Annotated in this window: 50 protein-coding genes, 1 tRNA gene and 1 pseudogene; 29 read left to right on the plus strand and 23 right to left on the minus strand. The window is 63.5% G+C overall.

The features are described from left to right. Positions 1-352: 352 nt before the first annotated feature. Genes ACH2DW_RS09155 through ACH2DW_RS09165 form a run of 3 tightly spaced genes read left to right on the plus strand, consistent with a single transcriptional unit; the run spans position 353 to position 2,371 of the window. Complete coding sequence (locus ACH2DW_RS09155; RefSeq protein ID WP_394929436.1) at positions 353-487, plus strand: hypothetical protein; 135 nt, start codon at positions 353-355, stop codon at positions 485-487. Then, positions 487-1,479 carry a hypothetical protein gene (locus ACH2DW_RS09160; protein WP_394929437.1) on the plus strand — a complete coding sequence of 331 codons (993 nt, stop codon included), beginning with the start codon at positions 487-489 and terminating at the stop codon, positions 1,477-1,479. Before ACH2DW_RS09155 ends, ACH2DW_RS09160 begins: the two co-directional genes overlap by 1 nt. After that, positions 1,472-2,371 (plus strand): alpha/beta fold hydrolase, encoded by a 900-nt coding sequence (locus ACH2DW_RS09165; RefSeq protein WP_394929438.1) that lies wholly within the window; start codon positions 1,472-1,474, stop codon positions 2,369-2,371. Before ACH2DW_RS09160 ends, ACH2DW_RS09165 begins: the two co-directional genes overlap by 8 nt. On the opposite strand, the gene ACH2DW_RS09170 is transcribed toward ACH2DW_RS09165, so the two are convergent. Both ACH2DW_RS09170 and ACH2DW_RS09175 read right to left on the minus strand, forming a co-directional pair. Then, positions 2,302-2,853 (minus strand): DUF1003 domain-containing protein, encoded by a 552-nt coding sequence (locus ACH2DW_RS09170; protein ID WP_394929439.1) that lies wholly within the window; start codon positions 2,851-2,853, stop codon positions 2,302-2,304. The two genes, ACH2DW_RS09165 and ACH2DW_RS09170, sit on opposite strands and share 70 nt — an antisense overlap. Next, positions 2,850-4,109: a magnesium transporter MgtE N-terminal domain-containing protein gene (locus tag ACH2DW_RS09175; protein ID WP_394929440.1), complete on the minus strand. Its 1,260-nt coding sequence runs from the start codon at positions 4,107-4,109 to the stop codon at positions 2,850-2,852. Before ACH2DW_RS09175 ends, ACH2DW_RS09170 begins: the two co-directional genes overlap by 4 nt. A gap of 93 nt (positions 4,110-4,202) precedes the next feature. Between ACH2DW_RS09175 and ACH2DW_RS09180 the strand changes: the two genes are divergently transcribed. Further along, positions 4,203-5,810 (plus strand): DUF389 domain-containing protein, encoded by a 1,608-nt coding sequence (locus ACH2DW_RS09180; RefSeq protein WP_394929441.1) that lies wholly within the window; start codon positions 4,203-4,205, stop codon positions 5,808-5,810. On the opposite strand, the gene ACH2DW_RS09185 is transcribed toward ACH2DW_RS09180, so the two are convergent. After that, complete coding sequence (locus ACH2DW_RS09185; RefSeq protein ID WP_394929442.1) at positions 5,811-7,925, minus strand: molybdopterin-dependent oxidoreductase; 2,115 nt, start codon at positions 7,923-7,925, stop codon at positions 5,811-5,813. A gap of 84 nt (positions 7,926-8,009) precedes the next feature. On the opposite strand from ACH2DW_RS09185, the gene ACH2DW_RS09190 reads away from it, so the two are divergent. After that, positions 8,010-8,672: a histidine phosphatase family protein gene (locus tag ACH2DW_RS09190; protein WP_394929443.1), complete on the plus strand. Its 663-nt coding sequence runs from the start codon at positions 8,010-8,012 to the stop codon at positions 8,670-8,672. 39 nt (positions 8,673-8,711) lie between these two features. Here the strand turns inward: ACH2DW_RS09190 and ACH2DW_RS09195 are convergent, their stop codons facing one another. Then, a complete protein-coding gene (locus tag ACH2DW_RS09195) occupies positions 8,712-9,209 on the minus strand; it encodes an NUDIX domain-containing protein (RefSeq protein WP_394929444.1) in 498 nt (165 codons plus the stop codon). Positions 9,210-9,316: 107 nt separating this feature from the next. Between ACH2DW_RS09195 and ACH2DW_RS09200 the strand changes: the two genes are divergently transcribed. The 3 genes and pseudogenes from ACH2DW_RS09200 to ACH2DW_RS09210 all read left to right on the plus strand — a co-directional run. Next, positions 9,317-10,699, plus strand: a complete 1,383-nt coding sequence (locus tag ACH2DW_RS09200) for a mycothione reductase (RefSeq protein WP_394929445.1) — start codon at positions 9,317-9,319, stop codon at positions 10,697-10,699. Positions 10,700-10,774: 75 nt separating this feature from the next. Continuing rightward, on the plus strand, positions 10,775-12,001 hold the full coding sequence (locus tag ACH2DW_RS09205; RefSeq protein ID WP_394929446.1) for an aminotransferase class V-fold PLP-dependent enzyme: 1,227 nt from the start codon (positions 10,775-10,777) through the stop codon (positions 11,999-12,001). A 92-nt stretch (positions 12,002-12,093) separates the two neighbouring features. Continuing rightward, positions 12,094-13,161, plus strand: a pseudogene (locus tag ACH2DW_RS09210) (MFS transporter); the annotation flags it as partial. Between the two features lie 127 nt (positions 13,162-13,288). On the opposite strand, the gene ACH2DW_RS09215 reads toward ACH2DW_RS09210, so the two are convergent. Beyond that, on the minus strand, positions 13,289-14,710 hold the full coding sequence (locus ACH2DW_RS09215; protein WP_394929447.1) for a PH domain-containing protein: 1,422 nt from the start codon (positions 14,708-14,710) through the stop codon (positions 13,289-13,291). Further along, a complete protein-coding gene (locus ACH2DW_RS09220) occupies positions 14,707-15,264 on the minus strand; it encodes a PH domain-containing protein (protein WP_394929448.1) in 558 nt (185 codons plus the stop codon). The genes ACH2DW_RS09215 and ACH2DW_RS09220 overlap by 4 nt, the downstream gene beginning before the upstream one ends. 124 nt (positions 15,265-15,388) lie before the next feature. On the opposite strand from ACH2DW_RS09220, the gene ACH2DW_RS09225 reads away from it, so the two are divergent. Further along, positions 15,389-16,684 (plus strand): D-arabinono-1,4-lactone oxidase, encoded by a 1,296-nt coding sequence (locus ACH2DW_RS09225; protein ID WP_394929449.1) that lies wholly within the window; start codon positions 15,389-15,391, stop codon positions 16,682-16,684. Between the two features lie 53 nt (positions 16,685-16,737). Here ACH2DW_RS09225 and ACH2DW_RS09230 read toward each other — a convergent pair whose 3' ends face one another. Further along, complete coding sequence (locus ACH2DW_RS09230; protein WP_394929450.1) at positions 16,738-17,763, minus strand: TIGR03617 family F420-dependent LLM class oxidoreductase; 1,026 nt, start codon at positions 17,761-17,763, stop codon at positions 16,738-16,740. Positions 17,764-17,875: 112 nt separating this feature from the next. Between ACH2DW_RS09230 and ACH2DW_RS09235 the strand changes: the two genes are divergently transcribed. After that, the gene (locus tag ACH2DW_RS09235) at positions 17,876-18,661 is read left to right on the plus strand and encodes a maleylpyruvate isomerase family mycothiol-dependent enzyme (protein WP_394929451.1); all 786 of its coding nucleotides are present in this window, start codon (positions 17,876-17,878) and stop codon (positions 18,659-18,661) included. Between the two features lie 27 nt (positions 18,662-18,688). Here the strand turns inward: ACH2DW_RS09235 and ACH2DW_RS09240 are convergent, their stop codons facing one another. Further along, complete coding sequence (locus ACH2DW_RS09240; protein WP_394929452.1) at positions 18,689-19,417, minus strand: hypothetical protein; 729 nt, start codon at positions 19,415-19,417, stop codon at positions 18,689-18,691. A gap of 5 nt (positions 19,418-19,422) precedes the next feature. Further along, positions 19,423-20,937, minus strand: a complete 1,515-nt coding sequence (locus ACH2DW_RS09245) for a hypothetical protein (protein WP_394929453.1) — start codon at positions 20,935-20,937, stop codon at positions 19,423-19,425. 34 nt (positions 20,938-20,971) lie between these two features. Between ACH2DW_RS09245 and ACH2DW_RS09250 the strand changes: the two genes are divergently transcribed. Continuing rightward, positions 20,972-21,151 (plus strand): hypothetical protein, encoded by a 180-nt coding sequence (locus ACH2DW_RS09250; RefSeq protein ID WP_394929454.1) that lies wholly within the window; start codon positions 20,972-20,974, stop codon positions 21,149-21,151. A 127-nt stretch (positions 21,152-21,278) separates the two neighbouring features. Beyond that, a tRNA-Ala gene (locus ACH2DW_RS09255) sits at positions 21,279-21,354 on the plus strand. Between the two features lie 63 nt (positions 21,355-21,417). Here ACH2DW_RS09255 and ACH2DW_RS09260 read toward each other — a convergent pair. Beyond that, positions 21,418-22,569, minus strand: coding sequence for a nitroreductase family protein (locus tag ACH2DW_RS09260; protein ID WP_394929455.1), 1,152 nt, complete (start codon positions 22,567-22,569; stop codon positions 21,418-21,420). Positions 22,570-22,625: 56 nt separating this feature from the next. Here ACH2DW_RS09260 and ACH2DW_RS09265 point away from each other — a divergent pair, with 56 nt between their 5' ends. From ACH2DW_RS09265 to ACH2DW_RS09275, 3 genes are read left to right on the plus strand one after another with little or no spacing between them, the layout of a single operon-like run. Then, positions 22,626-23,567 carry a carbon-nitrogen hydrolase family protein gene (locus tag ACH2DW_RS09265; protein WP_394929456.1) on the plus strand — a complete coding sequence of 314 codons (942 nt, stop codon included), beginning with the start codon at positions 22,626-22,628 and terminating at the stop codon, positions 23,565-23,567. Positions 23,568-23,613: 46 nt separating this feature from the next. Further along, the gene (locus tag ACH2DW_RS09270; RefSeq protein WP_394929457.1) at positions 23,614-24,867 is read left to right on the plus strand and encodes an aminotransferase class V-fold PLP-dependent enzyme; all 1,254 of its coding nucleotides are present in this window, start codon (positions 23,614-23,616) and stop codon (positions 24,865-24,867) included. A gap of 15 nt (positions 24,868-24,882) precedes the next feature. After that, a complete protein-coding gene (locus ACH2DW_RS09275) occupies positions 24,883-25,614 on the plus strand; it encodes a phosphotransferase (protein WP_394929458.1) in 732 nt (243 codons plus the stop codon). 33 nt (positions 25,615-25,647) lie between these two features. Here the strand turns inward: ACH2DW_RS09275 and ACH2DW_RS09280 are convergent, their stop codons facing one another. Then, entirely contained in the window at positions 25,648-26,421 is a 774-nt protein-coding gene (locus ACH2DW_RS09280; RefSeq protein WP_394929459.1) for an SDR family oxidoreductase, read from the minus strand. 156 nt (positions 26,422-26,577) lie between these two features. Between ACH2DW_RS09280 and ACH2DW_RS09285 the strand changes: the two genes are divergently transcribed. From ACH2DW_RS09285 to ACH2DW_RS09295, 3 genes are all read left to right on the plus strand, one after another. Beyond that, a complete protein-coding gene (locus tag ACH2DW_RS09285) occupies positions 26,578-26,829 on the plus strand; it encodes a hypothetical protein (RefSeq protein WP_394929460.1) in 252 nt (83 codons plus the stop codon). Positions 26,830-26,932: 103 nt separating this feature from the next. Continuing rightward, entirely contained in the window at positions 26,933-27,397 is a 465-nt protein-coding gene (gene purE, locus ACH2DW_RS09290; RefSeq protein ID WP_394929484.1) for a 5-(carboxyamino)imidazole ribonucleotide mutase, read from the plus strand. Next, a complete protein-coding gene (locus ACH2DW_RS09295) occupies positions 27,397-28,545 on the plus strand; it encodes a 5-(carboxyamino)imidazole ribonucleotide synthase (RefSeq protein ID WP_394929461.1) in 1,149 nt (382 codons plus the stop codon). The genes purE and ACH2DW_RS09295 overlap by 1 nt, the downstream gene beginning before the upstream one ends. Positions 28,546-28,549: 4 nt before the next feature. Here ACH2DW_RS09295 and bmt read toward each other — a convergent pair whose 3' ends face one another. The 3 genes from bmt to trmB form a co-directional block, all read right to left on the minus strand. Continuing rightward, the gene (gene bmt, locus ACH2DW_RS09300; protein ID WP_394929462.1) at positions 28,550-29,542 is read right to left on the minus strand and encodes a betaine--homocysteine S-methyltransferase; all 993 of its coding nucleotides are present in this window, start codon (positions 29,540-29,542) and stop codon (positions 28,550-28,552) included. Positions 29,543-29,597: 55 nt separating this feature from the next. Then, complete coding sequence (locus ACH2DW_RS09305; RefSeq protein ID WP_394929463.1) at positions 29,598-30,647, minus strand: pirin family protein; 1,050 nt, start codon at positions 30,645-30,647, stop codon at positions 29,598-29,600. A gap of 146 nt (positions 30,648-30,793) precedes the next feature. Further along, positions 30,794-31,486 (minus strand): tRNA (guanosine(46)-N7)-methyltransferase TrmB, encoded by a 693-nt coding sequence (gene trmB / locus ACH2DW_RS09310; RefSeq protein WP_394929464.1) that lies wholly within the window; start codon positions 31,484-31,486, stop codon positions 30,794-30,796. Between the two features lie 519 nt (positions 31,487-32,005). On the opposite strand from trmB, the gene ACH2DW_RS09315 reads away from it, so the two are divergent. Further along, on the plus strand, positions 32,006-32,386 hold the full coding sequence (locus ACH2DW_RS09315) for a CAP domain-containing protein (RefSeq protein WP_394929465.1): 381 nt from the start codon (positions 32,006-32,008) through the stop codon (positions 32,384-32,386). 19 nt (positions 32,387-32,405) lie between these two features. On the opposite strand, the gene ACH2DW_RS09320 is transcribed toward ACH2DW_RS09315, so the two are convergent. After that, on the minus strand, positions 32,406-33,092 hold the full coding sequence (locus ACH2DW_RS09320) for an enoyl-CoA hydratase-related protein (protein WP_394929466.1): 687 nt from the start codon (positions 33,090-33,092) through the stop codon (positions 32,406-32,408). A 44-nt stretch (positions 33,093-33,136) separates the two neighbouring features. After that, positions 33,137-34,870, minus strand: a complete 1,734-nt coding sequence (locus tag ACH2DW_RS09325; RefSeq protein ID WP_394929467.1) for an amidohydrolase family protein — start codon at positions 34,868-34,870, stop codon at positions 33,137-33,139. Positions 34,871-35,004: 134 nt separating this feature from the next. Between ACH2DW_RS09325 and ACH2DW_RS09330 the strand changes: the two genes are divergently transcribed. Then, positions 35,005-36,084 (plus strand): ABC transporter ATP-binding protein, encoded by a 1,080-nt coding sequence (locus ACH2DW_RS09330; protein WP_394929468.1) that lies wholly within the window; start codon positions 35,005-35,007, stop codon positions 36,082-36,084. A 38-nt stretch (positions 36,085-36,122) separates the two neighbouring features. Then, positions 36,123-36,836 (plus strand): hypothetical protein, encoded by a 714-nt coding sequence (locus tag ACH2DW_RS09335; RefSeq protein ID WP_394929469.1) that lies wholly within the window; start codon positions 36,123-36,125, stop codon positions 36,834-36,836. Positions 36,837-36,850: 14 nt separating this feature from the next. On the opposite strand, the gene ACH2DW_RS09340 is transcribed toward ACH2DW_RS09335, so the two are convergent. The 3 genes from ACH2DW_RS09340 to ACH2DW_RS09350 form a co-directional block, all read right to left on the minus strand. Continuing rightward, positions 36,851-38,128, minus strand: coding sequence for an aspartate aminotransferase family protein (locus ACH2DW_RS09340; RefSeq protein ID WP_394929470.1), 1,278 nt, complete (start codon positions 38,126-38,128; stop codon positions 36,851-36,853). Positions 38,129-38,185: 57 nt separating this feature from the next. After that, the gene (locus ACH2DW_RS09345; protein WP_394929471.1) at positions 38,186-38,776 is read right to left on the minus strand and encodes an FMN-dependent NADH-azoreductase; all 591 of its coding nucleotides are present in this window, start codon (positions 38,774-38,776) and stop codon (positions 38,186-38,188) included. Positions 38,777-38,860: 84 nt separating this feature from the next. Continuing rightward, positions 38,861-39,475 carry a VOC family protein gene (locus ACH2DW_RS09350; protein ID WP_394929472.1) on the minus strand — a complete coding sequence of 205 codons (615 nt, stop codon included), beginning with the start codon at positions 39,473-39,475 and terminating at the stop codon, positions 38,861-38,863. 9 nt (positions 39,476-39,484) lie between these two features. Here ACH2DW_RS09350 and ACH2DW_RS09355 point away from each other — a divergent pair, with 9 nt between their 5' ends. The 4 genes from ACH2DW_RS09355 (at position 39,485) to ACH2DW_RS09370 (ending at position 42,469) form a co-directional block, all read left to right on the plus strand. Beyond that, a complete protein-coding gene (locus ACH2DW_RS09355; protein ID WP_394929473.1) occupies positions 39,485-39,694 on the plus strand; it encodes a hypothetical protein in 210 nt (69 codons plus the stop codon). 104 nt (positions 39,695-39,798) lie between these two features. After that, positions 39,799-40,398 carry a ribosome biogenesis GTP-binding protein YihA/YsxC gene (gene yihA / locus ACH2DW_RS09360; RefSeq protein WP_394929474.1) on the plus strand — a complete coding sequence of 200 codons (600 nt, stop codon included), beginning with the start codon at positions 39,799-39,801 and terminating at the stop codon, positions 40,396-40,398. A gap of 61 nt (positions 40,399-40,459) precedes the next feature. Then, the gene (locus tag ACH2DW_RS09365; protein ID WP_394929475.1) at positions 40,460-41,611 is read left to right on the plus strand and encodes a beta-ketoacyl-ACP synthase III; all 1,152 of its coding nucleotides are present in this window, start codon (positions 40,460-40,462) and stop codon (positions 41,609-41,611) included. A 171-nt stretch (positions 41,612-41,782) separates the two neighbouring features. Next, the gene (locus ACH2DW_RS09370; RefSeq protein ID WP_394929476.1) at positions 41,783-42,469 is read left to right on the plus strand and encodes a DM13 domain-containing protein; all 687 of its coding nucleotides are present in this window, start codon (positions 41,783-41,785) and stop codon (positions 42,467-42,469) included. On the opposite strand, the gene ACH2DW_RS09375 is transcribed toward ACH2DW_RS09370, so the two are convergent. Continuing rightward, entirely contained in the window at positions 42,470-43,318 is an 849-nt protein-coding gene (locus ACH2DW_RS09375) for a phytanoyl-CoA dioxygenase family protein (RefSeq protein ID WP_394929477.1), read from the minus strand. It lies immediately after the preceding gene. 102 nt (positions 43,319-43,420) lie between these two features. Next, positions 43,421-44,656, minus strand: coding sequence for an NAD(P)/FAD-dependent oxidoreductase (locus tag ACH2DW_RS09380; protein ID WP_394929478.1), 1,236 nt, complete (start codon positions 44,654-44,656; stop codon positions 43,421-43,423). A 281-nt stretch (positions 44,657-44,937) separates the two neighbouring features. Here ACH2DW_RS09380 and ACH2DW_RS09385 point away from each other — a divergent pair, with 281 nt between their 5' ends. The 4 genes from ACH2DW_RS09385 (at position 44,938) to ACH2DW_RS09400 (ending at position 49,049) form a co-directional block, all read left to right on the plus strand. Continuing rightward, on the plus strand, positions 44,938-45,447 hold the full coding sequence (locus ACH2DW_RS09385) for a hypothetical protein (RefSeq protein ID WP_394929479.1): 510 nt from the start codon (positions 44,938-44,940) through the stop codon (positions 45,445-45,447). Positions 45,448-45,588: 141 nt separating this feature from the next. Further along, positions 45,589-46,272, plus strand: coding sequence for a response regulator transcription factor (locus tag ACH2DW_RS09390; protein ID WP_394929480.1), 684 nt, complete (start codon positions 45,589-45,591; stop codon positions 46,270-46,272). Further along, positions 46,269-47,636, plus strand: coding sequence for an ATP-binding protein (locus ACH2DW_RS09395; protein WP_394929481.1), 1,368 nt, complete (start codon positions 46,269-46,271; stop codon positions 47,634-47,636). The genes ACH2DW_RS09390 and ACH2DW_RS09395 overlap by 4 nt, the downstream gene beginning before the upstream one ends. Positions 47,637-47,657: 21 nt before the next feature. Next, positions 47,658-49,049, plus strand: coding sequence for a hypothetical protein (locus ACH2DW_RS09400; RefSeq protein WP_394929482.1), 1,392 nt, complete (start codon positions 47,658-47,660; stop codon positions 49,047-49,049). A gap of 29 nt (positions 49,050-49,078) precedes the next feature. Here ACH2DW_RS09400 and ACH2DW_RS09405 read toward each other — a convergent pair whose 3' ends face one another. Next, complete coding sequence (locus tag ACH2DW_RS09405) at positions 49,079-49,483, minus strand: AhpC/TSA family protein (protein WP_394929485.1); 405 nt, start codon at positions 49,481-49,483, stop codon at positions 49,079-49,081. Beyond that, positions 49,484-49,612, minus strand: coding sequence for a hypothetical protein (locus ACH2DW_RS09410; protein ID WP_394929483.1), 129 nt, complete (start codon positions 49,610-49,612; stop codon positions 49,484-49,486). Positions 49,613-49,810 lie beyond the last annotated feature (198 nt).

Here is a 49,810-nt window from a genome sequence, read left to right on the forward strand (position 1 = left end):
TCAGCGCTCGGGTACTGCTCGATCAGCGTGCACTCGGTCTGGTCCGCGTTCATGTACCACTGGTAGCCGAGCATGTTCGGCTCGTTCTGTTCGACGAGCGCGGTCGCCTCAGCGGCGAGCGACTTGAAGGCGTCGACCTGTCCGTCGTGAATCTTCCATGACACTGCGTACTGGATCTGGTCAGCTATCGGAGGCTCCTTTGTTGGTCGGTTGCATCAGAACCTAGACCAATCGCGAGATACGTCAGTACAGCTCGCACTCCCGCCCCCACTCGCGCTGGTCTCGTCGTCGGGTTTCCGACCATGAGAACTGACACGTTGCGATTGGGCGTCCGATCGAACATGCTCAAGGAATGAAATTCATCCGTGGGGCGATTTCGGCGATCCTGCTGGCAGGCGCATTTGCCGCTGCATTGCGGGTACGCGGCACTGGTGGGACTCCGCCACAGCATGGCGGATGGCGCCCGCTTGAGCTGCCGGAGAACTGATGACACGTCTCGCCCTCGTCGGCAGCGGCGTCACCGGTGAACGGATTGCGAAGCGACTCGACCTTGTCGCTCCCGGTTGCGAAGTGGTCGCGGTCGACCCGCGGGGAACCATGGCTGAGGCGGCAGATTGCGATGTTGCGGTGCTTGCTCACGGTGGCCCGCAGATTCGTTCGGCGGTCAAGCTCTTGGCACACGGCGTATCGGTGGTCTCCACCTCGGATGACCTTGACGACGTTCGGGCGTTGAGCGAGCTGCACGAGTCGGCGGCTCAGCACGGCGTGTCGGTTGTCGTCGGAGGCGGAATGTCGCCGGGACTGACGGGCCTGCTCGCTCGATACCTCGTCGGACAGCTGCACCACTGCGACGAGATTCACCTCGCCGTTCACGGAACAGCCGGTCCAGCTTGTGCCCGTCAGCACCACAAGGCGCTGGCCGGACGTGCTGTTGGCCTGCACGATGGGCAACAGATCAATCGCCCGTCGGGATCGGGCCGTGAACTCTGCTGGTTCCCCGAGCCGGTCGGTGCCTACGACTGCTATCGCGGTGAACTCGCATCGCCGATGCTCCTCCACGAGTTGTTCCCTGATGTTCATCGCATCAGCGCTCGCGTTTCAGCCAACCGCCGCGACCGCCTCACTGCACGCCTACCAATGTTGAGCCCGCCACACCGCGAAGGCGGAGTGGGTGCGGTGCGTGTTGAAGTGCGCGGCGCGAACTCGAGCGGTGAACGCCTGACTCTTGTGGCCGGCGTTGCAGAACTCGTTGGCACGTGCGCCGCTGCGACAGCCGCTGCCTTCACTGGTGCGATCGTCCGTGGCGACCTCGACCCTGGAGTGACTGTCGCAGGCGACGAGTGCCTCGACACGATCGGTCTCCTCCGCGAGATCGAACGGCTTGGGGTGCGGTTGCAGGAGTTCACCGGCATCCCACATCCGGCCCACCCGGTCTCTACGCCAATCCAACCGCTGACGAACGATCCTCATCATGGCTGACGTCACCATGACATCTGATCCGATGAGTGGAGGTGCCGCACTGCCATGGTTGCCAGTCGGGCGCATCGTCAACATCGATGGGCGCGGCGAGTTCTTCATCCGCGAACATCGCCATGCTGATCCGACGACGCCGACGGTCGTCCTGCTCCACGGATGGACAGCGTCGAGCGATCTGCAGTTCTTCACCGCCTACGAAGCGCTTGCAGAGCGCTGTTCGTTTGTCGGCATTGATCATCGCGGGCACGGCCGGGGGCTCAGGAGCCCGACTCCGTTCACACTCGAAGATGTCGCCGACGACGCCGCTGCCGTTCTACGTCACCTCGGCGATACCGACGTGGTGGCGATCGGCTACTCGATGGGTGGACCGATCAGCATGTTGCTTGCCCGACGCCACCCTGATCTCGTTGCCGGTCTCGTCGCACAGGCGACAGCGCTCGAATGGAATGGCACGCTCCGCGAGCGATTGCGGTGGCGCTTTCTCCCTGCGATGGGCGCCGTATTGCGCTCGAGGGTTGCCGGTCGCTTCATGAAGAAATTCCTCGAGAAGATGCTCGCCGAGGGACACGGACTTCGGCAGTACATCCCCTGGCTGCGCGGAGAGTCACAACGCGCGGATATTGGCACTGTGCTCGAGGCGGGCAGGGCATTGGGTGCATACGACGCGACCGACTGGGCGGGAAGTCTTGATATTCCGGCAGGGATGTTGATCACGACCCACGATCGTCTCGTGAACCCCCGTAAACAGCGGGCGTTGGCCAAGGCGCTCGGTGCTGAGGTGCGTGAAATCGGGACCGATCATCTCGGCCCGTGGGAGCAGCCTGATCAGTTCTCGTCGGCCACGATCGAGTTGCTGTCGCTTGTGTCGCCGCTCGGCGTCGACCCCGAGAGCTGAGCAACCTGCGTTGACAACGCTTCGATTGTCTCATGCAGGCGATCGATTCGGTCGCCGAAGTCTTCGCCGGTGACCATGTCGCTCATTGTGACGCGGACACTCGCGATTTCGCGAGCGAGGAACTCGGTGTCGCTCTGAGTTCGTTCGGCGACTTCGCGGTCATTCTCGGACGTGATCCGATCTCGGCGTTCCTGACGGGACTGGGCAAGCAAGATCAGCGGCGCGGCGTATGAGGCCTGGACCGACAGCACAAGCGTGAGCAGCACGAAACCACGTGCCCAGGAGTCGAAGACGAATCGGTCCGGCGCCGCGATGTTGTGGATGATCCAGAGCGCGATGACGATCGTTTGAAAGACGAGGAACCGCGCCGTACCCAGGAAGTTCGCGATCGATTCAGCGAATGCCCCGAAGACGTCTGAGTCGTATTGCACGCCGATGCGATGCGACGACCGCGGTTCGGAGAGGTTCTCGCGCCGTCTCATGTGGCGCTCACTTCCGGTGTGCGTGATGGGCGCTGCCGCTTGCGCCACACGGGTCCAAGCATGCGGTCGATCACGTCGTCGACGGTGACCGCGCCGAGCAGGCGACCAGCCTGGTCGCACACTGCGACTGCGAGCATGTCGTAGCTGGCAAGACGTTCAGCAACTTCGCGGTCGCTGATCTCTGGGCTGACGATGGGAACATCGTCGAGGAGGCGGCCGATCTCCATGTTGGGCGGCTCGCGCAGCAGACGCTGGACATGCGCGATGCCCAGGAACTTGCCGGTCGGGGCCTTGAACGGTGCGTTGCACACGAAAACTTGTGCAGCAATGCTGACGACCCAGTCCGGGTGACGCACCTGTGCCAGGGCCTCGGCGACGGTTGCGGTGGGACCGAGGATGATCACCTCGGGCGTCATCAGGCCACCGGCGGTACCTTCTTCGTACGACAGCAGGCGGCGCACCGTTGCGGCATCGTCGTCGTCCATGACGTCGAGCATCTGTTCCTGCTGCGTCTTCGACATCTGGCCGAGCAAATCGGCGAGGTCATCGAAGTCCATCTCATCGAAGACGCCTTCAAGCCGCTCGCGGTCGAGGCTCTCGACGATACGAACCTGCTCTTCCTCTGGCAGTTCTTCGAGCACGTCGGCGAGTCGCTCGTCATCCATTGCTTCCGCAATCTGGTGGCGTTGCTCGCTGCTGAGCGCGCGCACGAACGCAGCGACTTCAGCCGGATGGAAATCTCGGAGACGGGCTGCTTCGGCCTGCATCTCAGTCGGCTTGTCGAAGAGTGCCGGCACTTGCTCGTAGTCGACGAGTCGGTACGTCGGGCGGCGTCGGAGTGAGCTACGCGAAGCCAGGCGAACCTTGTCGATCTCCCACCATGATGAGCGACCATCGGACTTCGGTTGCATGGCGATGTCGCTGACCGTTTCGTTGCCGACCTTGCGATCGATGAGCTCGGCGTTGATCAAGACCTCACCAGGGCGCGGCTTGAACGGGTTGAGATCGACGTCCCAGCTCTGCAGCCGCACACCGTCGCCGTTTAACTCGCTCACTCGATTGGCGTTGACGAAGATCCGTCGGCGCTGGCTGGAGGCGACAAAACCCACAATCTTCGGTGGAATGCCGGCCTCGTCCTCGTCGCCTGGACGGCCGGGAATAGCCACCAGGTCTTCGACGCGCCCGATGGGAGCCCCGCCGGCATCGAGCAGCGGGAGGCGCAGGACGCGGAATGCGTAGATCAATTCCCCAGCCATTCGGCCAGGTTAATGGTGTCGCTGAACGTAGACGGGAACGCTGGCACCTCCGGCGCTGCTGATTCGTGCTCCACATTTCGTAACCTCGGCTCGATGACTGATACCCGAGGCGCTGCGTCGAGCACCGGCACGGGCGCGAGTGACCAGGATCCGTCACTCACCACCTTGCAGCGACCGCGCGTGTGGTGGCACCGACATCTCGACTCCGAAGAGCGCCAACGCGTGATGTTGGAACTTGCGATCAGGCGGCAAGAGCACTGGGGGTTCCGGTTCGCGATGATGACGACGCTGTCGGTCATCGTCGCCGTCATGGGCTTGTCTGCAGACTCCGCTGCCGTGGTGATCGGAGCCATGCTGCTCGCGCCCTTGATGACGCCTGTTCTCGCGACGGCAGCGTGCATTTCGATGGCTCTTTTTCGCAAAGCGCTGCGTTCGTTCGGCGTGGTCGCGTTGGCCACTGTTGGTTCCATCGCGCTCTCCTACGTCCTCGCTGCGATCTTCATGAACGGCGAGCTACCTGGCGAGGTCACCAGTCGTGTTGCCCCGGACATCCGCGACCTCGTCGTGGCGCTCGGAGCGGGTACCGCTGGCGCGTATGCGACGGTGCGCAAGGACACGTCGAGTTCGTTGCCTGGCGTTGCCGTTGCCGTCGCGTTGATTCCGCCGCTGGCAACGGTCGGCATCACGCTCGAAGCAGGGAACCCAACATTCGCGCGCGGCGCGATGTTGCTGTACACGACCAACCTGGCCGCGATCATCCTCGCCGGCGCTGTCGTGTTCGTCATCACGGGATTTGTTCCGCCGAAGCGACTTGCAACGACAGGTCTTCGTTCGCTGGCCGTTTCGGCAATGGTGTTGATCGTGGTGGTCGCGATCGCCATCCCACTGTTCCAAGCGTCGACCTCCGCCGTGGAACAGAGTGACCGTGAGATCGAGGCACAACAGATCGTCGCCACATGGTTGGGACCGGTGGAAGCAACGCGCACTCCCGACATCACGTTCGAAGGTGAGCGCATCACGGTGTCGGTGCGCAGCTTCGAGCCGCCCATCGACCAGACGGCATTGGTCGAAGCGATGGAGGCAGAGTTCGGCGCTGATCGAATCGTGTCGACTGAATGGGATCAGGTGCAGCGCGCCGTTACGACCACGACCGCCGTGCCGACGACCACGATTGTCAGCGACGAAGAGCGGTTGCAAGCTGAAGTCGAGATCATCGTCGACGACTGGTTGGCCGAGGACGCACCACCGAGCGGTCGCCGGCGCGACGCATTGACCATTGCCGATGGCGTCGTGCGTGTCGACGCAAGTGGTGTCGGTGACGCGCCGTCGGTGGCGTCACTGATTGAACGTCTTGACGCCGAGCTCGAGCAGACGTTGGAAGTCCAGCTGACCTGGTTGAAGCGCGAGGATGTCCCGAACGGAGAGCCTGAACCCACAAGGGACGAGGTGCTGTTCGGTCCCGTCGAGGTCGAGGTCGAAGCATGGGCCACGGTCAACGAAGTGGCGGTGGAGGGCCTGACAATCGTCGACGGTCAGGTCATCGTGAAGCTCACCGGGCCCGTGCAACCCGATGCCACCGGGCTGGTCGATTCCATCGATGAATTGTTGGGGACGACGGGCGATGTGCAGGTGTTGTTCACGCGGCGCCTCGACATCACGACGACGACCACGATCTTGCGAGTGGTGAATACGCCGCTCTGATCAGGCGGGGTGACCCACCTCGACCAGCGTGTCCCAGAACGCGACGCCGCCGCCCCACTCCGTCAGGGTGTCGTTGGTGAGTGCGTTGACGGTCTTGCCATCTGAGTGATGTGCACTCCACCATCCCCATGGGATCGCGATGACCCCGGGGCGCAGTCGCTCGGTGATTTTCACTGGGACTTCGATCGACCCCCGGTGATTCCACACGCGTGCAACGTCTCCGTCTGCAAGTTGGCGATGCGCGGCGTCTTCAGCAGAGAGTTCGACGAACGGCCCACCCTCGGCAGGCCCATGCTTCGGCAGATGGGAGTAACCCGAGTTGAGGAATCGAGCGTGATGCTTGGGGGTGAGGAGCTGGAGTGGGAATTGAGCAACGAGGGTGGCATCGCCACCGGGCCCCTCGTTCGGTGCAACGTAGGTCGGCATTCGGGGTTGACCCATCGCTTCGAGTTCGTCGGACGCGAGGTGGACGCGACCGGTTGGCGTGTCGAAGTCGCCGTCGCCAAAGGGGCGACCGTCATCGGGGTAATCCGCTCGGAGCCAACCCGATGAGCGCAATGCATCGATATCGATGGCGGGGAGCGCCTCGCGCATGATCGTGTCGTCGTCGTCGAAGAGCGCTGGTTCGGTGTAGCCCATTGCAGCCGCAAGGCGCCGGAAGAGTTCGGTGTTGTTCACCGTTTCGCCGGGCGGGTCGATCGCTGCGTGGTTGTAGTTGATGTGCAGTGAGCCCCATGACAGCACGATGTCGTCGGCTTCGATCTGCGTTGTTGCTGGCAGCACGATGTCGGCGTAGCGCGCGGTGTCGGTCATGAACTGTTCGTGGACGACCGTGAAGAGGTCATCTCGAAGCAGACCGCGTCGCGTTGCCTCGGCATTCGGCGTGGTCACGACCGGGTTGCAGTTCCAGTTGATGAAGGCATGGATGCCAGGACCGTCAGTTTCGCCAGCATGCGGGTGCGTCAGAATCTCTCCAAGGCGGCTCATGTTCAGTGTGCGTGCGTCGCCTACTTCCATGTCCGGCCGCAGCATCGCGTCGACATCAATGTTGCTCTCAGTCCATGCTCCGGTGCTTTTCGACAATCCACCGCCACGTTCGGCCCAGGCTCCTGTGAGCGCGGGGAGACAGGCCAGCGTTCGGTGGAACATGGCACCGTTCTCGTGGTGTTCCGGTCCGACCAGGGTCCGGATTCCGGCCGGTCGAATGGTTGCGTAGTCATGTGCGAGTTGGGTGATGACGGTGGCGTCCACACTGCAGACTTCGGCGGCGCGTTCTGGAGTCCAGTCGGCCACTGCGGCGCGCAGTTCGTCGAAGCCGAGTGTGTGGTCGGCGACCCAGTCATCGTTGGTGAGGCCGTCGCGAATCAGCACGTGCATCACGGCCAGCATCATGGCGATGTCGGTGCCGGGCAGCGGCTGGATGAACTGGTCACCGACCGCAGAGTTGACCGCGTCAGCGGTGAGGGTGCGAATTGGATCGATCACGACGAGCCGCGCGCCGTTGGCTCGAGCTGTCTCGATCGTCGGCCAGAGGTGACGATTGGTGAGTCGGGTGTTGGTTCCCCACAGGATGATGAGCTTGCTGTGTTCGTGCTCCATTGGGTCGAGGCCGCGCGGTGAGCCCATGGTCTTGCTCATGCCGGCGCCAACTGTGACGCCGCAGATGGCGCGCACCAGTTTGGTCGCTCCCATGTGGCCGAAGAATCGTCCGCTCAATCCCATGAGTGAGACCAAGCTCTGGTTGCCGGCATCGGAGTAGGGGAGGACGGCTTCGGCGCCGTGCTCGTCGATGACGCGATGCAGGTTGGCGGAAATATCGGTGAGCGCTTCGTGCCAGGTGATTTGCTCGAATTCGCCGCTGCCCTTGGGCCCGACTCGTCGCAGTGGGTGGAGGAGGCGCTCTGGGCTGTACACCCGATCGAGGAATCGGTTGACCTTGGGGCACAACTCGCCAGCTGAATACGGATGCTCGGACCAGCCGCGGAGCTTCACCGCGACCGGCGCTGCGTCGGGCACTTCTTCTACTGTGACCATCCAGCCACATGAGTCGGGACAGTCGTGGTGGCAGGTGCCCTGCACGGTGCGGACAGTGGTGGTCAGCGCCGCGTCGGTCATGGACATGATGTTATGACCGCTGTGCCCTCCACCTGTTCGCACGGCGTCTGGACCGGTGTGCGGCAGTGATGTCATGCTGGGGCGATGAGCGACGTGACACGCATGATTCTGATCCGCCACGGCCAGTCGGCTTCGAATGCCGAGGGTTGGCTGAGCGGCCAGGAGTCGTGCGGCGGGTTGACCGATCTTGGCGTCGCGCAGGCCGAAGCGCTTCGTTCACGACTGGCGGCCGACGAGTCGATGCGGCCCGATGCAGTGTTGGTCAGCACGATGCAACGAGCAGTCCACACCGCCGAGATCATCTCCGAGCCGCTCGGCATGGTGCCCGAACAGCACGCAGATCTGATGGAACGCACGTCGGGCGAAGCCGAAGGCCTGACGATCGCGCAGTACACCGAGAAGTACGGCATCGCCCCATGGAGTGACTGGGAGAACCCCCTGTCGCCAGGCGGCGAGTCAGGTCTGGTGTTCGCCGACCGCGTGATGACGGCAACCGATCGGGTTGTGAAGGAGTACCGCGGCAAGACGGTGTGGGTCGTGTGCCATGGCGGCGTCATCATGGTGACTGCGGTCCGCCGTTGGCCCGGAGCATCTTTCGATCTCCGTCAGCTCCCGGTCGCCAGCCCACAGAACACTTCGGTCAGCGAGTGGCATGTCGATATCGACAGCAACTGGCGCATGTCCCGCTTTGCCGACGACACCCACCTTGTCGGTGTGAACAACGGCGCCGCCAACATCATCGGCTGATCTGTCCGCGTCGCACGAGGGGTCAGATCCCGGTGTGATTCAGTCTGCGGATTGCACGATCTGGCGGAGGTGAGGCCACGCTGCCGCAAAGCCTGCGTGGAGAGCGAGCTGCTCGACGTCGGCGGGAGCAAACCACTCGACTGCGTCGGTCTCAAAGTTGATCGAGCTGCCAAACCGTTCGTCGACCTCGACCACGACGGTGGTGTAGGCCCAATCGAGGGCCGGCTTGAAGATGTACTCGCCGAGCAATCGCGGCGTGCCCGGAACGACGCCAACCTCTTCTGAGGCTTCGCGCAGCGCACCTTCCATTGGCATCTCGCCCTGGTCGAGCGCGCCGCCGGCGCAGCTCCACGTGCCGCCTTCGTGGGCCATCTGCGATCGCTTCTGCAGCATGACCTTCGGCCCATCGCTTTCGCGCAGGACAAACACCACACCGGCTGCTCCGAACACACCCCATCGAACGTGGCCGTCACTACACCGAACGAACCCGTCTCCCGACAACCGTCCTGCCTGTTGGCCCGCCTGTTCTTCGAACATCGCCCCACCCTGCCACGCCGACCGGCGCACTGTCTCGTTTGCGCACCCATGTTGTGTCATCGGCGATCCATGGTGGGTACGCAAACGGGATGTGGTTGTATCGCTGCGTGACTGAAACGCAGACCGAACAATTCGACCTGATCATCGTGGGGTCGGGTTCAGGCAACTCGATCCCTGAGTACATGAACGACTGGAACATTGCCATCATCGAGCGGGGGACGTACGGCGGCACCTGCCTCAACGTCGGCTGCATTCCGTCGAAGATGTTCGTCCTGCCTGCCGACGCGGCGCTGTCCGCGCAGCGTTCGGGCAAGCTGAACATCGAGACGCAGTACAACGGGGTTGACTTCGCGGCACTTCGCGATCGCGTGTTCGGGCGCATCGACTCGATCTCTGCCAGTGGCCGCGAGTACCGCGCGACTGGGTCGCCCAACGTCACCCTGTTCGAGGGCACCGCCCGTTTCGCAGGCGACAAGCTGCTTGAAGTCGATATGAACGAGGGCCCGCAACGCCACCTCACCGCCCCGCAGATATTGCTCGCAGCGGGTGCCCGACCGGTCACGCCGCCAATCCCGGGTTTGGCCGAGACCGGGTTCCACACGTCCGACACGATCATGCGGCTGCCCGACCTGCCGAAGCGTCTCGGGATCATCGGTGGCGGCTTCATCGCTGTCGAGATGGGCCACGTCTTCTCGGCCCTCGGCAGCGAGGTGACGATGATGAATCGTTCCAACGGTCTCTTGCGCGGCTTCGACAATGACGTCGCCGAACGGTTCACGGAGATCTTCTCCCAACGCGTTGATCTCCGCATGGGGCATGTGCCAACCAAAGTCGAGCGCAACGACGATGGCATCGTGATCACTCACGGTGGAGAAAAGATCGTGGTCGACGAACTGTTGGTTGCTACTGGACGCGAACCGAACAGCGATCTGCTCGACGTGAAGAGCGGTGGGCTCGAGTGCCACGACCACGGCACCGTGGTGGTCGATGACACGATGGCCACCAATGTCGAAGGGGTGTGGGCCATTGGCGACATCGCCAACAGCTATCAACTCAAGCACCTCGCCAACGCTGAGGCAGCCGTCGCGTTCTGGAACATCGCGAACCCTGACAAGATTCGCCGCCAGAGCTACAAGGCCGTGCCCGGTGCCGTGTTCTCCAACCCCCAGGTGGCCAGCGTCGGCCTCACCGAGCAAGACGCCGAAGCGCAAGGCGTTCCGTTCACCGTGGGCAAGCGTGACTATGCCGGCACGGCCTACGGATGGGCGATCGTGGATGAGACCAGTTTCGCAAAGGTGCTCGTCAACTCAGAGACGGGCTTGATCATCGGCGCGCACATCCTGGGCCCGCAGGCCGCCACGTTGATTCAGCCGATCATCCAGGCAATGGAGTTCGACCAGAGGGCCGAAGACATCGCGCAATCGGTCCTCTACATTCACCCGGCCCTGACCGAAGTGGTGGAAAACGCGTTGCTCGACGCACTCGCCTGAGCGGCACGATCAGCGTGCTCGGCCGACGGCCCGGGGTTCGACCCGGGTCGCCGCGTCGCTTGTAGCGTCGAGCCGGTGACTGTGCCGCTCGCTGTGCCGCTGACCGAGAACGAGATCGCAGACGTGCGCAGTTCCGCGCCCGGATGTACCGACACACTGATCCATCTCAATCACTGTGGATCATCGTTGCCCGACCAGCGGGTTCTCGATGTGCAGGTGGGCCATCTCCAGCTCGAGGCAACGATCGGTGGTTATGAAGCCGCCAAGGTGATGGTCGATGCTGACGCGAATGTGGCATCGTCGATCGCCCGAATGATCGAGGCGGAGTCGTCGGAGATTGCTCGGTTCGGCAGTGCCGCCGAGGCCTGGAATGCTGCGTTCTGGTCGATTCCGATGGAGCGGGGTCAACGGATCATCGTGCACGATCACGAATACGGCGCCAACGCCATTGCCTTCATCCATGCTGCCAAGACGCGCGGCATCGTGATCGATCGGGTGCCGAGCGATGAAGACGGCCAGGTGTCGGTTGACGCGTTGGCGCAGCGGCTCGAGCGTGCCGACGACGTCGCACTGATTTCGTTGACGCACGTCCCCACGAACGGTGGCTTGGTGAACCCCGCTGTCGAGGTCGGTCGCCTCGCCAATGCCGCGAGGGTGCCGTACCTCCTCGACGCATGCCAGAGCGTTGGGCAACGCATCGTCGACGTCGATGAAATTGGCTGTGACTTCCTCTCCGCCACCGGCCGCAAGTTCCTGCGTGGTCCGCGCGGCACAGGATTCCTCTACGCCCGCACGGCGATCCTCGACCGGGTGACTCCGTCGCAGCCCGACCACCATGGAGCGGACTGGTCGAGTACCGACGACTACACGTTCGCCGACGGTGCGCAACGTTTCGAATACTGGGAGTACAGCCATGCCGGTTGGCTCGGTCTTGGCGCCGCTGTTGATGTCGCTCTCGAGATCGGAGTCGATCGGATCCAGGCAACGATCACCGAACGAGCAGCGCAGCTCCGCGTGATGCTCGCCGACATCGGGATGACCATCTACGACGAAGGCATCGAGCAATCCGGCATCGTGACCACCGCAACGCCGTCCGTCTCCTCGGCGAACTTGCAGGCAGCGCTTGGCCGTGCCGGCGTCAACGCGTCGGTCACGTTCGTCGGCTCATCGCGCTACGACGTGGAGCGGCGGAACCTGCCGCCGTTGCTGCGTCTTTCGGTGCACTGCACCACGACGATCACCGAGCTTGAGCGCGCCGTCGAGGTACTGGAACAAGCCACAGAGGTGTCCACTCCCCATTAATCGAAGAAGTACACATCGAGATTGACGAGATCAGAGGGATCGACGTCACTGGCTGTGCAGGCGCGATGGAATGATGACGTACGGTCGCGCGGGTGGCAACGCGTGACCCGGTCCCGGTCTTCCTGTGGTGGACCGCGCTGTCGAGCGCAACCTTTCGCGGGTATGGCCTCGCCGCGCTGATCTACTTCGTCACCGATGCAGACCTCGAACCGCTGCAGTTGGTGCTGCTCGGAACGGCGCTCGAAGTCGCCGTATTGATCGCTGAGATCCCGACGGGCGTTGTCGCCGACACCCTCAGCCGCAAGCGCTCGATTGTGATCTCGCACGTGATCATGGGGTTGGCGTTTGCCGCGGTCGGCCTGACCACCGATTTCGTTCCACTCTTACTCACGCAGGTCGCCTGGGGCGTGGGGTTCACGTTCATGAGCGGCGCTGACGTGGCGTGGATCACCGACGAACTCAACGACCCGTTGCGCATCGATCAGGTTCTCGCCCGCCGTGAGCGGTGGCGACTCCTCGGCGGGGTCGTCGGTCTGGCAGCTTCCGGGGTGCTGGCCTGGGCAACCGATCTTGCAACGGCGATGATCGTGATGGGGCTGATCCGCCTGGCGCTCGGCTTGTTTGTCGCGCTGCTGTTTACCGAACACAACTTCACACCGGTGACCGAACACCGCTTTGCCGAGTCAAAGGCGATCTTCAAAGAAGGCGTGAGCTTGGCGCGCCACGACACGCAGATCTTCCTCGTGCTGGGTGCCACGCTGACGCTGAACAGTGGTGCTGAAGCCGTCGATCGGCTGTTCAACCGACGGCTGATCGATCTTGGCTTTCCCGAGACTGCGAACCCCATCGTGTGGTTCACCCTGCTTGGTGTCGTCGGGTTGCTCGCGGGTGTTCTTGCTCTGCGTTTCATTGAGACGCGAGTCGGTGGCGCCGGCGCGCCTCGGCGCTATTACCTCTGGGGCGTCGGGCTTGCCGTGGCAGGGACGATCGTGTTGGCGTGGGCGCCGAACGTGTGGGTGGGCATTGCTGGAACCTTTGTCGTGCGGGGAATCGGTTGGGCAATTATCCCGGCGGTGGCAACGATCTGGGTGAACCGCCGGACGCCGAGCAACGTGCGCGCCACCGTCCAGTCGTTCCTCGGACAGGCTGAATCGGTCGGCGAGATCGCCGGCGGCGTGGCGCTCGGTGCTGTGGAGCACCTTGCCCATTGCCCTTACGGGATCGGCCGGGCTGTTTCTGTTGACCTTCGCGATCGTCACTCGGAGTCCAGCGGGTCGGTAGGCGGGCTCAGATCCAGGGCCGTGTGTCGATCTCGACCGCATGGAGAATTGTGTCGCGGGCAGCGTGCGCTTCCTCGATCGGGATCATCCCGATGGAGATTGCGCCGGATGCAGTCATCAGCTGCACCCGGCCCAATCCACGGCGGCGTTCGAAGATCGACTGAGTCACCGTAACGGCATTCGTCTTGTGGAGCACTGCCTGCTCGGTCCTCAACGAGAGCACGTGGCTCGAGCTGGCCAATTGTTGACCGAGCCCCCATCGGAAGTTGGCGACGTGGAGTCGTGTGGTCGCCCAGACGAGCGGAATGGGAGTGAGGGCGAGCGGTGACCACCAGCCGATGAGCCAGAAGAGTGCTCCGGTCAGCAACGCGCAGACCACGGTGGCGTTACGAACAGCCAGCCAGACCGCGGCAGGATGAATCCGTCGGTCGAGTAGCAGCTCCTCGATCGGCGTGACCGCAGCCAGAGTCAGCACCGTCGTGAACTGTGCATCGTCACACCCATCGACTGACAGGTTGCGCTGACCGACGGTCGCGAGTTCGATGCCGCGCAGCCCGGCCCGTCGTTGGAGCGGGTTCTGCGCGCTCGTCACCATTTGGATGCGATCGACGCTGCTCGCCGTGCTCGTTCTCGACAGCAGGCCCGAGGTGCGGCGGAGGCTCGTGGCGCTCGCCCGCAGGCTGAGCTCCCAATCCTGGAGGAAGACCCGGATGATGTTGAGCACGATGCTGAACACGATGAAGCCAGCGATACCGACGGGTACCCACCACCAGCGGAACGGCTGATCGCCGAGCCCGACGTCGGGGAGTCGGTTGAAGAAGTCGCCTCCGAACGCAAGCAGGGGACCAAGCACGAGCAGTCCGGTGAGCGGCCACGTCGTGAGTGCCATCGCCAACAGCCGGCGCCCGTCGTGGGTGAACACCACGCGGTCCTCGGCCAGCACGGGTGGAGGGAGTGCACTACCGATCTTCACCGGTGTGGGAACAGCCGTCACGGCCCGGCGCTGCAGCTCCTCAGCCACCGGTCGAGCAACTGCATCAATCGAGAACTCCGCCTCATTGCTGCCTGCAGTGTCAACGGCGACCTTGACCAGACCGGTCAGCCGGTGCAGCAACTGTTGTTCGATGGCGATGCTCTGGATTCGCTCGATGGGCACGTTCAGACGGACCACACGCACGATGCCCTTGGTGACGACCAACTCATCGTCGAGGACCTGAAAGGTGTATCGCCACCACGCCAACGCCGAGAATCCGCCGAAGGCGACGATGATCACGAAGGGCAGCACGCTCAGCGCTCCATTGAACGGTGCGCGCATGATGAACAGCACGACGATGACGATTTGCGCGATGCCCAATGAACGAAGAATGCGCAGACCGAGGAACACGATGGCCAAGGGCGACTGCCGTTGCGGAACCGAGAGGTCGATCATCCCGTCGGAGGTCGTGGTGGTGGGAGCGAGGGTGCTGGGGGGTCGTCGTCGACCACGGCGTCGGCACGTTCGGTGACGAGGAGTTTGATCCGCTCGGCGTCCGCTCGAGCCAGGCCGGGAATGCTGATGTCGGGGCCCGCCGTGCTCACCTGCAGCGTGGCGAGGCCCAGCGATCGTTCGATTGGGCCGCGGTGGATGTTGACGTGCTGGACACGACTGAATGGCAGTGATTCGACTCGGTGGCTGATCACGCCACTTCTCAGCGAGAGGTCGTGCTCGCGGAGTTGATAGGCGAGTCGCCGAACCTCGAACACGCGCATCACCGCGACCAGCACCAGCACCAGCAAGGCGGCGCTGCCGATGAGGAGCGCGAGAACACTCCACTCGGACTGCGTCGCGAGGACCACCGTGCCAGTTGCGACGACCGTTGCTGTCAGCGCAAGGCCGGTGAGACTCACTTGGAGATAGCGGGGGTCGACGGGTACGAATGCGTCGTCAGCGAGTCGGGGGAGTTGATCGGTCGGGATCGGCTCGTTGCTGAACAGATCGGCCATGCCTGCTTTCTAGCAACCGACTGGCGGTTCCGGCAGCCAGTCACCAAGGTCGACCCAGAACTCGCTGAGCGTGACACCTGGTCCCGACCCCGAAGTAACTCGACGCGAGACCTACGCTCGGGTGATGAGCGTTCCTACTCGCAACTGGGCCGGCAATCAGCGGTGTCACCCGATGGGTGTGCATGAGCCGACGTCGACGGCCGACATCGTCCGCATCGTCACCGCTGCCCATGCGGCCGGCGAACGCGTCAAGGTCATCGCCAGCGGACACTCATTCACGGACACGGCAATGACCGATGGACATCTCGTCTCGCTCGACGCGATGAAGCAGGTGCTGAGTACCGACGGCCACGACGTCACCGTGCAGGCCGGCATCAGGATCCATGCGCTCAACAACGAGCTCGCGAGTCGTGGGCTGGCACTCCCGAACCTGGGTGACATTGCCTATCAGTCGATTGCCGGCGCAACGGCCACCGCCACGCATGGCACCGGCGCCGGGCTCGGCAACATCTCGACCCGCATTGTTGGCCTCGAAATGGTCACCGGAGACGGCACGATCATGCGTGCCGACGAGCAGAACGACCCAGAATTGCTCCGGATTGCCCGCGTGAGTGTCGGCGCGCTCGGGATCCTCACCGAGGTGACGCTGCGTTGCGTGCCGGCATTCAACCTGCACGCTGTCGAAACAATCGAACCGCTGCACGATGTAATCGCCGACTTCCGGACCGTGATGCACTCAACGGATCACGTTGAGTTTTACATGATGCCCGGCGCTCGTCGATGCCAGGTGAAGCGCAACACCGTGACTGATGCGCCGGCCGCGCCGCAGTCGAAGGCGGCCTACATTCGAGACAAGTGGATCGGTGAGAACCTGGCCTTCGGAACGGTGTGCCGGGTCGGCCGTCGCTTCCCGAAGATGGCGCCCAAAGTCGCCAAGCTCGTCATGTCGGCCGCGTCGGAGCGTGAACTGATTGATCGAAGCGATCGGATCTTCGCGAGCCCGCGCAAGGTGCGATTCCTTGAGATGGAGTACGGCGTGCCGCTCGACGCGGTGCCTGACGCGCTCGGCCGCATCGAGGCGCTGGTGAAGACGCTGCCGGTGAAGCCAATGTTCCCGATCGAAGTTCGATGCTCGGCAGCTGACGACATTCCACTGTCGACCGGCAACGGTCGTGCGTCGGGTTGGATTGCTGTCCACCAGTACATCGGAGTCCCGTACGAGGCCTACTTCCAGGGCGTCGAGCAGATCATGAACGACTACATCGGACGACCGCACTGGGGCAAGCTGCACTATCAGACCGCCGCGACGCTCGCCCATCGTTACCCCGAGTGGGATGCGTTCCAGGCGTTTCGCCGCAAGCTCGACCCGACCGGTACGTTCCGTAACGCCTACACCGATCGTGTCCTCGGCTCGGTTTGAGTCTCCGTTTGAGTCTCGGTTTCACCCTGAGTTGAGAACGGACTGGGCGCTCATCACCCGGTCGCGGCGGTGATGAGCTGTGCGACAGTGCCGTACTTCTCGAAGCGTTCGGGTGTCTCGTTGCCAGCGTTGTAGAGCACGAGTCGCTCGGTCGTCGCGGCGTACTTCTGTGTGAGCGCGTCAGCGAGGCCGTCCCAACTGGCCTCGGTGCAGAACGTGGCGAGGTGGTCGTCGGTGATTTCTGCGGCCATTCCGGCGAAGTCGCCCGCCTTCTGTTTGTCGCGGATTCGCGCGGTTGTTCCTTCGAAGCCGGCTTCGTCCCAGATGAACGCGTAGTTAGGCGTGGAGCCATAGAACGACAGCATCTGCTTGGCGGCCGCGCGATCGCGAGCAATCTCTTCATCAGAGTCGCCCACGATGGTCGTCACCGGGACGATCAGTGCGATCTCGTCGGGTGAGCGGCCGGTCTTCGCGGCGCCCGCTGCCACCGACGGGATCACGTGGCGATCGATGTAGCCCGGTTCGGCGATGGGATGCACGTGCACACCGTCTGCAACCTCGCCCGCCATGGTCAACATCCAGGGATTCACCGCGGCGATGTCGACGAGAGGGTCCGGAAGGTCGATCGCGCCCGGACTCCACTGCGCGTTGAGGAACGTGAGCTCGTAGAACTCGCCGTGATGATCGAGCTGCTCGCCACGAAAGCCGGCGAAACACGCCTTCACTGCGAGTACATAGTCCCGGAGACGCGGGCCGGGCCGTTCGAACTCGCCGCCGTAGCGTCGAACGATGTGGGTCCGGACCTGCGTGCCCAAGCCGAGGCGAAAGTTACCGCCGGTCGCTTCCTGGAGTTCCCAGGCGACCTGGGCGGAGATCATCGGGCTGCGCGGAAAGGCAACGGCGATCCCGGTCGAGTAGTGAAGGTCAGGCTCGGCCAGCGCCGCTGCCGTGACGGCTGGAAACGCCGTGCGGCCTCCCTCGGTGAACAGCATGCCGTCGAAGCCCGCAGCCTTGGTGGCGTTCGCCAGTCCACCCATCTGCTGGAGTGGTTTCGGGCCGGTCATCATGTCGACGCGCATGTCGCGACCGTAATCCCGGTGATGATGCATCCGCTTCACGCAGCGCTCGTCGTCGCGGCAGTGGACCCGTTGCCTCACGCACGGATTCGTTACCCGTGTCATGCTGGACGTCATGACACAGGCCGCCATCGCCGCACTCCAGACTGAGGTCAACCGAGCAAAGGGGATCTTCGCGTCCCTCTCCCCCGATGAGTGGGAAGCGGCCAGTGGTTGCGGTGGGTGGCGCGTGCAAGACGTTGCCCAGCACATGGCTGCCGTCTTTCAGCAGATCGCCGCGCCCGAAACAATCGACGTCGGTGACAGCGGAAAGTCCGAGATGGCCGCCGAGGTGCCGGTGGGCGACCGCCGCGACTGGACCGCTGAGCAGGTGTCCGCCGCCTATGACGAGTGGAGCGAGAAGGGCGTCGCTGCTCTTGCTGCCCTGCAAGAACCGCCGACCGCCGACATGGTCGTGCCGATCAGCGACCTTGGGACGCACCCGCTCCACATCTTGGCCAATGCCATCGTCTTCGATCACTACTGCCATCTGCGTCACGACATCGGCGCTGCCGTCGAGCGTGCCTCGATCCTGCCGCGCGACCCAGACGCGCTGCATGCAACGGTCGAGTGGATGCTGGCGGGCCTCCCACAGATGTGTGCCGCCGAGCTCGGGGCTGGGCCTGACCAACCGGTCAACATTGTGTTCGACGGGCCAGGTGCGAACAGCTTCTGCCTGTCACCGGGCCCCGACGGTTGGACCGTTGCGAATCATTGTGATGACGATGCGCCGGTCGTCAAGACCACGGCACATGACTTCGTCTCGTGGGGAACCAAGCGCACCGATTGGCGTGGCTCGACCACGGGTGATGTCGGCAACGTCAACGTGCAGCAGGTGCTCGACGCAATCAACATCATCTGACGATCTGTCGACTGGGTGGGCGCTTGATCAGTTTGTGAGGCGTCGGGTGAGTTCGACGTAGACCTCATCACCGGCGAGCGCGGTGAGTTCGTCGCGCAGGGAGTCGATGACTTGCTCGCTGCCGCTGTACGCCTCACCGCCGTCGGACCGCTCAGTGCAGCACCAGGCCATCGTCTCACCGTGCGTGCTCCAGTCGGCGCGACTCCAACGACGCACGGTTGCCGTCTCGGTGTCGGCATCGACCTCTTCCCAGTCGATGCGCAGCGGAAGCTGCCAGCAGACCGAGGGCTTCCATTCGGTCGGTGACTCCGCGGACTCGAGTGCAGCGATGTGCAGCGCGCAGCCCTCGCCCCCGTCGAAGCCGGGCCGATTGAGAAAGATGCACGCACCGTCGACGACGCGAGTGTGGGTGCGTCCGTCGTCGCCGTAGATGCTGAGTGCGCCCGGGGTGCTCTCGGGATCGTGTGCGGCGTCGAAGAACTGGAAGTTGGATGGTGCGAGCATCGCCGCATAGGCCTGCACCTGCATTGCCTCATTTTGACCGGCCGGGCCGTCGCCGAAGTGAGCACCCAGTGAGCAGCAGCCTTGGTTCAACTCGGTCGCGTCTTCTTGCAAGATGCCCTTGCAGCCGTTGCCGAACAGACACGTCCAGTTCGATGTGAGGAACTCGCGCTCAAAGCGCCAGACGGTGTCGCCCCGATCGATCTCAATGAAGGGGTCATTCGCGCCCGAATCATTCATGCCTGAGTCACTCATGTGGGTCAGAGCTCCGCGAAGAAGATCTGGCGGCCACTGCGTCCGACGTCCACCGGCTCGATCGCGTCTGCATCGTCGGTCGGGTTCGCGGTGACCCGCGGAAGAAGTTCGAGGCGGTTAGCCCGTTCCACGCCGATCGTTCCGCCGTCGGGTGAGATGGCGATGACATCACCGACGAGAGTCACTGGGCTCACTGCCTCAGCGGTGAGCGAGAGATAGCCGGCCGATGTTGGAACGATTGGTTGGCATCCGTCGACGGTGCCAAGCACGTCAGAGCTGGCCAACGCTTCGGCTCCGACCGTTCCCGTCTCGAAGTCGATCACTGCAAGCTCGCCGGCAGTTTCGCGCTCCACGGTCAGGCAGGTCGTACGACGTGGAGCGAGTTCGTCGACGCCCGACGTTGTGGGTCGAGCGCCAGGCAATTCCGTGACGATCGTGCCGTCCGCGTCGATCAACGCAGTGCCGAGTTCACCGACCACGACGAGACGGTCGCCGCGGGTGGCCACGTCGCCGAACTCAACTGTTCCGATCGACAGGCTGCCGAGTTCGGTGATGTCACCGTCGCTGAGTGCGAGCCCGAGCACGTCACCGTCGATGCCGACGAGGATGACCCTGTCACTGCTGATCATGCCCGCGCGGACCGAGGAGGTGCGGGCGGACACGCCCGGCTCACCTGCGTGGTCGAATACTGCGACGTTGGCGTTGGTTCCGACGTTGACCGCCGTGACGACGATGTCGTTGTTGACCGCGAGCGCAAGGCCAGGGAAGAAGGACGGTCCGTTCCGATCGAAGGAGAAGAGAACGCTTTGAAAGTTGCCGGTGTCCGTGACGAGGACGTGGCGTCCATCCGGTTCAGTTCGTGCGTTGGCGAGGTCGTAGCGCGCGCCAGGAACTGGGTCAGTGGCCAACGTGTCAATGACTTCGCCGGTCGGGCCGTGCACCATGACCAGCCGTTCCGATGATGTGTTCTGGGCGACAACGGTCTGCGCGCTCCCCGAGGGCCTGAGCAACGTGCCGGTGGACGCGATCTCGACGGTGGTGACGTCATCGGCAATCGTGATCTCGGCTTCAGCGTCGAGCGGCACGACAGCCAACGCATCGGCATCGACGCTGATCAGCGTGCTACCGATGACCTCGGTGTCGGCCAGTGACGAGAGCCCGAAGCGGAAGCGGTTGGTCTCCTCACCCTGTGCATTGGTGACGACGACGGTGCCCGAGTTGTTGTCGACCGTGACCACGTTGTTCCAGTCGGCGTTGCCAAAGCCTGACCCAGATCCGCTGTCGTCGCTGCCGATGATGCGACCGACCAGGACGGCCGCGACCGCAATGACCGCGACCACCAGGGCGACGACGATTGCGCGTCGCGCGAGATAGTTCGGGCCATGCCAATCATCGTCGTCACTGTCCCACACCGTTTTCTCGGCGGAGCCCGGGCCACCGGGGTCGGTGCGGCGTCTGCTGCGATCGACATCGGGCAGTCCGCCGCCATCGTCGAAAATCGGCGGACGCGAGTCGGACATCGCTCTGGATCGTACGCGTTGTAACGTCGGAGGAATGGAGTTTGCGTGCCCGCGTTGTCAATCGACCGTCACCGAGGACTTTTACGGGCCCTGCGACGAGTGTCGCGGTGTACTCCGCGCAACGATTCGATCCGACGCCCGTGACGTCGCGTTGGCCGAGTACGAGCCGAAGATGAACGTGACTCCGAACGCCGTCGCGTTGAAAGACGACTGACGCAGACACCGAGGATGAACGATCTCGGTGCGCTCAGCTCAGCATTCCGCGGCATATCGCCCCGAGATTGCCGCCGAAACGTCGCGGGTGGGAGATCGTGTGGGGCCGCTATCGTGTGGGTGCCTCTGGGGACGTAGCTCAGTTGGCAGAGCACTTGCTTTGCAAGCAAGATGTCGTGGGTTCGATTCCCATCGTCTCCACCATCAAAGCCCCTGGTAGCAACGCTGCCAGGGGCTTTTTGGTTCACGGTGTCGTCAACGTGGGACTCAGATTGCCGCTTCGACCGTTCTCTTCACGCCGGCCACCACCTGCAGCATCGCCGTGTGCTGAGTGCGCACCCGCCGGTTGATGATGCGGTCTTCCTTGTCGGGCATCGACTCGATCGCCATCGTGAGGCCTGATGGCCCAGGACCGAGGATCATCGAGTAGCGCAACCGTGTGTTCGAGCCCGTCGACTCGAGATCGAATCGCCATCGTGCCCCAGGGTTGCCAACGTCTGAGGTCCGCCAACCGAACGACACGTTCTCGTCGAACGTGTCGATGAACGATGGGACCTTGAACTCGCCGAACGCATCGTTGTGGTTGGTGCCGACGAATGACGACCCCACACCGATCGGCGCGTCAGCGTCGACCCATTCTGCGCCCTGGAACTCTGGCGAATAGGCGGCCGACAGGTTGATGTCGGTGATCACCGGCCAGATGGCGGAGGGCGGAGCGTCGATGTCGATCTCGGCAATCGTGCCCGGGCCATCAGCCAGACGCACGGGATCGCTCGGACCCGACTCGAAGGTACGTTCGAAGCTGTCGAAGTACGTCACCGACCGCGCAGGATGACGCGGCGCAGGGGAAAAATCGGTGCCCTTGGTCCAGGCGACCGGGAACATCGCGATCTCGGTCATGTGGTCGGGGATGCCGAGCAGCTCCTTGACGGCATCTTGCTCGGCGAGCACGGCCGTGACCCACGCTGTGCCAAGACCGCGCGCCCGCAGCGCCACACAGAAACTCCAGCCGGCCTGAATGACTGAGTCGAAGAGGCCAGGTCGACCACTGTCGTCGTGTCGTCCGATGATCGTAGGAATCACGATTGCGGGAACTTCTGCAAGATGTTCTGCGAGGTGGGCGGCGGAGGCCATGTTGCGTTCTTGCGGGTGACCACTTCCGGCGAGTCGATTGGCGGCGCTGACCATCCATTGCCCGGCGCCGCGCTGGTAGATCTCGGCGAGACCTTCCTTGATCTTCGGGTCGCGGACAAGGAGCCAGCGTCGGCTCGACAGATTGCCACCCGTCGGCGCTTGCTCGGCGACGTCGATGCAGTCGAGGATGATCTGCTGGTCAACCTCGCGTTCGAGGTCGAGTCGTCGTCGTACCGCCCGTGTGGTGCTGAGCGCGTGGTCGACCGAGGCAACATCGATGTCCATCTCTTCAGCTTGGCATTGACAGTCTGCCGGTGTCGACCTCGCTAGGTTCGCGACTGATGAGAGTCGCCGCAGCACAACTCGCACCCGTGTTCATGAACCGGGCGGCGACGCTCGACAAGGTGCTCGACACTCTCGGCGAAGCCGCGGCCAACGGTGCCCAGCTTGTTGCCTTCCCCGAGACCTTTGTCCCTGGTTATCCCGCGTGGGCTGACTTCACCGATGCCTCCACGTTCAACGACGCCGATCAGAAAGCCGCCTACGCGATCTATCTCGACAATGCGGTCGACATCGCCCGCGGCGATCTCGACACGGTGGTGTCCGTGGCGAGCCAGCTTGGGATCTTCGTCTACCTGGGCGTCGCCGAACGTTCTGAGTCGGGCGGCTCGATCTATTGCTCGCTCGTTGCGATCGACCCTGCGGTCGGCATCGTCAGCGTGCACCGCAAGCTCAAACCCACCTACGGAGAACGAATGATGTGGGCTGACGGCGACGGCAACGGACTGCGTGTCCACGATGTGGCCGTCGACGAAGGGACCGTGCGCGTCTCCGGTCTCAACTGCTGGGAGAATTGGATGCCGCTCACTCGGGCGGCGATGTGGGCCCAGGGTCCGCAGGTGCACATCGCGACGTGGCCAGGATCACCCGAGACGTCTGGTGACATCAGCCGCTTCGTCGCTCGCGAAGGTCGCGTTTTTGTCGTGAGCGCGGGCGCCGTGCTGCGCGAGGCGGACATTTCCGCCGACTTTCCGTTGCTCGGGCAGATGCTCGAAGTCGGTACTCGATGGGCGAGCGGCGGAAGCATCATCGTCGGACCCGACGGCACGACGATCACCGAGGCCGACAAGCACTCCGAGACGATCATCTACGCCGACCTTGATCGCGGGCAGGTCCGCGCTGAACGCCAGAACTTCGATCCGGCGGGCCACTACTCGCGGCCCGACGTCCTCCAACTCGCCGTCGACCGCTCCCGCCGCGCCCCGGTCACCTTCACTGACTGATCGTGTACGAAATGCCTCAGGGCACGGCGCAGGGTACGTTGATTGGGTGACTGATGTGATCGATCTCAACTGGGTCCGGAGCCAGTTTCCTGCCTTCGCTCAATCGATCAATGACGGACAGTCTTTTTTCGACAATGCCGGTGGATCGTTTGCCTGCCGCCAAACCATCGATGCCCTGACCAGCTACTACACCGAAACCAAGGTGCAGCCCTACGCCGGATTCGCCTCGTCGAAGCGTGCCGGCGAGGAGATGGACCGATCCCGTGCCCGCTGGGCTGAAGCGCTTGGCGTCGCGAGTCCCGAAATTGTGTTCGGGCCATCGACGTCGATGAACACGTTCGTGTTGGCCGATGCGTTTGGGCAGATCCTCGGACCCGACGACGAGGTCATTGTCACCAACCAAGATCACGAGGCGAACACGGGTGTGGTTCGACGGATGGCCTCACGTCTCGGTCTGACGATGCACGAGTGGCGCATGGACCCGGCAACGGGACTGCTCGACATCGAGGAGTTCGAGGCCCTGATCACACCCCGGACACGCCTCGTCACGGTGCCTCACGCGTCGAACATCGTCGGTCAGGAAAATGACATTGCACGGATCACCAAACTTGCTCACGCAGTCGGTGCCCGGGTCATCGTCGACGGTGTGTCGTTCGCTCCGCACACCATCCCCGACGTGGCAGCGCTTGACGCCGACGTGTACCTGTTCAGCTTGTACAAGACCTACTCCGTGCATCAGGGGCTGATGGTCGTCCGCAACGGCCTCCTCGACGAGCTGCCGAATCAGGCCCACTTCTTCAGTGCCGGGTCGCCGGACAAACGGCTGAACCCGGCTGGCCCCGATCACGCCCAGGTCGCTGCTTCCGGTGCCGTGCTCGACTACGTCGTCGACTTCCACCGCGCGCACGGCGGAGCACCGACCGACTCCCTGCGCACCGCATGTGCCAACGCCTCGGCGTTGTGGCGTGCTCATGAGGATGCACTCTCCACACAGCTCCTCAACGAGCTGTCCGGCTCTCACGCGGTTCGGATGATCGGCCCAGCGTCACTCGATGCCGCGACCGGGCACCGCTGCCCGACCATCGCCTTCACGCCGCTTATGCATGAACCGAGTGTTGTCGCCCAGAAGCTGGTCGAGCGGGGTGTCCAAACGAGTTCCGGCCACTACTACGCCGTGCGCGTGCTGAACGGCGTCGGCATCGACCCGGAACGCGGGGTCGTTCGTCTGTCGTTCGTCCACTACACATCACAGAGCGACATCGATCGGGCGCTCACCGCACTCGCCCAGGTGCTCGGCTGACATGGTGCAGCTGCCGTGACTGAGTCGGTCGTTCCACCTCCGGGTCCGCTTCTCGCGAGCGGCCGCGCGGCTGATGTGTACGACGTCGGTGACGGTCAGGTGCTGCGCCGCTACCGAGGGTCAGGCCAGAACACCGCCTACGAGACCCGTGTGATGAGGTTCGTTGCCGAGCAGGGCATCAGAGTTCCTGCGGTGTTTGAACTTGGCCCACACCATCTTCCTGATCGCGACATCCTGATGGAGCGAATCGACGGCATCACGATGCTCGACGATTTCGAGGCTCGTCCATGGAAGCTGTTCTCCCATGTGCGCCTGCTCGCTCGATTGCAACGCGACGTCAATGCACTCGTCGCTCCGAATTGGATGGTGACACCCTCGACCGCTGCACCGACGAAGCGTCGTGACGACAGCGTGCTGCATCTCGACTTACACCCGATGAACGTGATGCTCACGGACGAGGGCCCCGTGATCATCGACTGGACCAATGCGGCGGGAGGGCCGGCCGGATTCGATGCGGCGTTGACCTACGTCGAGATGGCCACGTTTGAAATCGAAGGCTTCGCGCAGCAGATGGGTGTCCGGCTCGGAGTCGAGATCTTCAAACGTGCGCGTGGCGCCAGTGAGATTGACGCCTTCACCGTCGCTGCCTGCGACCACCGCCTGGCCGATCCAGGAACCACGCCAGGCGAACGCGAGGCAGTGGCAGTACTCCGCGCCAAGACGCTGGCGCGGCAGGCCGAAGCCTGACCGGGCACATCAGGGTCGGCAACGTTGACCTCCTCACGAGCCAAAGCGTCTGAACCCGCCTTCGGAGTTGAGGACCTGACCTCGGATCCACGCACCTTCGTCGCTCACCAGGAACCCGACAAGGTTGGCAACATCGTCCGGGGTGCCCCACTTGCCGTCGGGGAACATGTCTGCGACTTGGCCGTGGAGGTCGCCGCGGTCGGTACCCGCCCAGCCCGTGTCGACCGGGCCGGGATTGATGCAGTTCGCCACAATCCGTTGCGTTGACAGGGCATGATCGATCGACGCGGTCATCTGGTGGAGCGCACCCTTGCTGACGGCGTACGCGATCTCGTCATCCATCGGCTCAAGATGCTGTCCGCTGGTGAACCAGAGCATTCGGCCCATTGAGCGCTGGTTGCTCGGCGCGGGTGTGTGCACGGCAGCGAAGCGCTGCGCGAGGAGCACGATGCTGCGCACGTTTGCAGCCCAGCACCGATCGAGCTCGTCAGCGCTCACGTCCGCCAAGCCGCCGTGTGAACTTCGTGCATGGACCCCGACAACGACGTCGAGTCGACCATGCTGATCGATCACCTGGTCAACCAGCGCACCGGGGGTTGCTGGATCTTCGAGATTGTGCTGGTACACCTCGAACGGTAGATCTCCGAGTGGCTGCACACCCCAGGCCATCTCGGCGTCGTGCGGGGTGAAGCCGGTCGCGAACACGGTGGCGCCCATGTCGTGGAGGCGACGTGCAACGGCGGCGCCGATGCCGGCTGGGCGTGACACCCCGGTGACCAGTGCAACACGGCCCTCAAGCGGTCTCATTCCGTGAGACTAGGGGGGACACTGATCCAGTGATCGACCGATATTCACGTTGAACTCGGAGTGGGCCAACGATCTGGACGATGCCCGTGGCGAACGATCCCGAAAACAGTGCACGCGAGCTTGTCTCCGTCGCTCGCGTCTGATTGATTGGTGTGGATGGCGAGCGAAGCGAAACACGGCAAGGGCTACACGGCGCCGAAGGGTCGACCCACCGTGCATCCGACCGGCAGGGGAACGTCGCGGCGCATGACGTCCACGATGGAGTGGGTACTCGCCGCGATCGTGTTCATTGCGATCCTCGGAGCCATCTTCTACTTTGGGCGCGACTTCAACTCTGGAGGTGGCGGCGTCAGTGGTCTTCCTGCCGATGCACCGATGGTGCAGCTGTCCGAATCTGACGACGTCTGACCGCTCACGAACCGCAGCTGTCTGCGGTGCTGCCGAGACGGCATAACCTGGCGATGTGAATGACGACGTCCTGACCAAGTCAGCACCACTTGTCGGTGTGGTGATGGGATCGTCGAGCGACTGGCCAACGATGTCGAAGACCGTTGAAATTCTCACGCGGTTCGGCGTGGCGCATGAGGCCGAAGTCGTGAGCGCCCACCGCATGCCCGACGAGATGTTCACGTACGCCGAGAACGCCATCGATCGCGGCCTGCAGGTCATTATCGCCGGCGCGGGTGGCGCTGCCCACCTTCCCGGGATGCTTGCTGCAAAGACGACGGTCCCGGTGCTCGGCGTTCCGGTCGCTTCGCGACATCTGTCTGGACAGGACTCGTTGTATTCGATCGTGCAAATGCCGGCGGGCATTCCGACCGCGACTTTTGCGATCGGCGAGGCGGGTGCCATCAACGCGGCGCTGTTTGCCGTTGCGCTGCTTGCCAACCATGATCCGGCACTTCGTACTGCGCTTGACGAATATCGCGCCGAACGCCGACAGATCGCGGCCGACTCGACCCTTCCCCCGACCTGATGACGGTCATCCTTCCTCCGGCAACAATCGGGATGCTGGGTGGTGGCCAACTCGGCCGGTACGCCCTCGTCGCCGCGAAGCTCATGGGCTATCGAACGATCGTGCTCGATCCCGACCCCGGGGCTCCGGCGGGTGCGGTCGCCGACGAACACCTCGTTGCTGCCTTTGACGATCCCGCTGCGCTCGAGCGACTGATCGAAGTCTGTGATGTCGTCACCACGGAGTTCGAGAATCCACCGGCAGCGGCGCTCGACGTACTCGCGGCGTCGGTTTGTGTCGCGCCGTCGCCGGCCGCAGTTCGCATCGCGCAAGATCGCATTGCCGAGAAGCAGTTCCTGACCGATCACGGGTTCCCGGTCGGCCCGCATGCTGTGCTCGACGCCGGTGTGGGTGGCCTCGATCAGCTCCCGGACCAGTTACTGAATGCAGAGGTCGTGCTCAAGACAGCTCGGCTTGGTTACGACGGGAAGGGCCAGCGCCGCGTGAAGGGCCTGACCGAGTTGACCTCAGCGTGGGATGAGCTCGGACGCGTGCCGTGCGTGGTCGAAGCCATGCTTGACCTCCAGACCGAGGTCAGCGTCATCGTCGGCCGCACCGCCGATGGCAGCACGCGGACCTGGCCCGTGGCTGAGAACACACACACCGACGGCATCCTCGACGTTTCAGTCGTGCCGGCTGCGATCGCCGATGACCTCGCTGAGCAAGCCACCGGGCTGGCGTGTGCCATCGCCGATCGGCTCGACTACGCCGGCGTCCTCGCCGTCGAACTCTTTCTGGTCGGCACCGGCGACGACACACACCTGCTCGTCAACGAGATGGCGCCGCGTCCCCACAACAGCGGCCACTGGACACTTGATGCCAGTGTCACCAGCCAGTACGAACAGCAGATCCGAGCGATCTGCGGCGTCGGGCTCGGCGAGCCTTCGATGACATCAGCTGGGGTCGCGATGGTCAATCTGCTCGGCGACCTCTGGCCCGAGGGTGGTCAACCAAACTGGGCGGCCGCGCTCGCTGTTCCGAGTGCGAAGTTGCACCTGTACGGCAAGAGTGAGGCACGGGCAGGTCGCAAAATGGGACACCTGACAGTGCTCGCCGACTCGTCGACTGAAGCCGCGCATCGTGCGCGGGCGCTGCGATCTGCTCTTTAACCCTTCAGCGTTGGGGACGTGATGAACGGCGACCGGTGCGCTGGCGACCCTTGGGTACCTGACGAACAACAGCCACCTCGAACTCGACTTCGGGGACGGGGAGGTCGCCGTCAAGCACCTGTCGCATCATCGCAAGATGCTTCGGCGAGCTGCCGCAGCAGGCACCAATGATTTGAATTCCAGCTTCGCGCTGGCGTACGGCGTGGGCAGCCATTACTTCAGGCTCGCCGCTGTAGTGCAGCTCGGTTCCGTGCCACTCGGGCATGCCAGCGTTGGCTTTGCTGATCAACAGGACGTCCGGATTCGCGGCCCGCATTTCGTGGAGGGCGGCCTCAGTGTCGGCGAGGTTGTTGCCACAGTTTGCGCCGATGGCGTCCACGCCAAGTTCCGCGAGTCGGTTGACCGCGTCTTCACCGGACACGCCCATCATCGTGCGACCCGCGGTGTCGAAACTGAGCGTGGCGCATACCGGGAGGTCGCTCACCGAACGAGCGCCTTCGACGGCAGCGGCGATTTCGTCGAGGTGGCTCATCGTTTCGATCCACAGGAGGTCGGCGCCGCCTTCATCGAGACCGATCGCTTGTTCGCGGAAGGCGTCAGCGCACGTTGCCGGCGTCATTGATCCCATCGGCTCGAGTAGTTCGCCGGTGGGTCCCATCGAGCCGGCGACGAGGACGCGTCGCCCGGTCTCTGCGAGATGCGCGTCCGCTGCTGCACGTGCCACCTGTGCCGCGGCGCGGTTGAGTTCGATACAGCGGTCGTCGAGCTTGTGCAGCTTCAGCCGAAAACCCGTCCCACCGAACGAGTTGGTCAGCACGATGTCGGAGCCGGCGTTGATGTAGTCGGCGTGCACTGCGGTGACTCGGTCGGGATGGTCGACGTTCCACATCTCCGGTGGGTCGCCCGATCCGAGTCCCCGAGCGAAGAGCTCGGTTCCCATCGCGCCGTCGATCAGCAAGGTGCCCCGCTCAGCGAGCAGATCGTGAAGAACGTTCATCTCCACAGTCTGCCAAGAGTGTGAGTGCCAGTGGTGCCGGGTCGGCGGTGCAGCGTCAGGCGGTGACGGCCTCGCGGTCGAAGCGTTCAAGCTTGCCGTCGGCGTGGTGGGCGAAGCGACCTTCATCGACCCCGTGGGTCGGGTCGTCCGACGGCCACGGCCAGCCGCCGAACTGGGTCTGCTGATAGTCCTGGAACGCCTGGCGGATCTCGGCTTCGGTGTTCATCACGAACGGGCCGTAGCGGGTCACCGGCTCGCCAATTGGGCGTCCCTGCAGCAGCATCACTTCGACGCCACCGTCGCCAGCGACGAGTTCGATTGTTTGGGTCGGGTCGTTGAGCAGCGCGCCATTTCCTGCGTCGACGCGCTCGCCGTTGATTGTCAGTGATGACCCACCAAATGCGTACAGCACGCGCTCGGTGTCTGTCCGGGCTGCTGCTGGCAGTGTCCAGCTTGCACCGGCGTCGAAACGGAGGTGCCAGATCGCAAGATCCGCCTCGGCTCGCGAGGCCCACGAGTTCGGTGGCGGGCTCTGGGCGGTGACTGCGCTGTCGCCGTCTCGCAGCGTGCCGGCGATCACGGTGATGTCGACGAGCTCACCGTTTGGCCCGGCACTGACGACGGTCGGCGTGTCGTGGCTCCACAGCATGGTGAAGTACGGATCAACCATCTTGTCCTCGGCGGGCAGGTTCAGCCAGATCTGGAAGAGCTCGAGAGGGTTTGGTTCGTCACGCTTGAGCATCGGGAACATTTCGCAGTGCACGATGCCCTTGCCTGCGGTCATCCACTGGGTGTCGCCGCGGCCGAAGCGCGCGGTTGCACCCATCGAATCGCTGTGGTCGCAGAAACCCGTGCGCACATAGGTGATGGTCTCGAAGCCCCGGTGGGGGTGCTGCGGGAAACCCGGCACGTTCTTGCCGTGGTACATGTTCCATCCGTCGATGCCGTCGAAGTCCTGGCCGATGGTGCGGCTGTTCAGGGACGCGTCGGGTTCGAGGTCGGCGGTGCCGTTTGGGTAGTCGTCGAGATGATGAGCGACGAACAAGAACGGGTCGATTGTTGGCCACTGTGTGCTGAGGGGGAACGTCTGACGGATTGCGCTCATATTCGACATCATACCGACATTTAGTTGCGGGCACAACTAATGTGCAGAGGTGTAGCTCTACGACCTCAGAAAAATGTGGAGTGAGCGTCGCTCCGCCACGATTTTCCTACAAGCTTCGGCGACCGCTGCGGGTCAGGACGTGCGGGTCAGGACGTGCGGGTGAACAGGAGGTCGATGGGCGCACGGCCTTCGTCAAGCCCGCGCTGCTCGAACCGAGTGACCGGCCGCCAGCTTGGCCGTTGGATCTGGCCACCCTCGAGACGACCGACAGCGGCACAGGTCTCCAACATTTGGTCCGCGTAGTGATCAATATCGGTGGCGAGATGCAGGGTGCCACCGAGCCGCAACCGGTCGACCAGGACGTCGACGACGTCGGCACGAACGAGCCGGCGATCGTGATGCCGCTTCTTTGGCCAAGGATCGGGAAAGTACACGCGTACGGCATCGAGTGAATCGCGCGGCACGCGAGTCAAGAATCGGAGCACGTCGCCATGTACGACACGGACGTGGGGCAGCGGGTCGTTTTCAATGGCATCGAGCACTGCGACCACACCGGGCGTATGTACCTCGATGCCGACAATCGCGGTGTCATGGTCGGCGCGGGCCATGTCGATGGTGCCCTCGCCGCGTCCGAATCCGATGTCGACGACGACAGGACGGTCTCCAAACAGCGCGGGCCAGTCCAGCGCCGGTCCGTTCTCGTCGAGCCCCCAGCGTGTGATCCAGGCTTCAAGTTCGGACTGGCGCTTGTCACTCAGCGATCGTCGACGCGGCTTGAACGTTGTGTTCGGCCGCTCGACGACGCGCTCCGCCCGCTCTCGTCGATCGACTCCGCTCATGCCATCGAACCTATCGATCTTCGGTGTCGGGGCGCGGTGACCATCGGACAACGCCCAGCCCGCCCGCGACGCTGATGTTGCTACTGACTTGCCACCATCAAGCCACCGGGATGCAAGCGGAGCATGCTCTGATCGTCCGTAGTGCTTGGTGGCTCGATAAATATTCAAGAATATGTCAATCAAGTCGATAAGGCGAACGCCGATGTCACCAACATGGCCTTGGGTAGCGCGCGCAATTTCTCTTCTGCTGCCGGAGGGCCACCGGATGGGCTGACCGCTCGACGCGAGTGCACCCCTTCATGGATTCCTCGTCTGCGGCACAGGGTGGGCGTTGTCCGATCGATCGGACTCGGCGTCGCGCTCGCAGCCGGTACGTTCTTCGCGGCGAATTCAGCAGGCAGCGTTGTCGCCCTGGATGAGGGCATTTCCGTTTCCGCAGTCCTCAGTACGGGACTGCAGCGCGCGGATCGACTCAACCCGCCTCCACCTCGGAGGACCGCCGTGCCGGACGATGTACAGATGGTTCTGAGCCTGGTCAACGCTGAGCGTGCAGCACGCGGCATCGCCCCGGTGAGCTTGCAGGGCCAACTGACGCAGGCCGCTCAAGCCCACGCCGCCGACCAGTTCAACCGTGACTGCCTCACGCAGTTGAGCCACACCGGTACGGACGGCTCGAATCCGGGTGTCCGAATCGCTCGAACCGGGTTCTCGATTCGAGCCTGGGCAGAGAACATTGCATGCGGCCAACGATCTCCGGCGCAGGTGATGACCGCCTGGATGAACAGTTCCGGCCACCGACGCAACATCTTGAATGCAAGTCTCACGCACATCGGCATTTCGGTGAGCCCAGACAGTGACGGCCGCCTCTACTGGGTCCAGGTCTTTGCCACGCCGCGCTAGTGGACTTGCCAATCCTTGATCAGAACGCTGCCGGACCCTCACCGCTGCGCAGCAGCGGAAGCACCGAGGCGTGGAGGTCTTCTTTCAGGATGCCGAGGATCGGGTGCGCCGTTGGCGCAAGTGACTGCGCGAGCTCGATTGCCCGTGGCAGTAATGCCTCCTCGTCGTGCAACGCATCAGCGATGCCTGCTTCCAGGGCGGCGGGGCCAGCGAAGCGGTGCGCAGTGAGGATGGCGCGGCGCGCCGTTGGCAGTGTCAGCCGTCCGGACAGGATTGCCTGCATGCCGGGGGTGAGTCGCATCCGGAGCAGCACCTCGTTCACACTCCAGTACCCGCGATCAGCGCGCATCAGCACATGGTCGTGGGCGAGGGAGAACATGGCGCCGCCGGCGAATGCGTGACCGTTGACCGCAGCCACCGTTGGGATCGGCAGCGACATCACTCTGGCCCACATCCTCGACATGTCGCCGATGAACGCCATCGGGTCATCGACGTCGCCGCCGAGCATCCAGTCGAGGTCGATGCCGTTTGAGAAGAACTTGCCCGTTCCGGTGGTGACCAGTGCGCATGGCGATTCGTCGTCGACACGCGTCGACATGACCTCGTCGAGTGCTGTTTCGATCTCTCCGACCGAGGTCGGGTTGAAACGGTTCTCGCCGTTGTCCATTTGCAGGACGAAGACGTCGCCGTGTTGTGTCAGTTCCATCAACGCGAAGCTAGTGCCGACAGGATCGACCGGCGGAAGCCGGCTCAGGTGGGTGCGGGTTGGGCCCCGCGCACCAATCGCCCAGGTAGCGCGCTTGTTGCCTCGCCGTTGTTGTAGGTCTCGACGCCGGCAACGATGGTGTGCGTCCAACCATCGGCACGTTGGAGCAGTCGCTTGCCACCGGCCGGCAGGTCGGGGACGATCTCGGGCTTGTGGAGACGAAGCCCGTCGTAGTCGACAACGTTGATGTCGGCGCGGTATCCGGGAGCGAGTACACCACGGTCGAATAGGCCAACCGTGCGGGCCGTGTCGCGGCAGTGCTGCTGGACGAGGTAGGGGAGCGGGACGGTGCCTCGCTTGCGGTCGCGACCCCAGTACGCGAGCAGTGTCGTCGGAAAGCTGCCGTCGCAAATCGTGCCGACGTGGGCGCCTCCGTCGCCAAGACCGGGGACGGTGTGCGGGTGCTGGAGCATTTCGTGCACGCCATCGAGATTGCCGTCGACGTAGTTGAGGAACGGCAGGTACAGCAGCCCCTTTCCGTCGTGGCGCCCGCCGTTGTTGACCATCGCGTCGAGGGCATACTCCTCAGGGGTCACGCCGGCGCGTGCGGCATGCGCAGCAATCGAGTCATCGAGTGATGGTTCGTAGTCGGGTTCGTCGGTCATCTCGAACAGGAGGTCGAAACGCGCGATCAGGTTGCCACCGAGCTTGGCCCGTGACCGCTCGCCTGCCGCAGCGAGCAGCCGGTCGCGGAATTCTGGTTCGCGCAGGAGCGCCACTTTGTTGGCGTGGGGCAGCTCGGCGATTTCGGAATAGACCGGGTTGGTGAGGAATGGGTTCAGGGTGCATTCGAGCCCGAGAATGAGCCCGACGGCGCGGGCTGCCACCTGCCCAGTCATCTTGAGACCGTTCGCGTTGGCCGCGGTGATGTGGTCAAGCCAGCCGCGGAAGGCGTCGGGGAGTTGTGGGTTGCGCGCCACCGAGATCGACATCGGCCGCCCGGACCGTTCGACCATGGAGCGCAGGGTGGCGAACTCGGCGTCGACATCGAAGAAGTCGGACACGACTTGCAGCACGCCGGTTCCGGCTGCGCCGACACCCTCGGCGATGCCGATGAGTTCGGCGGGCGCCGCAGTGAGCGTTGGTGTGTATGCCCCGGTTGAGGTCTTGTGGTTGCGAGTGCGGCTCGTGCTGAACCCGAGTGCTCCCGCCTCGATCCCCTGGCGTACGAGCTCGGCCATCGCGGCGATGTCGGCGGGTGTTGCGTCTTCGTGGTTGGCGCCGCGTTCGCCCATCACGTGCAGTCGGAGCGCGCCGTGGGGAACCTGTGCTGCAATGTCGATGTCGTGAGGTCGAGCTTCGACGGCGTCGAGGAATTCACCGAACGAGTTCCACTTCCAGCTCAGTCCTTCATGGAGGGCTGCGCCAGGGATGTCTTCGACGCCCTCCATCAGTTCGATGAGCTTGTCGTGTGCGTCGTCGTGCACCGGCGCAAATCCGACGCCGCAGTTGCCCATCACTGCGGTGGTGACCCCGTGCCACGACGACGGTTGCAGCCGCGAATCCCAGGTGGCTTGGCCGTCGTAGTGCGCGTGAATGTCGACGATGCCGGGAATGACGAGTGCTCCGCTGGCGTCGATCGTGCGCGTTGCGGAACCTGACACGTCACCGACTTCGACGATCAGTCCGTCGCGCACCGCGATGCCGGCATTGCGCGCCTCGCTGCCCGTGCCATCGAGGACGGAACCGCCTTGTACGACAAGATCGAAATCAGCCATTCCCCAGTCTCGCGAGCACGTGGCACGCAAACGGAGTCAGGCGGCAGTCCATTGCATCGCCCGTCCCACTTGGAGGCAGAGATCGGTGGCCACGGTGTCCACGGCAGAGATACCGGCTGGCCTACGGTGGCCGCGTGATTGAGGTACGGAACATCACCAAGAGGTTCGGCAGTGTCGCTGCGGTCAACGACCTGAGCTTCGATGCGGTGCCAGGCCGCGTCACTGGCTTTCTCGGCCCGAATGGGTCGGGCAAGAGCACGACGATGCGGTGCATGCTCGGCCTCGACATCGCCAACGGAGGTACGGCCACGTTTGCCGGTCGGGCGTACCGATCAATCAGCAATCCGCTGTTTGAGGTCGGTTCGTTGCTCGATGCGGGCTACGTGCACCCGGGCCGGAGCGGTCGTAACCACCTCCGTTGGATGGCGATGTCGAATGGTATTGCGACGACACGCGTTGACGAGGCGCTGGAACTTGTTGGGCTGACCGACGCGGCGAATCGCCGGGTGAAGGGGTACTCGCTCGGTATGAAGCAGCGACTGGGTCTGGCTGGCGTCATGCTCGGTGACCCTGGCACGGTGATTCTTGACGAGCCGGCCAACGGCCTCGACCCCGAAGGAATCCGCTGGATTCGCGACATCCTCACCCACTTCGCCCGCGGCGGCAAGACCGTGCTGGTCAGCAGCCACATGCTTGCGGAGATCGCCTTGATGGCCGACGACCTGGTCGTGATCGGCAAGGGTCAACTCATTGAGCAGTGCCCGGTCGACGAGTTCGTTGATCGGCACTCGACCAAGTGGACCCGAGCCGGGGGCCCCGACCTTGAGGGTCTGCTCGCGGCGGTCGGGTCAGCAGCCACGTCGGTCAATCGGCTCGACGCCAACCGCGCCGACCTGTACGGCGTGACAGCGGCCCAGGTCGGCGAGCTCGCTGCGCGTGGCGGCGTCGTTCTCCATGAACTCGCGACGCAACGCGATTCGCTCGAAGATGCCTTTCTTCGCGCCACCGCTGACATGCAGGAGTACGCCTCCAGCGCGCCGACATCGCCACCGACATCGCCACCGACATCGCCACCGACATCGCCACCGACATCACTACCGACATCACTACCGACATCACTACCGACATCACTACCGACATCACCATCCACATCGTCGCCGCTGCCACCACCACCACCTGCTGGGTCGGCGCCAAGTCAGCACGGTGCGTCATGATCAATCTGCTGCGATCCGAGTTTTTCAAGCTGCGCACTGTGCGCCTGAACGTTTGGCTGCCGCTCGGCGCTGTCCTTGCGCTGGTGGTGATCACCGCGCTTGTCGGTCTGCTCTCGTCGGAGCCGGAGCTTTTCAGCAACGCTGATCTGATGGGGTTGATCGGCGCGTTTTCGATCCTCGTGTCGATGATGATCGGTGTCGCGACATCGCTCGGGATCACGTCCGAGTTCGCCCACAACACGATCAGGCCGACCCTGGCAGCGACGCCCAATCGCTCGGTGGTGTTCGCCGCCAAGGCCATTGTCTCAGTGCTCTTCGGCCTGGCGGTCGGCACCGTTGCGGTCATCACCTCCTACCTCGCGGGCAGTTTGTTGCTCAACGGGCGCGGTGGCGACGTCGCACTCTCCGGCGACGACGGGTCGCTGGCAGCGTTCTTTGGCGTGATCGTGCTCGCCGGTCTCCTCGCGCTGTTCGGCTACGGGCTCGGGTTGCTCTTGCGCAACGGACCGGGAGCGGTGTCGATCATCATCCTGTGGCCGCTCCTGATTGAAGGAATCCTGAGCGGGGTGCTGTCCGTGGCTGGTGTCGAGGACCCACAGAGGTTCATGCCATACGGCTCGGCGTTCGCACTCGTGATCACGGATTCAAATGACGCTTCGGGAGGCCGGATCTCCGGCGGGCTGTTCTTCGGAGTCGTCGCGCTGGCCCTGGTCGTCGCTGGCATTGTGATGAATAACCGCCGAGACGTTTGATCAGTACGTCGTTGTCACGCAAAGGTCTCGCAGAAGTCGTCGACGGCGCTGAGGACGTGCGCGATGTCGGCGTCGGTGACCTCGATGGAAAGTGCGATGAAGCCGCGCCGCGCGATATAGACGCCTGATGCGAGCAAGTGGAAGAAGAGCAGTTCCTTCCATCGGTCGTCTGCATCGACAAGATCGGTGGCGGAATGAACAGGGCCGGGGGTGCCGTGGACGGTCATCAGTGACTGCGTGCCGGTGGTCGTCATCGGCAGGCCGTGCTCGGTGAATCGTTCGTTCAGGCTGGCTCGGAGATGCTCACCGCGAGTGTTGGTCGCGTCGAGCCGCTCGTCGGTCAACACCTCGGTCAGCGCGGCGACGCCAGCGGCCATCGACGTGACGTTGTTGTTGAACGTTCCCGCGTGGCCTAATGCACCACCAGCGGTTGGGTCGAACGCCACCATCACATCGCGGCGTCCTCCGAAGGCGCCGAAGGTGAGGCCGCCGGCGAGGTACTTCCCCAACGTGGTGAGATCGGGTGTGATGCCGAGCAGCTGTTGTGCGCCGCCCCGTGCGAACCGTGACGTCATCACCTCGTCGAAGATGAGGAGAGCACCGGACTCGGTACAGAGCGTGCGAAGTGCGGTGAGGAATGCGGGATCCCCGGGGATGCATCCACCTGAACCTTGCATCGGCTCGACGAGGACAGCAGCGATGTCCTCGGCGTGGGTTGCGAATGCCGAGCGCGCTGCATCCACATCGTTGTACGGAAGGACGACCCAGTCGTGCGGGACGTTGATCGGGTTCGAGTGTGTGCCGAAGGTGAGCACGCCGCCGTGGTACCCGTTCTCGAAAACGATGATCTTTGATCGATCAGTGTGGTGTGTCGCCAACGCCAGTGCCATCAGGTTCGCCTCGGTTCCGGAGTTGGTGAACCGCAGCTGTTCGAGCGACGCGAAGCGCTCGACGAGCAATTCGGCGAGTGCGACCTCATCGGCATGCACCGAGCCAAGTGACCAGCCGGATTCGAGCGCGGTTCGCGCTGCGTTGAGGACGGGCTGTGGTGAATGGCCGAGCAGGCCGGCGGTGTAGTTCCCAAGCAGGTCGAGGTAGCGGTGCCCGTCCACGTCCCAGAGGTATTGCTGCTCTGCGCGCTCGACCCTGAAGGGGAACGGAAGGAACTGGAGGACTGAGCGCGTGTTACCGCCGGGCATCACTGCGTTCGCCCGGTCAGTCCACTGGGAACTGACCGGGCGGGCAGCGGCATACGCCTCGCGAGCTTTCAGTACGGCGCGATCGAGATCCATGCCGACATCGTTCCAGAATCACGGCGGTCGGCATGGTCTCGGGTGCCAAGCGGATCTTTAGGCGGCAATGAGCACGGCGTGGTCGACGCGTTCGCGGGCGTTCGCGAGGGCGACTTCGGGGTCGACGTTGAGCTGATCGGCCGCGATCACGGTGACATCAGTGAGACCGATGAACCCGAGGAAGGTCGTCAGCCAGGTTGAGGAGAGATCCATGGGGGATCCGATGGGAACGCCGCCCGATGCGACGATCACGTACACCGGCTTGTTTGCGACGAGCCCCTCGGGGCCGGTCTCGGTGTACCGGAAGGTTGTGCCGGCTCGAGCGACGAGGTCGGCCCACGCCTTCATGGCTGCTGGTGGGCCGAAGTTGTAGATCGGGAGGCCAATCACAATGGAGTCGGCATCCATCAGTTCTGCGATGAAGGTATCGGCGACCGACAGTTGTTCCTGTTGGTCGGCCGTGCGGTCGGCTTCAGGGGTCCACATCGCGGTGAGCGTCGACTCGCTGAGCAGAGGAACGCCAGCGGCGAGGTCGCGGACCTTGACGTCGGTGTCAGGTCCGAGACGCTCGATGAGGCGGGTTGCGAGTTCACGGCTCGCCGACCCGTCGTGGCGAGCGGAGGAATCAATACGGAGGATCTTTGTCATGCGATGATAGTAACCGCAATAGTTGTATACACAACTAAATGTATGTCACAGATCACTCGGGAATATCTGTGCCAGTGCGCCGCGTCAGGTGGAGGTGAGTGCTTCGTGCACGATCATCGTGGGATCGGCCTCGAACCCAGGTTGAGGATCGACCAGGAGTTGCGTCGCCGCAGCTCGCTCATCGTCAGTGAAATCGCGTGTGGTCAAGCAAAACTCGACCATGTTCCCCGACGGGTCCTCGAGGTAGATGCTCGTGCAGAATCCATGGTCGACCTCGAGCACGCGATGGCCGTGCTGCTGCCAACGAACGCGATGCCGATCGAGTGCTTCGCGTGTCGGTGCGTCGAAGGCAATGTGGTTGACCCAGCCAGGGAGGCCCGCGGCCTTGTTGATGTTCACTTCATAGTTGTCGCCGATGTCATCGCATTTGATCTCCCAGAATGCAATGAGGTCCTTGGCCGCGCCACGATCGCCCGCAGTGTCGTCGTCAACATCGGTGTTGGTGGCGTAGAAGAAATGCTTGCTGAAGCCGTCGCCCGGGTTGGGCGTCGGCCCGACATGCACCTTGACGAGATCGAAGCCCATCACCTCGGTGTAGAACGCGTGTGTCGCAGCTGCATCGCGAGTGGCCAGAGCAACGTGGTGGAACCCCATCGCAAGAGTCTCGCGCAGTAGCGACGGTGCCTGTGGACCGGGCATGCTGTTCACATGTTCCTCGGCGAAGACCTGCTGCCGTACCTCGTTCTCGCCTTCGGTGGCGCGCTGTGTGTCGGTAACTTCCTCGCCGTGGTCAAGCCGCCCGAGCGGCAGCTCGACGACGACAACCTCCAACGGGCACCGGTGGGCCGAAGCCTGCTCTACGCAGGCATCGGGCTCGTCGCCGCGATCTGGGCCCTGGCGTCCCTGATCAGTGGCTGACGCTCAGCTCGCACCTGCTTGATGTCCGCGTCGGAGAACGTGCAAGAGCGTCGTCGCATCGGCCACCTGCACTTTTCTCAGTGGAAAGCCTGCACACTGGCGGAGTGAGTCAGAACAGCCCGCTGCAGATCTCGTTCGTCGAGTCGGCGTCGCGCACCCACACGCTGCCGGAAGCAACCGTCGAGGTTGCCTTTGTCGGGCGCTCAAATGTGGGCAAATCTTCGTTGATCAACGCCATCGCAAACCAGAAGCAGCTGGCCCGAGTCTCGAACACCCCTGGGCGAACGCAGTTGATCAACCTGTTTTCGCTCGACGAAGGTGATGGCAAGGGAACGCTTGTCGATCTGCCCGGTTACGGCTATGCCAAAGCAGCGAAGTCGGTGCGCAACGACTGGCCCGCGATGATCGAGGGCTACCTGCTCGAACGCGACTACTTGGTCATGGTGTTCATCCTGGTCGACGGTGAGATCGGCCCGACCAAGCTCGATCAGCAGATGCTTGACTGGCTCCGCTACAACGAGGTGCCGCACACCGTGGTCGCGACGAAGCACGACAAGGTGCGATCATCCAAGCGAGCGACCCGTAAGAAGGACCTTGCCGCCGGCTGCCAACTCGACAAGGGCGACATTGTCTGGGTCAGTTCCACGAAGGGCGTTGGCGTCGACGTGTTGCGCAGTCTGGTCCGCTCGCACCTCCTCTCCTGAGGCCCTGACCCATCTGGGACCCGTAACGGTTACCGACCGGTAGGTGCGTAGCTTCAGCGGTATGAGTTTCACGTTTCCATCTGTGTCGATCACCGGCACCGGTCTCTTCACGCCGCCTGAGTCGATTAGCAACTCCGAGTTGTGCGCATCCCTGACGGCATCGGTCGAGAAGTGGAACGCCGAGCACGCTGATGAGATCGCCGCCGGAACCTTGGTGGAGCGGTCGGCGCCTGACGAGGAGTTCATCGTCAAGGCATCGGGCATCGAGTCGCGGTACGTGATGGAGAAGTCCGGCGTGCTCGATCCAGACCGGATGCGGCCTCGGCTCGAAACGCGCTCCGAAGACCAACTCGGTATCCAGGCCGAGATGGCGCTGCCCGCCATCCGCGACGCTTTGGCCCAGGCTGGCCGCGCCGACACCGACGTCGACGCCGTCATCGTCGGTTGTTCCAACCTGCAGCGCGCCTACCCGGCGGTCGCGGTTGAGATTCAGGATGCTCTCGGCGCCGAAGGCTGGGGCTACGACATGAATGTTGCCTGCTCGTCGGCCACGTTTTCGATGCAGGCCGCAGTCGACGCCCTTCGCAACGGCTCGGCGAAGTGTGTTGTCGTGGTCAATCCTGAAATCACGTCCGGGCACAACAACTTCGAACTGCGCGACTTCCACTTCATCTTTGGCGACGCGTGCACCGCGCTCGTGCTCGAACGGACCGACGACGCAGAAGCCGACGGCGTTGGTGATCGGGCACACCGCTGGGAGGTGCTGGGGACGAAGCTCGCCACTCAGTTCTCCAACAACATCCGCAATGACTTCGGCTTCCTCAACTCCTCCGAGGTCGACGACCGCGAGCCGCACGAAGTGATCTTCCGTCAGAACGGTCAGATGGTGTTCCGCGAAGTTTGCCCGCTCGTGGTGGCGCACATCACCGACCATCTGGAATCACTCGAGCTCGACGCAACGGGTGTTCGCCGATTCTGGTTGCACCAGGCGAATCTCAAGATGAACCAGCTCATCGCCAAGGGAGTGCTCGGGCGGGTCCCCGACGAGAACGAGGCACCAGTGATTCTCAATGAATACGCCAACACCAGCTCCGCCGGCTCGGTCATCGCGTTCCACAAGCACCGCGCCGATCTCGACGCGGGTGACCTCGGGGTGATCTGTTCCTTCGGGGCCGGATACTCGGTCGGCAGCGTGATTGTGCGCAAAGCCTGATTGGCGGAGTGCCGATGATGTCGGTTGTTCAGTTCACGCTCAGGTTTGCGAGACCCGACGACCTGGGGCATTCCCACCCAAGTCGAACAGTTTGAGAAACCGTCGCGAAACGGATCGTGATCATCAGCCGAGTTCGATTGGACAATCAGCTGCGGTCACTACGGTGCCGACATGATTCGAAACGCCCTTGATTGGGTTCGCAACAACCTGAAGATTGCACTGCCCGTTGCGGTCGTCCTTGCCGGACTGGTCGCCTTTGTGGCGTTCGGCGTCTTCGGCATCCACACGAAGTTCATCGATGACGAGGTGAGTGAGAGCGGCCCGGTGTTCTCGTCGGGCGCTGCCGCCGAGTTGCCGCCTGAGGTGGTCGACGAAGCCGTCACCGACGAAGCCGCCACTGACGAGGTGATCGACGTCGTGGACGACGAGGACACGCCGGTGAAGGACACGCCGATCGAGGTCGCGGTCGAAGCACCGATGCCGGAGACGGTGGACACGACGCCGGAAGTCGGTGCCGTCGTCACGTTGATCGAGGGGTCATTCGTCGATCGCAGCCACCCCGGGTCAGGTCTGGCCAAGGTGCTCAACGACGGGACCGAACAACGATTCCTGCGCTTCGAGGACTTCGAGACCGACAACGGGCCCGACCTGTTCGTGTACCTGACGCGGGCCGACGCGGGAGCCGATGCTGGTGCCTTTGGTGTCGACGGTGACTTCGTTGACCTGGGTCGCCTCAAGGGCAACGTCGGCGAGCAGAACTACGAGATTCCGATCGACGTGGATCTCAGCGAGTTCGACACCGTGGTGGTGTGGTGCAAGCGGTTCTCCGTGGCGTTCACCGCGGCTGACTTGGCCTGATCAGGTGCTCATGAAGCCCTGGGACGTGGTGACCTTGTCGCCGCGGAGGGCCTGGAGAGGATCGCGGATGTCATCGATGTATCCCAGTGCGTAGGCCCCGATGCGGTAGCCCATCAGCTTGAGGAGATCGTCGTCGAGGGTCTCAGCAATCTCGCGAGGCACCGAGAGGTATTGGTTCTCCTCCTGGCGGAGCCAGCCGACGTTGTACGTGACATTGAGTCCAACCCGCACGTCGTCCGATTGATTGGCGCCACCTCCGTGGTACACCTTTCCCGTGTACAGCAGGCATGACCCCTTTGTCATCTCGGCGGGCACGCTCTCGTCGATCGACCGGCCCAGATCGACCGGGTCGGCCTGACTCCCCGGGATCAATCGCGTTGCACCGTTCTCCTCGGTGAAGTCGGTCATCGCCCAGATCGTGTTGCACTGCACATGGTGATCGCTGGGGAATTCGAAGAAGTCGAACGCCCACTCATCACGGTGGATCGACTGAGCTGGCGAACCCGGGCCGATCGCGATGGTTTGGGTGAGGTGCAGTTGATAACTCTGCGCCTTGTGCAGGAGCTTGCCGGTCACGTCGAGAATTGTGGGGTGCTGCACCAAGGGGCGACTTGCTGGTGAGCGTGCGATCAACGCGCCGGAGCGACGCGTCTGCTTGCCCGTGAATCTGTCACCGCCGACCGGCGTCGCATCGATGTAGGGCTGCATCTCACGCCGGATCATGTCCAACTGCGCGGCGCCATCAGGAAGCGTCGAGGCGAGGTCGTCGATGATCAGCGCGCCATCACTGAGCAACGTCTGGTGCAGAAGCTCGGCGTCGGTGCCGGGTGAAAAGTGGGTGACTCCCATGGACGACATCGTGTCATGCACGTCGTCGTGGCGCAGCCCCGGAGGACGCGCCGGTGGGCGGCGGCCCGACCAGCATGCCCTGCGACGCTGTGTAGACCGTGATCAGGCGGCGGCGCGAGTCTTGCGCAGGATGGGGTCGACGAGGCCGAGGCCCTTGTCGGCCATCCACATCACTTTGCCAGCGACGCCGGGCGTGGTGTTGTCGACGAGGTTGCCCATGACCGCCAGCGTGATCTTGGCGATCGACTCGGTGCTGACCGACATGGCCAGACCGGGCTTAAGAATCCACGGGTGGCCGATGAGGAACGAGAAGCGACGACCGGTACGCAAGAACGCGTCGAACTTCTCGCCGACCATCTCGTCGTAGCGGGCCGGCGCAGTGCCAGGGTTCTCGATGAAGAGGTCAACGGCGAGCATGCCGCTCTCGAGGCCGTAGTCGATGCCTTCGCCGTTCATTGGGTTGACGAGTCCTGCTGCGTCACCGACAGCGACCCAGCCTGCCCCGTGCCGCTTCTGGGTGCTCATTGGAAGCCGCCAGGCCCGAGGCCGTTCCAGGTTGGGGCCGAGTTCCCAGTCGTCCATCACTTGCTTGCGGTAGTTCTCGAGCATGGTGTTGAGGTTCAACTTCTTGAACCCCTTCATCGTCGACAGCGCCCCGCAGCCGATGTTGACCGTGCCATCTCCTGCAGGGAACATCCAGCCGTAACCGGGCACGGCCTTGCCGTCGTCGCCTTTGAGTGACAGCAATGCCTCAAGGTGCTGGCTGTCATGGCGCGGCGTCTCTGCGTAGGTCCGAATCGCCAGCCCGAACGTCTCGTTGGGCACACGATCGGCGCCGAGCATCTTGGCAACCGCGCCTGGCGCGCCGGTCGCGACGATCGTGAGGTCGGCGGCAATCGTCCGGCGGGTGGAACCTTCACCAGCTTCGACACCGGTGACCCGATCGCCATCGAGCACGGGCAGCGCAACGGTCTCGTACACCATCTCGGCGCCTGCGGCCTCGGCAGCATCCATCAATGCGGTGTCGAGGCGACGACGTGGCCACACCGCTCCGTAGTTCGGGAAGCGATCAGTCGTGGGCCAGTCGAGTTCGCGCACACGGTTGCCAGCGATCATGCGCAACCCTTTGATGCGGTGCGCATCGTCGAGCGGTATCTCGAGTTCGTTGAGTGCGCCGATCGCCCGTGGGGTCAGGCCATCGCCGCAGACCTTGTCGCGACCGTGCTTGCCCTTCTCGAAGACGATCACCCGCAAGCCCGCTCGGGCGGCTCGAATGGCCGCAGCAGTCCCTGCCGGACCTCCGCCGATGACGGCAATGTCGTAATGCTCAGCTGCCACGCCTCTACGGTGCCCCGGATTTGACTGAAAAGCACTGTTCAGAGGTGTGATGCTCGCCGCACCTCGTCCCGAAAAATGTGCCGCGAAATCGTCGCTCAGCGACGATGGTCCTACATTTTTCAGGTCTGGGTGTGGGTTGAGGTGGGTGCCGGGGTGGTTGATGTCGCGTCTTTGTCGAATCTTGTGTTTTCGCGCAGTGAGCCTCTGACCTGGGCCCTCTTTCATGGTGCATGTCAACCCGACAACGAATCCCCCAACATCCCCTTGAAAGAGAGCACATCATGAACAAGAGCATTCGCACCGGTCTCATCAGCACCGCACTCGTCGCAGGAAGCCTCATCGGCGCCGGCGTCGTGAGCGCCCAGGTCGATGACACCGTCCCAGTCGATCCGGCAATCGAACAGCCGGCTGACGCACCCGCCGACGGCGAACGCGGCGCTCGAAGTGAGCGCCGGGCCGAGCGGGCCCAGGCAACGGCCGACCTGCTCGGAATCGACGTCGACGAGCTGCGTGCCGCCTTCGAAGACGGCCAAACCCTTGCCCAGATCGCCGAGGCCAATGGTGTCGACGTGCAGACCATCATCGATGCCAAGGTCAGCGCCAAGACCGAGCGCATCAACGCTGCGGTCGAGGAAGGTCGTTTGACCGAGGCCGAAGCCGCCGAGAAGTTGGCCGACGTCGAAGAGCGGGTCACAACCCGAGTCAACGAAGGTCGTCCGGAGCGCGGTGAGCGCGGTGATCGTCCGGCTCGTGGCGAGCGCCCAGCGCCCGCTGCTGAGCAAGGCGCCTGATTCGCTGATCAATCGCATTGGGTGGGTGGCAGACGATCCTCGTCTGTTGCCCACCCGGAGCGATGTTGATCCGTCACCTACGCTGAACCCCTGTTCCGTCGGAATCGACTCCCCGGAACGCTCGAGCACTGAAAGCAGTCCATGTCCACCATCTTGATCGCCGAAGACGACCAGCAGATTCGCGAAGCACTCGATCGCATCCTCCGTTTCGAGGGTTACGAGACCGTGCTGGCCAAAGATGGGGCGGCTGCCCTCGAAGCGTTCGACCAGCATGCGCCGGATGCAGCATTGCTTGACGTGATGATGCCCTTCGTGGACGGGCTGAGCGTCGTGCGCAAGCTGCGCGATCGTGGCAACCGGACCCCGATCCTGATGCTCACCGCTCGTCAGGAGACCCCCGATCGTGTCGCCGGTCTTGACGCCGGCGCGGACGACTATCTGGCAAAGCCGTTCGAACTCGACGAACTACTCGCCCGAGTTCGCGCGCTGTTGCGCCGCACCGATCACAGCGACTCGGTCACGCTGACGTGCGGCGACCTGCTGGTTGACCCCGCCAAGCGACTGGTCACTCGCGACGGCGACACGATCGAGCTCACTCGCACAGAATTCGACATCCTGCACACGCTGATCACCAACGCCGAGATCGTGATGTCGCGCAGCCAGCTCTACGAAACGATCTGGGGCTACGACTTCGAGACGAACTCCAAGTCGCTTGACGTTCACATCGGGTACCTGCGTCGCAAGCTCGAAGCCGGCGACCGCGCGCGACTGGTGCACACGGTGCGCGGCATTGGCTACGTCGTGCGTGCCGGCGATTCCTCGTGACACTGCGCTCGCGTCTCGTTCTCCTCTTCGGTCTGGTTGCCCTCTCGGTCAGCGCAGTGGTCGGTGCATCGTCGTATCGGGCCACCAGCTCCGAGGTCGCCGCCTCGACTGACGAGTTCCTCGAAGAACGCGCCGCCGATGTGGCTGATGGAAATCGCGAGTCGCCCGTTGGCCGCGGCGGACGGCGCGACAACGGTGGTCCGGATTTGCCGTTTGATCCTGATGCAATTGTGCAGACGACCACCCGTCAAGGCGAGGTGAATGGGACGAGTGGCGGTGAGCTGCCGATCACCGACGCCGCGCAGCGCATGATCGACCTCAAGCCGAATGGGAATCGCCGCGCGTCGGGAGTGTTCGAAGACATCACCATCGAAGGTGAGTCGTACCGGATGTACACCCAGGCGCTTCCCGGGGGTGGCGCCATTCAAGTGGCCCGTTCGACGGCGGAGGACGATGATCTGTTGCAGAGCCTGTTGTCGCGTTTCGGCGTGATTGCGCTCGTCGCGACGGCCGCAGCATCACTGATCGGGTGGGGCCTGGCGCGTCGGACGACCAGACCGTTGCGTCGGCTTGCTGACGTGGCCGCGACGGTTGCCGACACCGGCGACTTCTCGGTCGATGTGCCGGTCGAGCGAAGTGACGAGATCGGCACGCTCGCCGCGAGCATGCGCACGATGCTCGAGGCGCTCGAAACAAGCCGTGAGCAACAGCAGCGGCTCGTGCAGGATGCGAGCCATGAGCTCCGGACGCCGCTGACCAGCTTGCGAGTCAACGTCGAGATGCTCGATCGGATCGAGCGATCGACAGCTGAGATTTCCGCCGAGGACCGTGCCGCAGTCCTCGACGCGATCGCGTCCGAGGTCGCCGAACTGGGGTCACTTTTCGATGAGCTGATCGATCTGGCGACCGACAGCGATGATCGCGAGGCCCCGCTCGAACTGGTTCGCCTCGATGAGATCGTCACTCGGGCGGTGGCGCGCTGGGGGCAGCGCACTGACCGACCCATCGCGGTCACGGTCGAAGCGGTCACGGTGAATGGCAACGAAGCAATGCTCGAACGGGCTGTGACGAATCTCATCGGCAACGCCCACAAGTTCAGCCCGCCCGACGAGCCGATCGAGGTCGTGGTCCGCGACGGCTTCGTCGCTGTGCGCGATGGTGGGCCTGGCATCGCCGCAGCCGATCGAGAGCGAGTCTTCGATCGGTTTCATCGCGCTGAGACCACGCGCAGCATGCCGGGATCGGGTCTCGGCTTGGCAATCGTCGCGAAGATCGTTGATCACCATGGTGGTGAGGTGTGGGCTGCAGAATCTGATCGCAGCGGTGCCGACGTCGGCTTCACGCTCCCGGTCGTGTCTGGGTGAAGTCCGTGCGACACTGAGGCAATGGTGACCGCTGCACCGCACGACCCGATCGGTGAGAGCCTGCGCGCGTTCGTTGGTGAGTTGCTCAGCAATTCGGTTGTCGAACTCGTCCACACGCCGGTCGGCGCCGACCCGGCGTTTCGGCTTGACGAGTCGCCTGACACGGTGGTCGCGTCGGCGTCCGCAGAAATTGTTCCCGGTTGGATCACCACGCTGGCGGTGGGCTTCGGCGCCCGGTCGACGTCGGAGGTCGAGTCGGTGCCCGACGCGTTGCTCGCGCTTCCCGGCGCGGCATTGTCTGCTGGGGCCCGATTCGCGTCTGCTGGAGGCGTGCCGCTGAGTCCGGCGTTTGAACGTGCCCTGCGCGACACGGTCATCGTCGAACTCCTCACCCATCACCAGGTTGCAGCCCAGACTTCAACCAACGAAGGACACGACGACAGCGTCAGCAACACGACTGTTCCGTGTGCGAGCCCGACACTGTTGGCTGACACGCTTGAGTACCTCATCGAGTTGAGCGGCACGCGTGTCGAGGCGCACAACCTGACCCACGGTGTCGTGATCACCGACGCGATTGCTCACGAGCCTCGACTGCGCGTGCCGTACCCGTCAGGGCTGCGCGACGCCAAGCGCAGCCCACTGTTGTTCGATGGACAACGTTCCGTGTTGATTGTCGACCGCGCGGGTCGGGCCCGCACGGAATTGCAGGCGCACCGGCTCGACCGGCTGCACCCGAGCAGCGCGCCGCTCCTGCCCGTCGAGCGTGAATTCGTCGACAGTGGCTCGCTCGTTGCGTTGGCCACTCGGCAGTTGGGCGGGATCGGTTTCTTCCTGCGCGAGGACCGCAGCATCTGGACGTTCGTCGACGGTCAACCGCTCGTCATTCGACGCGGCGCACACTGGACGGCCTTCCCCCTCTGGCTCGCTCGGGCGATCGGCACCAAGATCGGTGGAGGCGCGGCGGTCGAGTTGATCGTCGGCGCTGCCATGCTCGTATCGGTCAAGACCGGTGGGGCGATCTTTGCGATCGTCGATGACGCGACTGCCCTTGATGAGGTCGTTGCCGCGAAGGATCGATTCGATCGTCGTAATGATCTTGACGATGACGACGATCTCCGACCCGAGACCAAGTTGCATCACCTCATCGATGCGGGAGACCTCGATACGCAGACGTTGGCGCGGCTTGCCGAGCTTGATGGAGCGACGGTGCTCGATCGAGATGGCCGGCTCTTGACCTACGGGGCAATTATCGCAAGTTCAGACAGCCAGCATGAAGGGGCTCGCACCGCCGCGGCGAAGTCGCTGTCCAATCAGGCGCTGGTGGTGCTCAAGGTGTCCGAGGATGGCGACATCACCGTTTTCAGTGACGGCGCGGTTGTCGCAACATTGTTGCCGTCTGGTCTTGGCCGCTGAACAGCGTCAGTCACGCTGCAGCGAGCTGGCTACGCGTCGCGGAGCGCTGTGAGTAACTCGTCAACGCCCGGACGTGCATCGGGCGTCGCCGGGAGGATGAGCTTGGCAATCGTGCCATCTGGCGCAACGACGACGTCGGCGCCGAGCTGTTGGGTGTCTTCGTGAGTGCGACGAAGCCTTCGCCCCGAGCGCAGCAGTGATCCGTACATTCTGAGTGTGCCGAGCGACCACACCTGACGACGGGTGCCTCGCTCGACGCCGAGCGCCTGATACAGCAGCCGATCAACATCGGACACGACCGGGAACGGCACACCAAGGTGTTCGACGTACGAGGGCAGTCGTGCTGGATCGGTGAAGGTCACGACCGCGATCTCAGCGTCTCCGAATTCATCGAGTCGCTCGCGCACGGCGAGGACGTGTTCCTGACACGGCAGTCAATTCAGGTGACGGTGCAGGATCAGCACGAGGGGAACGCCCCGCACACGATGATCGCTGGTGTTCCAGGATCCCGATGCAGACACGAGGTCGAGACTCGGGAGGAGATCACCTTCGCGCAGGGTCATACGTTGACCGTAGATGTTGGGGAGCGTTGATGCTGGTGGTCAGACTTCGAGCTGACGCGCCAAGGATTCGACTGACTCGATGAACTCTTCGATCATCTCAATGACCACCTGACCGGAGGTCTTCGACTGGTTCATCGTCCCGACGATCTGGCCGACGAAGTAGTTCGCCAGCTTCTCGGCACCCGAGCCCTTGGTGTG

Source organism: uncultured Ilumatobacter sp., from assembly GCF_963980585.1.
Lineage (GTDB): Bacteria > Actinomycetota > Acidimicrobiia > Acidimicrobiales > Ilumatobacteraceae > Ilumatobacter_A.

Excerpts from the sequence above, each read along its gene's own strand:
- ACH2DW_RS09155 (WP_394929436.1), top strand. The coding sequence starts at position 353 with ATGAAATTCATCCGTGGGGCGATTTCGGCGATCCTGCTGGCAGGCGCA.
- ACH2DW_RS09160 (WP_394929437.1), top strand. The coding sequence starts at position 487 with ATGACACGTCTCGCCCTCGTCGGCAGCGGCGTCACCGGTGAACGGATT.
- ACH2DW_RS09165 (WP_394929438.1), top strand. The coding sequence starts at position 1,472 with ATGGCTGACGTCACCATGACATCTGATCCGATGAGTGGAGGTGCCGCA.
- ACH2DW_RS09170 (WP_394929439.1), bottom strand. The coding sequence starts at position 2,853 with ATGAGACGGCGCGAGAACCTCTCCGAACCGCGGTCGTCGCATCGCATC.
- ACH2DW_RS09175 (WP_394929440.1), bottom strand. The coding sequence starts at position 4,109 with ATGGCTGGGGAATTGATCTACGCATTCCGCGTCCTGCGCCTCCCGCTG.
- ACH2DW_RS09180 (WP_394929441.1), top strand. The coding sequence starts at position 4,203 with ATGACTGATACCCGAGGCGCTGCGTCGAGCACCGGCACGGGCGCGAGT.
- ACH2DW_RS09185 (WP_394929442.1), bottom strand. The coding sequence starts at position 7,925 with ATGACCGACGCGGCGCTGACCACCACTGTCCGCACCGTGCAGGGCACC.
- ACH2DW_RS09190 (WP_394929443.1), top strand. The coding sequence starts at position 8,010 with ATGAGCGACGTGACACGCATGATTCTGATCCGCCACGGCCAGTCGGCT.
- ACH2DW_RS09195 (WP_394929444.1), bottom strand. The coding sequence starts at position 9,209 with ATGTTCGAAGAACAGGCGGGCCAACAGGCAGGACGGTTGTCGGGAGAC.
- ACH2DW_RS09215 (WP_394929447.1), bottom strand. The coding sequence starts at position 14,710 with ATGATCGACCTCTCGGTTCCGCAACGGCAGTCGCCCTTGGCCATCGTG.
- ACH2DW_RS09220 (WP_394929448.1), bottom strand. The coding sequence starts at position 15,264 with ATGGCCGATCTGTTCAGCAACGAGCCGATCCCGACCGATCAACTCCCC.
- ACH2DW_RS09225 (WP_394929449.1), top strand. The coding sequence starts at position 15,389 with ATGAGCGTTCCTACTCGCAACTGGGCCGGCAATCAGCGGTGTCACCCG.
- ACH2DW_RS09230 (WP_394929450.1), bottom strand. The coding sequence starts at position 17,763 with ATGCGCGTCGACATGATGACCGGCCCGAAACCACTCCAGCAGATGGGT.
- ACH2DW_RS09235 (WP_394929451.1), top strand. The coding sequence starts at position 17,876 with ATGACACAGGCCGCCATCGCCGCACTCCAGACTGAGGTCAACCGAGCA.
- ACH2DW_RS09240 (WP_394929452.1), bottom strand. The coding sequence starts at position 19,417 with ATGAGTGACTCAGGCATGAATGATTCGGGCGCGAATGACCCCTTCATT.
- ACH2DW_RS09245 (WP_394929453.1), bottom strand. The coding sequence starts at position 20,937 with ATGTCCGACTCGCGTCCGCCGATTTTCGACGATGGCGGCGGACTGCCC.
- ACH2DW_RS09250 (WP_394929454.1), top strand. The coding sequence starts at position 20,972 with ATGGAGTTTGCGTGCCCGCGTTGTCAATCGACCGTCACCGAGGACTTT.
- ACH2DW_RS09260 (WP_394929455.1), bottom strand. The coding sequence starts at position 22,569 with ATGGACATCGATGTTGCCTCGGTCGACCACGCGCTCAGCACCACACGG.
- ACH2DW_RS09265 (WP_394929456.1), top strand. The coding sequence starts at position 22,626 with ATGAGAGTCGCCGCAGCACAACTCGCACCCGTGTTCATGAACCGGGCG.
- ACH2DW_RS09280 (WP_394929459.1), bottom strand. The coding sequence starts at position 26,421 with ATGAGACCGCTTGAGGGCCGTGTTGCACTGGTCACCGGGGTGTCACGC.
- ACH2DW_RS09285 (WP_394929460.1), top strand. The coding sequence starts at position 26,578 with ATGGCGAGCGAAGCGAAACACGGCAAGGGCTACACGGCGCCGAAGGGT.
- purE (WP_394929484.1), top strand. The coding sequence starts at position 26,933 with ATGGGATCGTCGAGCGACTGGCCAACGATGTCGAAGACCGTTGAAATT.
- ACH2DW_RS09295 (WP_394929461.1), top strand. The coding sequence starts at position 27,397 with ATGACGGTCATCCTTCCTCCGGCAACAATCGGGATGCTGGGTGGTGGC.
- bmt (WP_394929462.1), bottom strand. The coding sequence starts at position 29,542 with ATGAACGTTCTTCACGATCTGCTCGCTGAGCGGGGCACCTTGCTGATC.
- ACH2DW_RS09305 (WP_394929463.1), bottom strand. The coding sequence starts at position 30,647 with ATGAGCGCAATCCGTCAGACGTTCCCCCTCAGCACACAGTGGCCAACA.
- trmB (WP_394929464.1), bottom strand. The coding sequence starts at position 31,486 with ATGAGCGGAGTCGATCGACGAGAGCGGGCGGAGCGCGTCGTCGAGCGG.
- ACH2DW_RS09315 (WP_394929465.1), top strand. The coding sequence starts at position 32,006 with ATGGTTCTGAGCCTGGTCAACGCTGAGCGTGCAGCACGCGGCATCGCC.
- ACH2DW_RS09320 (WP_394929466.1), bottom strand. The coding sequence starts at position 33,092 with ATGGAACTGACACAACACGGCGACGTCTTCGTCCTGCAAATGGACAAC.
- ACH2DW_RS09325 (WP_394929467.1), bottom strand. The coding sequence starts at position 34,870 with ATGGCTGATTTCGATCTTGTCGTACAAGGCGGTTCCGTCCTCGATGGC.
- ACH2DW_RS09340 (WP_394929470.1), bottom strand. The coding sequence starts at position 38,128 with ATGGATCTCGATCGCGCCGTACTGAAAGCTCGCGAGGCGTATGCCGCT.
- ACH2DW_RS09345 (WP_394929471.1), bottom strand. The coding sequence starts at position 38,776 with ATGACAAAGATCCTCCGTATTGATTCCTCCGCTCGCCACGACGGGTCG.
- ACH2DW_RS09350 (WP_394929472.1), bottom strand. The coding sequence starts at position 39,475 with ATGCCCGGTCCACAGGCACCGTCGCTACTGCGCGAGACTCTTGCGATG.
- ACH2DW_RS09355 (WP_394929473.1), top strand. The coding sequence starts at position 39,485 with ATGTTCCTCGGCGAAGACCTGCTGCCGTACCTCGTTCTCGCCTTCGGT.
- ACH2DW_RS09365 (WP_394929475.1), top strand. The coding sequence starts at position 40,460 with ATGAGTTTCACGTTTCCATCTGTGTCGATCACCGGCACCGGTCTCTTC.
- ACH2DW_RS09370 (WP_394929476.1), top strand. The coding sequence starts at position 41,783 with ATGATTCGAAACGCCCTTGATTGGGTTCGCAACAACCTGAAGATTGCA.
- ACH2DW_RS09375 (WP_394929477.1), bottom strand. The coding sequence starts at position 43,318 with ATGGGAGTCACCCACTTTTCACCCGGCACCGACGCCGAGCTTCTGCAC.
- ACH2DW_RS09385 (WP_394929479.1), top strand. The coding sequence starts at position 44,938 with ATGAACAAGAGCATTCGCACCGGTCTCATCAGCACCGCACTCGTCGCA.
- ACH2DW_RS09390 (WP_394929480.1), top strand. The coding sequence starts at position 45,589 with ATGTCCACCATCTTGATCGCCGAAGACGACCAGCAGATTCGCGAAGCA.
- ACH2DW_RS09400 (WP_394929482.1), top strand. The coding sequence starts at position 47,658 with ATGGTGACCGCTGCACCGCACGACCCGATCGGTGAGAGCCTGCGCGCG.
- ACH2DW_RS09410 (WP_394929483.1), bottom strand. The coding sequence starts at position 49,612 with ATGACCCTGCGCGAAGGTGATCTCCTCCCGAGTCTCGACCTCGTGTCT.